At 63.1% G+C, this 54,566-nt stretch carries 63 protein-coding genes (2 of these 63 cut by a window edge); 32 read left to right on the forward strand and 31 right to left on the reverse strand.

The window, feature by feature from the left end:
• Positions 1–73: the 3' portion of a universal stress protein gene (locus J3D46_RS02700; RefSeq protein WP_231341920.1), read on the forward strand. Its footprint begins 356 nt before the window's first position; the window shows 73 of its 429 coding nt (coding positions 357–429); the start codon falls outside the window, past its left edge; its stop codon occupies positions 71–73.
• Between the two features lie 172 nt (positions 74–245).
• Complete coding sequence (locus J3D46_RS02705) at positions 246–557, forward strand: hypothetical protein (protein WP_231341934.1); 312 nt, start codon at positions 246–248, stop codon at positions 555–557.
• On the opposite strand, the gene J3D46_RS02710 is transcribed toward J3D46_RS02705, so the two are convergent.
• A complete protein-coding gene (locus J3D46_RS02710; protein WP_231341919.1) occupies positions 554–1,957 on the reverse strand; it encodes an APC family permease in 1,404 nt (467 codons plus the stop codon). The genes J3D46_RS02705 and J3D46_RS02710 overlap by 4 nt on opposite strands.
• A 212-nt stretch (positions 1,958–2,169) precedes the next feature.
• Here J3D46_RS02710 and J3D46_RS02715 point away from each other — a divergent pair, with 212 nt between their 5' ends.
• Positions 2,170–3,261 carry an amidohydrolase gene (locus tag J3D46_RS02715; protein WP_231341918.1) on the forward strand — a complete coding sequence of 364 codons (1,092 nt, stop codon included), beginning with the start codon at positions 2,170–2,172 and terminating at the stop codon, positions 3,259–3,261.
• A gap of 39 nt (positions 3,262–3,300) precedes the next feature.
• On the opposite strand, the gene J3D46_RS02720 is transcribed toward J3D46_RS02715, so the two are convergent.
• From J3D46_RS02720 to J3D46_RS02740, 5 genes are all read right to left on the reverse strand, one after another.
• The gene (locus tag J3D46_RS02720) at positions 3,301–3,897 is read right to left on the reverse strand and encodes a phosphatase PAP2 family protein (protein WP_231341933.1); all 597 of its coding nucleotides are present in this window, start codon (positions 3,895–3,897) and stop codon (positions 3,301–3,303) included.
• 70 nt (positions 3,898–3,967) lie between these two features.
• Positions 3,968–5,545, reverse strand: a complete 1,578-nt coding sequence (locus J3D46_RS02725) for a dihydrolipoamide acetyltransferase family protein (protein ID WP_231341917.1) — start codon at positions 5,543–5,545, stop codon at positions 3,968–3,970.
• Positions 5,546–5,600: 55 nt separating this feature from the next.
• Positions 5,601–6,581, reverse strand: a complete 981-nt coding sequence (locus tag J3D46_RS02730; protein ID WP_159706430.1) for an alpha-ketoacid dehydrogenase subunit beta — start codon at positions 6,579–6,581, stop codon at positions 5,601–5,603.
• Positions 6,581–7,774 (reverse strand): pyruvate dehydrogenase (acetyl-transferring) E1 component subunit alpha, encoded by a 1,194-nt coding sequence (gene pdhA, locus J3D46_RS02735; protein ID WP_231341916.1) that lies wholly within the window; start codon positions 7,772–7,774, stop codon positions 6,581–6,583. The genes J3D46_RS02730 and pdhA overlap by 1 nt, the downstream gene beginning before the upstream one ends.
• Before the next feature lie 151 nt (positions 7,775–7,925).
• The gene (locus J3D46_RS02740) at positions 7,926–9,044 is read right to left on the reverse strand and encodes a histidinol-phosphate transaminase (protein ID WP_231341915.1); all 1,119 of its coding nucleotides are present in this window, start codon (positions 9,042–9,044) and stop codon (positions 7,926–7,928) included.
• Positions 9,045–9,116: 72 nt separating this feature from the next.
• Between J3D46_RS02740 and J3D46_RS02745 the strand changes: the two genes are divergently transcribed.
• Positions 9,117–9,545, forward strand: coding sequence for a phage holin family protein (locus J3D46_RS02745; RefSeq protein ID WP_090824234.1), 429 nt, complete (start codon positions 9,117–9,119; stop codon positions 9,543–9,545).
• Positions 9,546–9,577: 32 nt separating this feature from the next.
• On the opposite strand, the gene J3D46_RS02750 is transcribed toward J3D46_RS02745, so the two are convergent.
• Together J3D46_RS02750 and J3D46_RS02755 are read right to left on the reverse strand one after the other, a co-directional pair.
• Positions 9,578–10,927: a hypothetical protein gene (locus J3D46_RS02750; protein ID WP_253464939.1), complete on the reverse strand. Its 1,350-nt coding sequence runs from the start codon at positions 10,925–10,927 to the stop codon at positions 9,578–9,580.
• Positions 10,927–11,238, reverse strand: a complete 312-nt coding sequence (locus J3D46_RS02755; protein ID WP_231341913.1) for a hypothetical protein — start codon at positions 11,236–11,238, stop codon at positions 10,927–10,929. The genes J3D46_RS02750 and J3D46_RS02755 overlap by 1 nt, the downstream gene beginning before the upstream one ends.
• A gap of 166 nt (positions 11,239–11,404) precedes the next feature.
• Here J3D46_RS02755 and purB point away from each other — a divergent pair, with 166 nt between their 5' ends.
• The 4 genes from purB to J3D46_RS02775 all read left to right on the forward strand — a co-directional run bounded on the left by purB (position 11,405) and on the right by J3D46_RS02775 (position 14,850).
• Positions 11,405–12,811, forward strand: coding sequence for an adenylosuccinate lyase (gene purB, locus J3D46_RS02760; protein WP_231341912.1), 1,407 nt, complete (start codon positions 11,405–11,407; stop codon positions 12,809–12,811).
• 238 nt (positions 12,812–13,049) lie between these two features.
• Entirely contained in the window at positions 13,050–13,706 is a 657-nt protein-coding gene (locus J3D46_RS02765; protein WP_231343477.1) for a histidine phosphatase family protein, read from the forward strand.
• Positions 13,707–13,833: 127 nt separating this feature from the next.
• Positions 13,834–14,337, forward strand: a complete 504-nt coding sequence (locus tag J3D46_RS02770; protein WP_231343476.1) for a GNAT family N-acetyltransferase — start codon at positions 13,834–13,836, stop codon at positions 14,335–14,337.
• 78 nt (positions 14,338–14,415) lie between these two features.
• Complete coding sequence (locus tag J3D46_RS02775) at positions 14,416–14,850, forward strand: acyl-CoA thioesterase (protein ID WP_159706417.1); 435 nt, start codon at positions 14,416–14,418, stop codon at positions 14,848–14,850.
• A 25-nt stretch (positions 14,851–14,875) separates the two neighbouring features.
• Here the strand turns inward: J3D46_RS02775 and J3D46_RS02780 are convergent, their stop codons facing one another.
• The 6 genes from J3D46_RS02780 to J3D46_RS02805 form a co-directional block, all read right to left on the reverse strand.
• Complete coding sequence (locus J3D46_RS02780) at positions 14,876–15,109, reverse strand: hypothetical protein (protein WP_231343473.1); 234 nt, start codon at positions 15,107–15,109, stop codon at positions 14,876–14,878.
• 130 nt (positions 15,110–15,239) lie between these two features.
• On the reverse strand, positions 15,240–15,989 hold the full coding sequence (locus J3D46_RS02785) for an SDR family oxidoreductase (RefSeq protein ID WP_231343471.1): 750 nt from the start codon (positions 15,987–15,989) through the stop codon (positions 15,240–15,242).
• An 82-nt stretch (positions 15,990–16,071) separates the two neighbouring features.
• Positions 16,072–17,412 (reverse strand): MFS transporter, encoded by a 1,341-nt coding sequence (locus J3D46_RS02790; RefSeq protein ID WP_231340885.1) that lies wholly within the window; start codon positions 17,410–17,412, stop codon positions 16,072–16,074.
• A 56-nt stretch (positions 17,413–17,468) separates the two neighbouring features.
• Positions 17,469–18,482 carry a biotin-dependent carboxyltransferase family protein gene (locus tag J3D46_RS02795; RefSeq protein WP_231340884.1) on the reverse strand — a complete coding sequence of 338 codons (1,014 nt, stop codon included), beginning with the start codon at positions 18,480–18,482 and terminating at the stop codon, positions 17,469–17,471.
• Positions 18,479–19,201, reverse strand: a complete 723-nt coding sequence (locus J3D46_RS02800; RefSeq protein ID WP_231340883.1) for an allophanate hydrolase subunit 1 — start codon at positions 19,199–19,201, stop codon at positions 18,479–18,481. Before J3D46_RS02800 ends, J3D46_RS02795 begins: the two co-directional genes overlap by 4 nt.
• Position 19,202: 1 nt before the next feature.
• Positions 19,203–19,991, reverse strand: a complete 789-nt coding sequence (locus J3D46_RS02805) for a LamB/YcsF family protein (RefSeq protein ID WP_231340882.1) — start codon at positions 19,989–19,991, stop codon at positions 19,203–19,205.
• A 267-nt stretch (positions 19,992–20,258) separates the two neighbouring features.
• Between J3D46_RS02805 and J3D46_RS02810 the strand changes: the two genes are divergently transcribed.
• On the forward strand, positions 20,259–21,203 hold the full coding sequence (locus tag J3D46_RS02810; protein WP_231340881.1) for a LysR substrate-binding domain-containing protein: 945 nt from the start codon (positions 20,259–20,261) through the stop codon (positions 21,201–21,203).
• A gap of 124 nt (positions 21,204–21,327) precedes the next feature.
• Positions 21,328–21,549 (forward strand): hypothetical protein, encoded by a 222-nt coding sequence (locus J3D46_RS02815; protein WP_090824211.1) that lies wholly within the window; start codon positions 21,328–21,330, stop codon positions 21,547–21,549.
• Positions 21,550–21,777: 228 nt separating this feature from the next.
• Here J3D46_RS02815 and J3D46_RS02820 read toward each other — a convergent pair whose 3' ends face one another.
• Positions 21,778–22,452, reverse strand: coding sequence for a 4-carboxy-4-hydroxy-2-oxoadipate aldolase/oxaloacetate decarboxylase (locus tag J3D46_RS02820; protein WP_231340880.1), 675 nt, complete (start codon positions 22,450–22,452; stop codon positions 21,778–21,780).
• 13 nt (positions 22,453–22,465) lie between these two features.
• On the reverse strand, positions 22,466–23,674 hold the full coding sequence (locus J3D46_RS02825) for an aspartate transaminase (protein ID WP_231340879.1): 1,209 nt from the start codon (positions 23,672–23,674) through the stop codon (positions 22,466–22,468).
• Positions 23,675–23,981: 307 nt separating this feature from the next.
• Here J3D46_RS02825 and J3D46_RS02830 point away from each other — a divergent pair, with 307 nt between their 5' ends.
• Both J3D46_RS02830 and J3D46_RS02835 read left to right on the forward strand, forming a co-directional pair.
• Positions 23,982–24,524 (forward strand): hypothetical protein, encoded by a 543-nt coding sequence (locus J3D46_RS02830; RefSeq protein ID WP_253464942.1) that lies wholly within the window; start codon positions 23,982–23,984, stop codon positions 24,522–24,524.
• A gap of 53 nt (positions 24,525–24,577) precedes the next feature.
• Positions 24,578–24,934 carry a nuclear transport factor 2 family protein gene (locus J3D46_RS02835; protein WP_231340877.1) on the forward strand — a complete coding sequence of 119 codons (357 nt, stop codon included), beginning with the start codon at positions 24,578–24,580 and terminating at the stop codon, positions 24,932–24,934.
• Here J3D46_RS02835 and J3D46_RS02840 read toward each other — a convergent pair whose 3' ends face one another.
• From J3D46_RS02840 to J3D46_RS02870, 7 genes are all read right to left on the reverse strand, one after another.
• Entirely contained in the window at positions 24,935–25,372 is a 438-nt protein-coding gene (locus tag J3D46_RS02840; protein WP_231340876.1) for a hypothetical protein, read from the reverse strand.
• A gap of 66 nt (positions 25,373–25,438) precedes the next feature.
• A complete protein-coding gene (locus J3D46_RS02845) occupies positions 25,439–26,242 on the reverse strand; it encodes an aldolase/citrate lyase family protein (protein WP_253464944.1) in 804 nt (267 codons plus the stop codon).
• Positions 26,227–27,012 carry a 2-oxo-hept-4-ene-1,7-dioate hydratase gene (hpaH, locus tag J3D46_RS02850; protein WP_253464947.1) on the reverse strand — a complete coding sequence of 262 codons (786 nt, stop codon included), beginning with the start codon at positions 27,010–27,012 and terminating at the stop codon, positions 26,227–26,229. The genes J3D46_RS02845 and hpaH overlap by 16 nt, the downstream gene beginning before the upstream one ends.
• A 4-nt stretch (positions 27,013–27,016) precedes the next feature.
• Complete coding sequence (gene hpaD, locus J3D46_RS02855; protein WP_024818589.1) at positions 27,017–28,111, reverse strand: 3,4-dihydroxyphenylacetate 2,3-dioxygenase; 1,095 nt, start codon at positions 28,109–28,111, stop codon at positions 27,017–27,019.
• A 104-nt stretch (positions 28,112–28,215) separates the two neighbouring features.
• Complete coding sequence (gene hpaE / locus J3D46_RS02860; RefSeq protein WP_253464949.1) at positions 28,216–29,727, reverse strand: 5-carboxymethyl-2-hydroxymuconate semialdehyde dehydrogenase; 1,512 nt, start codon at positions 29,725–29,727, stop codon at positions 28,216–28,218.
• Between the two features lie 34 nt (positions 29,728–29,761).
• The gene (locus tag J3D46_RS02865; RefSeq protein ID WP_253464951.1) at positions 29,762–30,445 is read right to left on the reverse strand and encodes a GntR family transcriptional regulator; all 684 of its coding nucleotides are present in this window, start codon (positions 30,443–30,445) and stop codon (positions 29,762–29,764) included.
• A complete protein-coding gene (locus tag J3D46_RS02870) occupies positions 30,438–31,952 on the reverse strand; it encodes a fumarylacetoacetate hydrolase family protein (protein WP_308292015.1) in 1,515 nt (504 codons plus the stop codon). Before J3D46_RS02870 ends, J3D46_RS02865 begins: the two co-directional genes overlap by 8 nt.
• A 188-nt stretch (positions 31,953–32,140) precedes the next feature.
• Here J3D46_RS02870 and J3D46_RS02875 point away from each other — a divergent pair, with 188 nt between their 5' ends.
• Complete coding sequence (locus tag J3D46_RS02875) at positions 32,141–32,707, forward strand: YdeI family protein (RefSeq protein ID WP_253464953.1); 567 nt, start codon at positions 32,141–32,143, stop codon at positions 32,705–32,707.
• A 42-nt stretch (positions 32,708–32,749) separates the two neighbouring features.
• Positions 32,750–33,454, forward strand: coding sequence for an alpha/beta fold hydrolase (locus J3D46_RS02880; protein WP_231340870.1), 705 nt, complete (start codon positions 32,750–32,752; stop codon positions 33,452–33,454).
• Positions 33,455–33,461: 7 nt separating this feature from the next.
• On the opposite strand, the gene J3D46_RS02885 is transcribed toward J3D46_RS02880, so the two are convergent.
• Positions 33,462–33,893: a DUF4555 domain-containing protein gene (locus J3D46_RS02885; protein ID WP_253464956.1), complete on the reverse strand. Its 432-nt coding sequence runs from the start codon at positions 33,891–33,893 to the stop codon at positions 33,462–33,464.
• A 588-nt stretch (positions 33,894–34,481) separates the two neighbouring features.
• Between J3D46_RS02885 and J3D46_RS02890 the strand changes: the two genes are divergently transcribed.
• From J3D46_RS02890 to J3D46_RS02900, 3 genes are all read left to right on the forward strand, one after another.
• Positions 34,482–34,751 carry a GlsB/YeaQ/YmgE family stress response membrane protein gene (locus J3D46_RS02890; protein ID WP_231340868.1) on the forward strand — a complete coding sequence of 90 codons (270 nt, stop codon included), beginning with the start codon at positions 34,482–34,484 and terminating at the stop codon, positions 34,749–34,751.
• Complete coding sequence (locus J3D46_RS02895) at positions 34,744–35,004, forward strand: hypothetical protein (RefSeq protein WP_253464959.1); 261 nt, start codon at positions 34,744–34,746, stop codon at positions 35,002–35,004. Before J3D46_RS02890 ends, J3D46_RS02895 begins: the two co-directional genes overlap by 8 nt.
• 161 nt (positions 35,005–35,165) lie before the next feature.
• On the forward strand, positions 35,166–36,029 hold the full coding sequence (locus J3D46_RS02900) for an AraC family transcriptional regulator (protein ID WP_231340866.1): 864 nt from the start codon (positions 35,166–35,168) through the stop codon (positions 36,027–36,029).
• An 18-nt stretch (positions 36,030–36,047) separates the two neighbouring features.
• Here J3D46_RS02900 and J3D46_RS02905 read toward each other — a convergent pair whose 3' ends face one another.
• The 3 genes from J3D46_RS02905 to J3D46_RS02915 all read right to left on the reverse strand — a co-directional run bounded on the left by J3D46_RS02905 (position 36,048) and on the right by J3D46_RS02915 (position 39,219).
• The gene (locus J3D46_RS02905) at positions 36,048–36,851 is read right to left on the reverse strand and encodes a DUF1206 domain-containing protein (protein WP_253464961.1); all 804 of its coding nucleotides are present in this window, start codon (positions 36,849–36,851) and stop codon (positions 36,048–36,050) included.
• 118 nt (positions 36,852–36,969) lie between these two features.
• Positions 36,970–37,164: a hypothetical protein gene (locus J3D46_RS02910; protein WP_231340864.1), complete on the reverse strand. Its 195-nt coding sequence runs from the start codon at positions 37,162–37,164 to the stop codon at positions 36,970–36,972.
• Positions 37,165–37,284: 120 nt separating this feature from the next.
• Positions 37,285–39,219, reverse strand: a complete 1,935-nt coding sequence (locus tag J3D46_RS02915) for a DUF2264 domain-containing protein (protein ID WP_253464964.1) — start codon at positions 39,217–39,219, stop codon at positions 37,285–37,287.
• A 164-nt stretch (positions 39,220–39,383) separates the two neighbouring features.
• Between J3D46_RS02915 and J3D46_RS02920 the strand changes: the two genes are divergently transcribed.
• From J3D46_RS02920 to J3D46_RS02985, 14 genes are all read left to right on the forward strand, one after another.
• Positions 39,384–39,863 carry an Asp23/Gls24 family envelope stress response protein gene (locus J3D46_RS02920; RefSeq protein WP_253464967.1) on the forward strand — a complete coding sequence of 160 codons (480 nt, stop codon included), beginning with the start codon at positions 39,384–39,386 and terminating at the stop codon, positions 39,861–39,863.
• Positions 39,860–40,051 carry a DUF2273 domain-containing protein gene (locus tag J3D46_RS02925; protein WP_024818603.1) on the forward strand — a complete coding sequence of 64 codons (192 nt, stop codon included), beginning with the start codon at positions 39,860–39,862 and terminating at the stop codon, positions 40,049–40,051. The genes J3D46_RS02920 and J3D46_RS02925 overlap by 4 nt, the downstream gene beginning before the upstream one ends.
• Complete coding sequence (locus J3D46_RS02930) at positions 40,048–40,482, forward strand: hypothetical protein (protein ID WP_253464969.1); 435 nt, start codon at positions 40,048–40,050, stop codon at positions 40,480–40,482. Before J3D46_RS02925 ends, J3D46_RS02930 begins: the two co-directional genes overlap by 4 nt.
• Positions 40,479–41,060 (forward strand): hypothetical protein, encoded by a 582-nt coding sequence (locus J3D46_RS02935; RefSeq protein WP_253464971.1) that lies wholly within the window; start codon positions 40,479–40,481, stop codon positions 41,058–41,060. The genes J3D46_RS02930 and J3D46_RS02935 overlap by 4 nt, the downstream gene beginning before the upstream one ends.
• Entirely contained in the window at positions 41,057–41,662 is a 606-nt protein-coding gene (locus J3D46_RS02940; protein ID WP_231340859.1) for a hypothetical protein, read from the forward strand. Before J3D46_RS02935 ends, J3D46_RS02940 begins: the two co-directional genes overlap by 4 nt.
• Positions 41,663–41,757: 95 nt before the next feature.
• Positions 41,758–41,988 (forward strand): CsbD family protein, encoded by a 231-nt coding sequence (locus J3D46_RS02945; protein WP_231340858.1) that lies wholly within the window; start codon positions 41,758–41,760, stop codon positions 41,986–41,988.
• Between the two features lie 111 nt (positions 41,989–42,099).
• Positions 42,100–42,684: an RNA polymerase sigma factor gene (locus J3D46_RS02950; protein WP_253464974.1), complete on the forward strand. Its 585-nt coding sequence runs from the start codon at positions 42,100–42,102 to the stop codon at positions 42,682–42,684.
• On the forward strand, positions 42,681–43,310 hold the full coding sequence (locus J3D46_RS02955) for an Asp23/Gls24 family envelope stress response protein (RefSeq protein WP_253464977.1): 630 nt from the start codon (positions 42,681–42,683) through the stop codon (positions 43,308–43,310). The genes J3D46_RS02950 and J3D46_RS02955 overlap by 4 nt, the downstream gene beginning before the upstream one ends.
• The gene (locus tag J3D46_RS02960) at positions 43,307–43,675 is read left to right on the forward strand and encodes a hypothetical protein (RefSeq protein WP_253464981.1); all 369 of its coding nucleotides are present in this window, start codon (positions 43,307–43,309) and stop codon (positions 43,673–43,675) included. The genes J3D46_RS02955 and J3D46_RS02960 overlap by 4 nt, the downstream gene beginning before the upstream one ends.
• 84 nt (positions 43,676–43,759) lie before the next feature.
• Positions 43,760–44,860: a substrate-binding domain-containing protein gene (locus J3D46_RS02965; RefSeq protein ID WP_231340854.1), complete on the forward strand. Its 1,101-nt coding sequence runs from the start codon at positions 43,760–43,762 to the stop codon at positions 44,858–44,860.
• A 145-nt stretch (positions 44,861–45,005) separates the two neighbouring features.
• Positions 45,006–46,313, forward strand: coding sequence for a sugar ABC transporter substrate-binding protein (locus tag J3D46_RS02970; RefSeq protein ID WP_231340853.1), 1,308 nt, complete (start codon positions 45,006–45,008; stop codon positions 46,311–46,313).
• A 60-nt stretch (positions 46,314–46,373) separates the two neighbouring features.
• A complete protein-coding gene (locus tag J3D46_RS02975) occupies positions 46,374–47,330 on the forward strand; it encodes a carbohydrate ABC transporter permease (RefSeq protein ID WP_231340852.1) in 957 nt (318 codons plus the stop codon).
• Positions 47,327–48,241, forward strand: coding sequence for a carbohydrate ABC transporter permease (locus J3D46_RS02980; protein WP_231340851.1), 915 nt, complete (start codon positions 47,327–47,329; stop codon positions 48,239–48,241). Before J3D46_RS02975 ends, J3D46_RS02980 begins: the two co-directional genes overlap by 4 nt.
• Positions 48,238–49,242 (forward strand): hydroxyacid dehydrogenase, encoded by a 1,005-nt coding sequence (locus tag J3D46_RS02985; protein WP_253464984.1) that lies wholly within the window; start codon positions 48,238–48,240, stop codon positions 49,240–49,242. The genes J3D46_RS02980 and J3D46_RS02985 overlap by 4 nt, the downstream gene beginning before the upstream one ends.
• Before the next feature lie 81 nt (positions 49,243–49,323).
• On the opposite strand, the gene J3D46_RS02990 is transcribed toward J3D46_RS02985, so the two are convergent.
• The 4 genes from J3D46_RS02990 to J3D46_RS03005 form a co-directional block, all read right to left on the reverse strand.
• On the reverse strand, positions 49,324–49,803 hold the full coding sequence (locus tag J3D46_RS02990; RefSeq protein WP_231340849.1) for a hypothetical protein: 480 nt from the start codon (positions 49,801–49,803) through the stop codon (positions 49,324–49,326).
• A gap of 516 nt (positions 49,804–50,319) precedes the next feature.
• Positions 50,320–51,414: a DUF998 domain-containing protein gene (locus J3D46_RS02995; protein WP_253464986.1), complete on the reverse strand. Its 1,095-nt coding sequence runs from the start codon at positions 51,412–51,414 to the stop codon at positions 50,320–50,322.
• Entirely contained in the window at positions 51,411–51,839 is a 429-nt protein-coding gene (locus J3D46_RS03000) for an STAS/SEC14 domain-containing protein (RefSeq protein WP_253464988.1), read from the reverse strand. Before J3D46_RS03000 ends, J3D46_RS02995 begins: the two co-directional genes overlap by 4 nt.
• 109 nt (positions 51,840–51,948) lie before the next feature.
• Positions 51,949–53,364 carry an MFS transporter gene (locus J3D46_RS03005; RefSeq protein WP_253464989.1) on the reverse strand — a complete coding sequence of 472 codons (1,416 nt, stop codon included), beginning with the start codon at positions 53,362–53,364 and terminating at the stop codon, positions 51,949–51,951.
• A 77-nt stretch (positions 53,365–53,441) separates the two neighbouring features.
• On the opposite strand from J3D46_RS03005, the gene J3D46_RS03010 reads away from it, so the two are divergent.
• On the forward strand, positions 53,442–54,566 hold the 5' portion of the coding sequence (locus tag J3D46_RS03010) for a GAF domain-containing sensor histidine kinase (protein ID WP_253464990.1). 105 nt of this gene lie beyond the right edge of the window; 1,125 of the gene's 1,230 nt are visible here — the first part of the coding sequence; it begins with the start codon at positions 53,442–53,444; its stop codon lies beyond the right edge, outside the window.

Consider the following 54,566-nt stretch of genomic DNA (forward strand, 5'->3'; position numbering starts at 1 on the left):
GGGCAGTGTGGCCAACACCGTTGCCCACACCGCCCCTTGCGATGTCTACATTGCCAAGACCGACCAGCCGTAAAGTGAGCTGAATCACTCCGCCGGGTGGGGAGACTCACCCGGCGTTTGGCGTATTTTGGGACTGCCTTCAATCCCAACCGTTATAAAATCGAGATGCCCCCAATGGCGTGCGCCACCATCCACTTCTCGATTTCAGGGGAATTTTCTTGCTTACCTTGCAGCCGCGCCAACGCGTGGGCCACGACATCCTCCTTGCCCGCCACGGCAACAACATCAGCACCATGCGGTACGACCGCAGCAACGATCGCATCATCGCGATGCTGGATGACGGCTCCTGGGACAGCGCCCCCAACATGATCTCCCCCAGCCTCGAGATGCCCGAGACCTTCGGCAGCGTCTTCCGCAAGGACTGGCGTTTCCTCTCCGTGGCCTGCGTTGCCATGGTCACCGTGGCCGCCATTGCCATGGGCATCAGCGTTGAAATGGCCAACAACATGTCGACGACGGAACTTCAGGCGCTGCTGGTCAGTTACCCGGCGTTCTAGCGGCTGCCCGCCACCTCGGGAGACTGCGCGGCCCCATCGACGCGCGTGCCGTCGTCGAAGTTCAGTCCGACGTGGCCTCCCGCTTTCCGGCGGCGCACGAAGAAGATCGCCAAGCCCACGGTAAGCCACGCGGCTCCCAGCAGGTACGTGAACCAAGCGAGCGACGTCCAGAGCCATCCGATGGACGCAAACCCGAGCAGGGGCAGGACCAGATTCCGCAGGGTCCCCTTCGCTCCCCTCTTCCGCAGCTCGAAGAACAGCACCTTGATGGTTGCCAGGTTCACCACTGCGAAGGCGATCAAAGCCCCGAAGTTGATCATGTACACGGCTTGCTCCAATGTAATGAACAGGGCAACCAGGGATATTGCCGATACCAGCAAGGCGGCAACGTACGGCGTCCGGAAGCGGGGCTGGAGTTTCGCGAGTCCGCCGGGCAGGATTCGGTCCCGTCCCATTGCATAGATGACGCGGCTGACACTCATCTGGGCTGCGGTACCGCAGAGAACCAAGCCAGCGAGGTTGACCACCACGAACACCACCATCAGCACGTCTCCGCCAGCACGCTGCATGAGCTCCGTGCCCGCAGCGTCGAGGTTTTCGATTGATCTCCAGTCCGGTGCAATGACGCTACCCGCCACGGAAAAGAGTGTGTAGCCCAAACCGGCGAAGAGCGTGGACAGGATGATGCCGCGCGGCACGTCCCTTTTGGGGTTTCTCGTTTCCTCGGACAAAGTGGAGACGCCGTCGAATCCCAGGAACGCGAAGGCGACAATGGCCGCCGCGGCCATGACCGGCGCTATGCCGCCGTCGCCCAAGGTTAGCGGACGGATGATGCTCTGGACCGAAAGGTCCGGGGCGTTGAGTACTGCCAGAACAACGAAAACAAGGATGACCAGCACCGATGCGGCCACCACCACGAAGTTCATCTTCTTGATCCAGGCAACGCCGATCACGCTGAAAAGCCCCACCACCAGAAGACACACCAAGACTGCCAGCTGAGGCGGTATGCCGGGCAGCAAACTGTTGAGGTAGAGGCCAAACAGCAGGAAGTTCACCATGGGCAGGAATACGTAATCCAGCATCATGGCCCACCCCACAAGGAAGCCCACAGGCTTGCCGAAGGCGCGGGAAGCGTACGCATACGCGCCGCCGGTCACCGGAACGTGGCGTGCCATCTGGCCGTAACTGTGGGCCGTGAACAGCATTGCGATCAGGGCCGCCATGTAGGCGGCCGGCAGATGCCCGTCGCTGATCTCGGTCCCGGCGCCGTACACCGCCACCACGGACAGAATGCCCATGGAGGTCAGGCCGAAGGCGACCAGTGACGGCAAGCCAAGGACACGCTTGAGGGTAGGCCCTGATGCAGGAGCCTCCGGTGCGCTGGTTGGGGTGGTGTGCATGGCGTTCTCCTCGATGCGATCCGCATCACATAAATGAATGTTGTTCATTAGATTAGGCGAGGGCGTCGCTCATGTACAGGTTTTGGTATGCCAAATCTAGAATCTAATGAGATTGATGCTGACATAGGCGCCTATAGGTGCCGTGTAGCATTCCTTGGAACTCAACGTTTATGGATTTTGGTATACCGTAGTGGTTCACGAGAGGACCCTCAATGACTGCACCCGAAATGCCGGCGAAGGCTCATGGCCACGGGCCCGGAGGGCATCCTCCCTTGCTGACGCCAGGGTTCGTGGACGCACACATCCATCCGGACAAGACCACCTGGGGCGGCCGGTGGTTGTCCCGCCCACATGCTCATACGCTGGCGGAGCTCATCGGGAACGACCTGAAGGCGCAGCTTTCGTTTCCCGATGATGTTGAGGAGCGCGCCTACTCACTCATGAGGCAAGCCGTTGTCAACGGGACCATGTCCATGCGGGCGCACGTGGACGTAGGCACGCAAATCGGCCTCAAGAATATCCACGGAGTCAGGGCAGCTGCTGAGCGGCTGGCCCCTTACCTCGACGTCCAGATCGTGGCTTTCCCGCAATTCGGGTTGCTGAGCAATCCCGGCACGCGGGACCTCATGGAGGCCGCACTGTCGGAAGGGGCCGACCTGGTGGGCGGCATCGACCCTGCGACGCTGGACGGAGACCTCCACGGCCATCTGGACGCCGTCTTCGGAATCGCGAACAAGCATGGCAGGGACCTGGACATCCACCTCCACGATGGGGGCACGGAAGGACTGGCCCAGCTGCGTGCGGTCGCGCAGCGTACCTTGGCGGAGGGCATGCAGGGGCGTGTCACGATCGGGCACGCCTTCGCACTCTGCGATACCGCCCACCCGGAGCTTGGGGCCACCCTGGACGCAATGGCGGAGGCCGGGATGTGGATGGCGACATGTGCCCTCGGTGCAGATCCCGTCCCCACGCTGGATCTCATGGAGAGCCATGGGGTCAAGGTTGCCCTCGGATCAGACGGTGTCCGCGATGCTTGGTCACCCTACGGCACGGGCAGCATGATGGACCGTGCACACCTCCTGGGTTACCGCACCGGCGCCTTGACCGATGCAGAACTCGAACGCTGTTTCCGGATCGCTACCACCGCCGGGGCAGAACTCGTCGGATCGGCAGCGGTGATCGGCTTCTCCGACGCCGGGTCCGATGATCGACTGGAATTCGCAGCCGCTTCAATCCCTGAGTTGGTGGTGGACAGGCCTGCCCCGCTGCGGGTTGTCCGGAACGGGCGAACGGTGACCCTTTAGGCGGTGACCGGTGAGGCGGTGCCCCTTAAGGCTCAGTGCCTAGAGCATCCACTCCCGCAGGAGCCACCACAATCCTGCGATCACCACTCCGCCGAACAGCGAGCCCACGATGACTTGGCCCAGGGTGTGGGCACGCAGGACCAAACGAGACCAGCCCACTGCAGGTACCAGGAGCAGCACCGGCAGCCAGGCTGGTCCAAACATCGAAATGACAATGACGGCGGCCGCAGCAAGGGCAGACGCGTGCCCGCTCATCTTCCAGAAGGCACTCACCACCGCCAAGACGGCGATGCCTCCGATGAGAGCGATGATCATCACCGAAACGCTCGCCGGTCCATCCAGCAGCTGCAACACCATCAGCCCGACCACCACTGACACCAGGGCCATCAACAGCAACGCTGGCCTTTGGCGCCGGTCGCTGACATGGTGGTCCGTGATCCTGCCCAATTTGACCATTACCAATACGTACGCCAGTGGCAGGACACAGACGAACAGGGCCGCAAGCAGTCCGAACCACATTGTCCCCGGGAAACCCGGTTCGATTGCAGGGCTGATCAACAACAGCACCAACACGACAATTGGCGGTTGGAACACTTCCGTCAGCACACGGGCAACCGTGCGCCAGGGCCCCGTCACCAGCTGAGGAGGCAGGTGGCCGGTTTCCGGCGCCTCCAATCCGGAAAAGGTTGGGGCAGCAGCTTTCCGGTCAGTCAAGCAACAGCGCCGGTTCTTCGAGAATCGCCGCAACGTCGGCCATGAATCGCGCCGACAGATCGCCGTCCACCACGCGGTGGTCGAATGAGCCGCCAAGCGTGGTGATCCACCGCGGAATAACTTCGCCATCCAGAACCCAGGGCTTCTGCTTGATGGTTCCAAACGCGATGATGGCAACTTCGCCCGGGTTGATGATGGGTGTTCCGGTGTCAATGCCCAGGGCGCCGATGTTGGTGATGGTCAGGCTTCCGCCCTGCATCTCAGCAGGCTGCGTCTTCCCCGCGCGGGCTTTGGTGGCCAACTCGTTGAGCGCCAGGGCCAATTCCTTGAGCGAAAGGTCTTGGGCGTCCTTGATATTCGGGACCATGAGTCCCCGCGGGGTTGCAGCGGCGATACCCAGATTCATATAGTGCTTGACCTGGATCTCGGCGTTTCCGTTCCCGTCGGCATCATCCACCCAGGTGGCGTTGACGCTGGGGTTGCGGGCCGCAGCCCAGATCACGGCCTTGGCCAGGATGAGCAGGGGCGAGACCTTGATGCCTTCGAAGTCGCGGGAAACCTTGAGGCGCTTGACGAACTCCATGGTGCGGCTGGCGTCCACATCCACGAAAATGCTGACGTGGGGAGCCGAGAAGGCTGAATCCACCATGGCCTTGGCCGTGGCCTTGCGGACGCCCTTGACCGGCATGCGCTCCACGCGCTGGTCCTGCGGCTTCTTGGACGCACCCCAGAAAGAATCCGCCTGATCGTGCTCGGCGTCGCGCTGTGCCTGGTAGCTCACCAGGTCTTCGCGGGTCACCTCGCCGCGCTGCCCCGTTGCCACCACATCGGCGAGGTCGATTCCGAGGTCGCGGGCAAACTTGCGCACGGGAGGCTTGGCGAGAACCTTGTTGACCAGGCCGCTGATGGTGCCAGTAATCGCTGCGCCGCGGGATGCTGCCGTCTGCCCGACAGAAGATTGCGGGGTCTGCTGTTGTGGGGCAGGAACCTGGGTGGACGGGGCCTGGAGGACCGGCGCCGGGGCGACGGGCTCGACGGCGGCGCGTGCCGGCGTCGTACGATGCGAGACCGGGGATTCGGCTGCTTTGGCGGCCAGTACGGCTTGGTTGTCCTGGACCGTGCCTTCGGCGTTCTCGGCGACGGCAGCTGCCTCAACCGAGCCCGCCGGACGCTTGCGCGCACGGCGTTTGACGGCGTCGGCCTTGGGTCCTGAACCTACCAGCGGACCGCCGGCCGGACGGTTATCGTCGTCGTCGGCCGGGAGCTTGCCGTAGAGGGGCATCTCGACGGCCGGTGACTCAGGGGCAACTGGCGTCCCTTCACCCTCCTGGCCTTCGGAAACAGCGATGATCGCCGTGCCGACCTCAACCGTGATGCCTTCATCGACGAGCAGCTCCGTGACGGTGCCCGCAAAGGGCGAGGGCAGCTCTACGAGCGACTTGGCCGTCTCGATCTCGCACAAGACATCGTTAATGGCAACGACGTCGCCCGGCTTGACCTTCCAAGCCACTACCTCGGCCTCGGTCAGGCCCTCGCCAACGTCCGGCAGGTTGAATTTCTTTACAGTCACAGTGGTCCTCGATTTCCGGTTACCAGGCCGCGAAGCCCGGCAGGATCAGGGCGGTTTAGTAGGCCAGGGAGCGGTCGAGCGCTTCGAGGATCTTGTCGATGTCCGGCAAGTAATCCTCTTCCACCTTGGCAACGGGATAAGGCATATGGAACCCGCCCACACGGATCACGGGAGCTTCCAGGTGAAGGAACGCCCGCTCGCTGATACGCGCTGCGATCTCGCCTCCAATACCTCCAAAGGTGGGGGCCTCGTGGGCAACGATCAAGCGCCCGGTCTTCTTGACCGAAGCTTCCACGGTGTCGAAGTCCAGTGGTGAGATGGAGCGGAGGTCGATGACCTCGATGCTTCGCCCGTCCTCCGTCGCAGCGTTGGCGGCCGCAAGCGCAACCGGCACCAACGGTCCGTAGGCCACAATCGTGGCGTCGGTACCTTCACGGACAACGTGCGCCTTGAACGGATCCTCCGAAAGGCCGGCGTTCTCGACATCCACCTCGCCCTTGAGCCAGTAGCGGCGCTTGGGTTCGAAGAAGATCACCGGATCCTGGCACTCAATGGCCTTTTGGATCATCCAGTAGGCATCGTGGGCATTTGAAGGCGAGATGATGCGCAGGCCGGCGGTGTGGGCGAACAGCGCTTCGGGGGACTCCGAGTGGTGCTCGATCGAGCCGATGCCTCCGCCATACGGAATGCGAATGACCACAGGAACGGTGAGCTTGCCGAGGCTGCGGGAGTGGATCTTGGCCAGCTGCGTGGTGATCTGGTTGAAGGCTGGATAGACAAAGCCATCGAACTGGATTTCGCACACCGGCGAGTACCCGCGCAGGGCCAGCCCGATTGCCGTGCCAACAATGCCCGACTCTGCCAACGGAGTGTCCACGACGCGTTCGTCGCCGAACTCCTTGATGAGGCCGTCGGTGACACGGTAAACGCCGCCCAGGTGTCCGATGTCCTCACCCATGAGCAGGGATTTGGGATTGCTCGTCAGTGATGCGCGGAGACCCTCATTGATGGCCTTCGCAATGGTCATGGTTGCCATCAGTTAGCTGTCTCCTCGTCGCTTTCGAAGCCTGCCGAATATTCCTCGAACCAGGCCAGTTCCTCCGCTATCAGCGGGTGTTGTTCCGCGTAGACGCTGGCGAAGGCATCCCGGATGTCCGGAACTTCAAGGCCATGCGTGGTGCTGCGGACGTACTTGGCCAGCTCATCGCCGTCGGCCTTCACTTGGTCGAAGAAGGCCTCGTCTGCAAGCCCCTCGGCGCGCAGGTATTTCTCCAAGCGGTCCAGCGGATCCTTTTCGCGCCAGGCAGCTTCCTCGGCAGACTCCCTGTACTTGGTGGGGTCGTCGGCGGTGGTGTGCGCGCCCACCCGGTAGGTGTAGGCCTCGATCAGCACCGGCCCGCGACCCTCGCGCGCATGCTCCAAGGCCCACTCGGTGACGGCGTGGACGGCGATGACATCATTGCCGTCCACCCGGATTCCGGGGAACCCGTACCCTTTTGCACGATTGGCCAGTGGAACCTTCGTCTGCACTTCGGTGGGCACCGAGATGGCCCAGTGGTTGTTCTGGCAGAAGAACACCACTGGTGCGTCGTAGGACGCAGCGAAAACCATGGATTCGTGGACATCGCCTTCGGAGCTGGCGCCATCGCCGAAGTAGGCAATGACGGCGGCCTTGGGGTCGTTCGAGTCCGTGGCGGCCGCGAGCTTCTGGTCCCGCTGGATACCCATGGCATAACCCACTGCGTGGAGTGTCTGCGCCGCGAGGACCAAAGTGTAAAGGTGGAAGTTGTTCTCGCGGGGGTCCCAGCCACCGTTGGACACACCGCGGAACTGCTTGAGCAGCTCGGCGAGGTCCACGTTGCGGACCAGCGCGACACCGTGTTCGCGGTAGGTGGGGAAGATGTAGTCCTGGGGTTGGCTTGCATGGCCGGACCCGATCTGAGCAGCCTCCTGGCCGGTCAGCGGGACCCACAGTGCCAGCTCACCCTGGCGTTGCAGGGCAGTGGCCTCTTGGTCGAACCGACGGATCCTGGCCATGTCCGTGTAGAAAACACGCAGCTTCTCAGGGTCGATCCGCTTGGCGTAGTCCGAGAAGACGGGGTCGGTACCCAGCTTTCCGTCGGGGCCTAGCAACTGAACCATTTCCACCGGTTCGCCTGGCGCGGCTGCTGCCGCGGAGGTTGCCGCGAGAGTTTCTTCCGTCCCGGGGGGCAGTTGTGTCGAGCCCATTCCGTCTCCTTGCTTGCCGCGGCGGGAGCGCCGGGCAATGTCTGTCGCTGGGATATATGCCCGTTCCGGAATGCATTCCGGAACGGGCATACTTTTGGCTTTCGTCCCTTACTTTATCGGCAGTAAGTAAGGTTGGCGCATTTGTTAACCGCTAGGAACCCAGCGGTGCATTTGTATAACCTGCACAGAGTTTCAAGAATCGGCTGTTGGCCTCGACCTCTCCGATACTCACCCTGACACCTTCGTTTGCGAATGCCCGCACGGACAAGGCCTGCTCAGCTGCCAGCGCCGCAAACTCGCCACTGTGCTCGCCGAGATTCAGCCAAACAAAGTTGCCCTGGGCTTCGGGAACAAACCAACCAAGTTCCCGCAGGCCAGCAGTAACCCGATCCCGCTCATTCACCAGGCTTTGTACCCTTTCCACAACCTGATCGAAATTCTCGATAGAGGTAACGGCGGCGCGTTCCGCTATTTGGGAAACGGCAAAGGGAGTGGCCGTGACCCTCAGGTGCTGGGTGAGCAAGGGCCCGGAGACACTGTACCCAACCCGCAAACCGGCCAAGCCATGGGCCTTGGAGAAGGTCCGCAGAACCACGACATTGGGATAGTTGCGGTAAAGCTTGATCCCATCCACCGCGTCCGCATCCCGCACGAATTCCTGGTACGCCTCATCAATGACCACCACCACGTTGGGCGGTACCGATTGGATGAAGCGCTCCGTTTCCTCTGCCGTCAGGATTGGACCGGTGGGGTTGTTTGGGGTGCACAGGAGGATGACCTTGGTGCGCACCGTGACGGCCGACGCCATGGTCTCAAGATCGTGGCGTCCGTCAGCCAGCAAAGGGATTTGGACACTGGCTGCACCGGCGAGACCGACGCAGATGGGGTATGCCTCGAAAGAACGCCAGGCGTAGATAACCTCGTCCTGCTTGCCGTCGTCGTTCTGCCCGGCGAACGTTGCGAGGATCTGGTTCAGGGCTCCGAGGCTGCCCGCACCGGTGACGACATCGTCAGCGGGGACATCCAGGAAACCGGCCAGCGAGTTCCGCAGCTTGGTAGCGAGGGGATCGGGGTAGCGGTTGATATCGGACTGGTCAGCGATTGCCTGCAACACTGCAGGAATCGGAGGCAGCGGGTTCTCGTTGGACGACAATTTGTAGCTGGTGAGGCCCTCGATCGCAACAGGGGGTTTACCTGCCGCGTACTTGGGGAGCCTGTCCACGACCGGACGAGGGAGTACGCCCTCCGGTGCGTTGTCAGTAGTAGTCATGGCTTCAAGCCTACTTGCCTGCTGAGGGCTAATGCTGAGCCGATTAACAGGTCCGTGTGAAACCATGGGGCCATGGGTTCATTCATCATTCGCGTCCTGATTAACGGGCTTGCCCTCTGGGTGGCAACTTGGCTGCTGCAAGGCATGGATATCACCACCACGGCAACCGAGAAGGCCGCCACCAACGCGGGACTCACCCAAGGCGCAGACACTGCCGGCATAGTTCTCGCGTACCTCTTCATCGGGCTGATCTTCGGTGTAGTGAACGCCTTCGTCCGCCCCTTGGTCAGGCTGCTGTCGCTCCCGGTGACCATCCTGACGCTTGGCCTTTTCACGATCGTCATCAACGCCGCGATGCTGTACCTGACCGCATGGCTGAGTACATTCACACCGGTCCACCTCACCCTGGACTCCTTCTTCTGGACGGCCATCCTGGCCTCGATCATCATCAGCATTATTTCGATGGTGGCTGGACTCATCCCTGGCGCCCGCAAGCGCTAGCAGCAGGCATTCGTCCTCCGCAGCTTGAAGCACTACCGAGTCCCAGCGCCCTTCTTCGTGTCCCGGACCGTTGGAAGTGAATCAGGCTGCACCGCGGACAGCCGGACTGGCGTGGGCGCCCTTTCCAGCTTGAACCGCGTCACCTTGGCCATCCCGCCCGCACCCACAACGCCCGCGAACACGGAAGTCGAAGCGGCCAGCGACTCGTCCTGGCTCGCCTCTACCAGCTCTGCTCCTGCCGCGTAGTTCCCCTGGTCATGTCCCGGCCCCAGGCCAGGGTCTTCCCCCTCGGGTGTCCTGACCTCGTCGGTCAGGGTCACAGTCACCCTGTCCTTTGTGTCGGGATTTATCCGGCCATCGGCTCCCGGGACCCAGTCCTGAACGTGTTCCAAGTGGAGTGAACTGATGCCGGGCTCCGCTGTGATGCCACCGACAGGAGCTCCAGCGGTCAGCACGTACTTAAGGTCGAACTCATTGAGGAAAGCCTTGTTCCGACTGAGATTCATGGCGTGAACGCCGCCCTGGCTATGCCCCACTGCCACCACTGGATCCCCGGCCGCAGCACCCGCCTCATGGAGCGCTTGGCCAACGGCAGGCACGACCTCTTCCGAGTCGTAGCCCAGCGCCTCGCCGATTCCTTGGATGTCAAGGGGATTTGTCGTGGGTGACGAGGGTTGGGTTCCCGGAATGAGGACCATCCATGAGGACGATCCGTTGTTATCGAAGTGAATGACCTCAATTTCGCCGTCGTTCCGGGCATGCAGCCTCTCGAGACGCCGCAGGCTTTCTCCCATGGAGGGTTCCACGTACTCAACCGATTCGTTGGTCTTCCCGATACTCACCGGTCTTGGCCGCATTTCCGGACGTAGTGGCGATTCCAGAATGCCTCGAATGACGCCGCGTGAACCCGCCCAGAAGGGAAGGACCATGGCGGCGAGATTGTGCGCGACTTCCCGGCTCGGGGGCAAAATCGACGTGGTCAACCTCATCTCGTCCAGAGTCAGGACCCGCGGAAGAACGTTTTTGGCCTCCGTCTCCACATAGTCCCGGTGGCTGGCCCGCACGCTTGCGCTGACGTCCACCAACTCCTGGCGCACGCGCCCCACTTCCTTCCGGCTCTCTGCCACCGCGTTGATGGCGTTGCAGCCAGTCTCGTAGGAGTCGTAGAGGAACGGTTCCAACTCATCCTGAACCCGACGTGCTTCTGCCTCGACATCCAGGAGTTGCTGGACCGCGTCATCAAGGACGCTGGCGCCCCTCAGCAGTTCCTCAAGCTGGAACGACATCCCTGCGACCCCGCCCCGGATCGCCAGGATCCCGTCCGGAGCCGGGGGCAGCGGCAGGGGCGCTTCGCCGGCGCCAACAGGAGCTGCGTCGGACATCAGGGACCCCTCTTGCCCGTGACGGACACGCTTTGGGAGTGACGGAGCACCACGGCAACTGCGGAATCCAACGACTCCCGGGCACGCATCAGCGCCGAAGCGTGCAAGGCGATAGTGGTCCGGTAAGCACGTCCCGCGGGCGAGAGCCAGTGGTCCATCTGCGCCCGCCGCAGGGAGGCAAGGACGGTGTCCGCTTGGTCCACGCACGTTTTGATGCGCCAAGCGAGCCGCTGAACTTCATGGCTTCGGGAAGCACACTCCAGGGGGTCGAAAGTGGGCGGGTTGGCTGCAGGCATCAAGCCGACGCTCATGTCCGGGTACTCCATCGATTGTTCTGCTGATCGGTAGGCTCGACGCTACGGAGCGGCAGAGCGCAGCGGAAGCGCGGCCGTCGCGTATGTGGATAACCAGAGGGTCGTCCACATAGCGGCCGTCACCGACTCGGGCACCATGGCGGAACATGAAAGAATAGGCACCATGGCTGAATCCCCTCGCGTGTCCCTCGCTTCCGAACCTCTCGCCCTTGGCGCCCTCGACGGCCGCTACCGTGCCGCCGTCGCACCCCTCGTGGACTACTTGTCCGAGGCTGCCCTCAACCGCGATCGCGTTCACGTTGAAGTCGAGTGGCTCATCCACCTGACCAGCCAGTCCGTCCTGCCCGGCGCCGGCCCGCTGTCCGATGAGCAAATCGCACAGCTGCGAGCCATCGTCACCGATTTCAATGCCGCATCGGTCAACGAACTCGCCGAGATCGAAGCCGTCACGGTCCACGACGTCAAGGCTGTTGAGTACTACATCGGCCGTCGCCTGCCGGCCATTGGCATCGAGAACCTGACGGCCATGGTGCACTTCGGCTGCACGTCAGAGGACATCAACAACCTCTCCTACGCCGTAGGCATCAAGGGTGCTGTCGAGGACGTGTGGCTTCCCAACGCCGCTGCCCTCGTCCAGCAGATCGAAGCCATGGCGGAAGAAAACCGCTCTGTACCGATGCTCTCCCGCACGCACGGCCAGCCCGCCACCCCCACCACGCTCGGCAAGGAACTGGCTGTCATCGCGCACCGCCTTAACCGCCAGCTGGCACGTATCGCCAAGACCGAATTCCTGGGCAAGATCAACGGCGCCACGGGCACCTACGCAGCGCACGTAGCGTCCGTGCCGAGCGCTGACTGGGAAGCCGTCGCCAAGACGTTCGTGGAAGGCCTGGGCCTCACGTGGAACCCGCTCACCACGCAGATCGAGAGCCACGACTGGCAGGCCGAGCTCTACGCCGACATCGCGCGCTTCAACCGCATCCTGCACAACGTCTGCACGGACATCTGGAGTTACATCTCCATCGGATACTTCCGCCAGATTCCGGTTGCCGGCGCCACGGGTTCTTCCACCATGCCGCACAAGGTCAACCCCATCCGCTTTGAAAACGCGGAGGCCAACCTTGAGATCTCCAACGGCCTCCTGGATACCCTGGGCGCCACGCTGGTCACCTCCCGCTGGCAGCGCGACCTGACGGATTCCTCCTCGCAGCGCAACATCGGCGTCGCCTTCGGCCACTCGCTGTTGGCCATTTCCAATGTCGCCAAGGGCCTGAAAGCCCTTGATGTCGCCGAGGAAGTCCTCGCCGGCGACCTCGACACCAACTGGGAAGTATTGGGCGAAGCCATCCAGATGGTCATGCGCGCCGAGGCAATCGCCGGTGTCGAAGGCATGGAAAACCCGTACGAACGCCTCAAGGACCTCACGCGCGGCCAGCGCGTAGACGGCGCCCGCATGCAGGAATTCGTGCAGGGCCTCGGCCTCTCCGCTGACGCCGAAGCTCGCCTGCTCGCTTTGACCCCGGGTAAGTACACGGGCATCGCTGACAAGCTCGTGGATCACCTGCAGTAATTCAGAACGTTCGACGACGGCGGGCCGGGGCTGGATGCCTCGGCCCGCCGTCGGCGTTTCGGCTGGTGAGCGGAGGCGGGTTCTTTCCGCGCTGCTCTGCCAAGCATCCTGTCTGGAGCTTCGGGACACGGCGTGTCGGGCTGTGCACGGCATGCGGCGACTGATTGGCTGGAAGCAACTGGGCAGGAGCGCAGCGCCTCCGTGCCCGAACAGCTACGACGTAAGGAGCGGAGCAACCATGAAGCTCCTGTTGATCAGGCACGGACAGACACCCGGCAACGTAGCGGGCCAGTTGGACACGGCGTTCCCCGGACCGGGGCTGACCGAACTCGGCGAGCGTCAGGCGGCAGCCCTGCCCGAAGCCCTGGCCGATGAAGGCATCCAGGCCCTCTATACGTCGACGCTGCTGCGCACCCAGCGAACGGTCGCTCCTTTGGCCAAAGCCACGGGCTTGGAACCGACAATCCTGGACGGCGTCCATGAGATCGAAGCCGGCGCGCTGGAGAAAAAGACTGACCACGAGTCCCACCTGCGGTACATGAGCACCGTGTTCTCTTGGACGGACGGAGACCTCGACGTCCGGATGCCAGGCGCCTTCAACGGGCACGACTTCTTCGCCCGCTTCGATGCTTCCGTGGAGCTCGTTGCGGCCGCGGGACACGAGACGGCCGCGATCGTCAGCCACGGAGCGGCGATCCGCTGCTGGGCGGGTCGGAGGGCGACGGACATCGACACCGTTTTTGCCGAAACCCACCAGCTCCCGAACACCGGAATCGTGGCTCTCGAAGGCGACCCACGAAATGGCTGGAAGGTGCTGCACTGGGACCAGATCCCTGTGGGCGGCATGGCCCTGGCAGACCAAACCGCAGATGACCCCACGGGTGAAGCGCTATAGCCCCACAACGCAGAGGCAGCCAGCATTTCTCCCGACGCTTACGCGCAGGAAACACCACGGTAACCACCGCTCCGTAGGCTTGAGACGCATAGACACCTCCGACGAAACCCGGCGAATTGAGGCACAAATGCAGACCAACCCACGGCTCAACATTCGGCAGGTCACGTGGGCCAACCCCGTGGGCGCCGATCTCCGGGCAGCACAGCAGGCCGAACTCGACGCGCGGTTCGGCAGCACGGATCATGAGCCCGGACCTCCTCCATCGGAAGCAGACACGGCCGTCTTCGTTGTTGCCTACGAGAAATGCTCCGGACAGCCACTGGGATGTGGCGGGCTGCGGATGCTCGATGAGAAGACAGCCGAAATCAAGCGGCTGTATGTGGTCCCCTACGCCCGGGGGTCAGGAGTAGCGAGCTCCATCCTGGCAGCGCTCGAAGCCCAGGCCCACTCCCATGGATTCAGCGTGATCGCGGCTGAGGCCGGGTCAGCCCAGTCGGACGGCCGAAGCTTTTACGAAAGTGCCGGCTTCGCCTCCGTGCCGAACTTCGGCCCGTATGTGGGCGTCGACGAATCGTACTGCTACTCCAAGCGCCTGGACTCCCACAGTGCTTCGCACACGGCGATGGCTTAGCCCCGCGATGGCCTGGCGGGCTGCGGAACCCATGCGCAACATCAAGCGGAGGCCGCGTCAGTTCGATAATCTCGGATTATGGAAAAAGCAGACATCACCTTCCGCACCCGTAAATGGGTGCGGCCCGAGGACCTCAATGCCAACGGCACGCTTTTCGGTGGGAGCCTGCTGAAGTGGATCGATGAAGAGGCCGCGATCTACGCCATCCTTCAACTGGGCAACGGCCGCGCAGTCACCAAGTACATCTCCGAAATCAACTTTGTGAGCTCAGCAGTCCAGGGCGACCTGATCGAGATGGGGCTGACTGCGAAACGCTTCGGACGCACGTCGCTGACCATGCGCGCGGAAGTCCGCAACATGATCACGCGGCAGGCGATCCTGACCATCGAGGAGATCGTGTTCGTGAACCTTGGCGCGGATGGCCGTCCGCAGCCGCACGGCTATACGGAAATCACGTATGACCGCGACCGCATCCCCACGCACCACCTGACAGAGACGCTCGACGAAGACTGAACCACCCGCCGTCGGGCGCTGGCCGCTACTGCAGGTACCGGAACACGGTCCATGTGCGGGAGTTCAGGCAGCAGTCGTCGGTATGCCGTGCGCTGAACGTCGCTTTACGGCCAGGCCCGGCGGTGCGGAACATTGCCTTGCCCCCGCAGGCCATGCAGATCAGCTGCTGCCTCCGCGGCTCCTGCCGGTATTCGTCGAGGTTATCGAAGTCCTCGGCGTCCCAGTCTCTCCTGTCGGCGAGGCACAATGCCCTTCTCATCAGCTGTGACTTTCACTCGTAAAACAGCGGTTAAACGGGTGCTGGCGGCCGCGGGAGAGCGGCCGCCAGCTTGTATTTCCGGTGGCGGGAGTGATGCCACCGGAACCTTAGGGCTGCTGAATCGGGACAGTCAGCGGCGGTCGAACGTCAGGCCACCAGGAACCTGGAACGTCGGCATGAGTTCAAGCATGCCCACGTTCACGTGGCGCGGCGTTTCGATGGCGTAGTCCAGGGCGTTCACGATGTCGTCGGTCGTGAGCGACTCATAGCCCTCGTAGTAGGTCTGCCAGGCTTCTTCCATGGCCTCGGGCGTGCCGCCCAGGTTGCGGCCGAAGATCTCTGTCTCCACCCGCCCGGGGCAGATCTCGGTCACGCGAATGCGCTTGCCCACGGTGTCGTTCCGGAGTTGGCGGGAGATCTGGTGCACGGCCGCTTTGGTGGCGTGGTAAACCGTGTGGCCGTAGAAGTTGTAGACACCGGCGATGGAGCTGATGTTGATGACGTGGCCGAGGTCGCGCTCCACCATGCCCGGCAGGACCAGACGGGTGAGCTGCAGCAGGCCACGAAGGTTCACGTCCACCAGCTCGTCGATGTCCTCTTCGGACGAGTCCAGGATGTTGCCCGGCCGGGAAACTCCGGCACAGTTCACCAGGACGTCCACCTTGAGGTCGCTCACGACGGCGGCCAGCGCGGCTGTGTCGGTCAGGTCCACGACGTGCGGGATGGCTCCGGTGCGGTCGGCCAGTTCGGCGAGGCGTTCCTCGTTGCGGGCCACGGCATGTACGGTCAGGCCGCGCTTGGCAAGCCGTTCGGCAATGGCTGCACCCATACCGGTGGAAGCTCCGGTGACGAGGGCGGTGGTGTAGTCAGAAAAAGACATTGGGTTCTCCAAAAGGTGGGGAATCGGTGGGGCTCAGTGCGCCGGGCCCGGAAGCCCGGCGCACTTCACTGTGTGGGTAGGGCTAGGCGTCGCGCAGCGGTTCGTGGGCGCGGTCCTTGACCGTGCTGACCGCGATGAGCGTGCCGAGCGCGGTAATGACTGCGTAGAAGGCCGGCATGTAGATGTTGCCGGTGCTGCCGATCAGCCAGGTCATCAGCAGCGGTGCCGTGCCGCCAAAGAGGGCCGAAGAGATGTTGTAGCCGAGGCCGTAAGCGGAGTAGCGGACACGGGTGGGGAACAGTTCGACGATCAGGATGTGGATGACGGCGGTGTGGCCGGCGAAGACGATGGCCATGATGCAGGCACCGAGGATGGCCAGGCCCATCTCGCCGGTGGCAATCAGGGCGTAGGACGGGATTCCAAGGACTGCCATGGCGATGGCCGAGCCGGCGATGACCTTCTTGCGACCGACGCGGTCGGACAGGGCTCCCATGAACGGGATGGCGATGCAGATGACAACCAGGCTGCAGGCGGTGACCAGGAGGGCTTCACCGATGGTGAAGTTCAGTTGCTTGCCCTTGAGGAACGTGGGCATGTAGGAGAACAGGACGTAGTAGCCGGAGCCATTCATCAGCGGGATGAAGAGGGCCAGGAGCATTGCGCGGCGGTGCTCCTTGGACTGGAAGGCTTCCTTGAGCGGGTTCTTGGAGAGACCGCCCTCTTCCTTCAGCTTCTCGAAGTTGGGGGTGTCGCTGATGGCCTTGCGGATGTACCAGCCGATGATGCCCATGGGGATGGCGACCAGGAACGGGATGCGCCATGCGAACGAACCGAACCCTCCGCCGTCGATGGCTGCCTGGGTGAGCCAGGGAGACATGGAGAAGGCCACCAAAGTGCCGGTAAGCAGAGCTGCGAAGGAGGCGATCTGTGCGTAGGAGGTGATGATGCCGCGCTTGCCCTCAGGGGCGTGCTCAGCGAGGAAGGTCATGGCGCCGGCAGCCTCGCCACCAACGGAGAAGCCTTGCAGGAGGCGCAGGAGGACCAAGAGGATGGGCGCCGCGACGCCGATGGCCGCATAGGGAGGCAGCAGGCCGATACCGGCAGTGGCCACACTGATCAGGAGGATGACAAAGACGAGAAGCTTTTGCCTGCCGATCCGGTCTCCAAGGTACCCACACACCACAGCGCCAAGCGGGCGGACGAAGAACGACACCGCGTAACCGGCGAACACGAAGAGCAGGGCGTTGTCCGGGTTGCCCGGCGCGAGAAAGACGAGGGCCAGTGTTCCCGCCATGAAGGCGAAAATGCCGTTGTCGTACAGTTCCACGAAGATGCCAACACAACCTGCGGTGACAACCTTGCGGGTTTGGCGGCTGGTGAGCCGCTCATGCTGCACTGGCGCAGCGTTGGTGCTTGCGGTCATGACTTTTCCTTACTGGGATGAGCGTAGCAACGCCTACTGGTCTGACGACAGGGTTATTAGCTGCATGCCGCAACTGGTAGGTCCTGCCACTGGGGACGGCATCCGATGCCGAGGAGTCCGAAGACGGTGTTGACGGATTCGCGGAGGGTTTCAAGTTGGGCCCGCGAGCGCCTGTGGGTGGCAGTTGCTTCTGCCACTGTGGTTTTCCGAAAACGGACTTTGTCCCCTGGCCTCGCTTGGGCCAGGACATCCAGTCCGGTGCTGGTAACTACTGCGAGTACGGGATACCCGGCGGTGACGCCGCGGCCCCGGTGCAGTACCAGCAGCTCTTCCCTTGAAGGAACCTCGACGGCGCCCACTGGCACTCCGCGGGAAAGGACTTCGCCGCTTGAGGTTCTTTCCGGAAGTTCCCCGCCGAGCCGCAAACCGATGTGGTTGCTGCGGCCACTGACGGCGTATTCCGAGGTAAAGAGCAACTCGCCGGATTCACCAAACTCGGCGACGTCCGGCCCGTCGGTCACGTCGACCAACAAGTCTGAGTCCATGCGGGGCCGTTCAAGGCCCAGCCGGAAGAGCGGAAGATCAAAATACGGCTGACGAACGGGGCCAACACTCTTGCGGGCCAGGAGGCTGGTCCCTTCTTTGAGCTGAAGCCCGAAGCCCACCACGGTGTCCGGGGCGACGCTGCCCAGCAGTGTTTCTGCCTCGATCGAGCCGTGGACGGCCAGGTACGCGCGGAGGCCGTGGTGGATCCCCCGGATGGACACTGTTTCACCTGCACGGACCGAGACGGGTTCCCACTGGGTGGAGGGGCGCCCACCAATAGTGAGCGTGAGCGGAGCACCAGTGACGGCGATCAGGATGTCGGTGGTGGCCTTCATCCGGAAGTCGAGGGCGGTGATCTCTACCAAGGGATGGTTGTCCAGGTTGCCGGCCAGGATGTTGGCGGCACGGGCCGAGTACTGGTCCAGGGCACCGTTGACGGGAAGTCCGAAACGGGGGCCGCGGGTCCTTCCAAGGTCCGTGACAACCGAATTGCCGGGCTGCTGGATCAGGATTTCGCCGCTCATGGCAGGGGCTCCAGTTCCATGCCCACGAAGTCGCTGAAGTCCTCGGAGCGGATCTGCCGGAACCGCAGGATGTCGCCCGGCTTGTAAGGGACCAACGGTTCACGACGGATGTTCAGGACTGACAGCGGGGTCTGTCCAATGACGCACCAGCCTCCGGGGGCCACCGCCGGAGCGATGACAGCTTGTCGCCCGGCTACGGCCACTGCACCAGCGGGAACGCTGAGCCGTGGGTCCTTGAGGCGCGGCACCGGTTTGGGGAACGCGGGGCCATCCATCATGGGCGAGCCTGCGGGCGCGCCCAGGCAACGAACGGTGTAGGTCTTTTCAGTGTGGAGGCGGATGACTTCGTCCGCAGCAATCCCTTGGTACTGCGCAACGCGCTCCAGGTCCGGACCGTACTCGCCGCCATAGGCCACGGGAACGTCGAACTCGCGGGGTGCGTTGGCTGTCTCGCCGGAATGGGCGATTTCCAGGAGACCGAGTTTGACGAAGGCGCGCACCTGGCGTGCCGAAACGAGGATCGGATCGAATTCAACCAGCACGGAGTCATAGGTAGGAACTGCTCCGTGCAGGCCTTCAGCGCCGCAGCTTTCCAGCCAGTCGGCCAGTCCGTGCACGGTCAGCCAGTTCTGTTCGCCCGCTTCGGAGATAGCAACCACACGCAGTGCGGAGTCTCCGGATTCGTAGATCTCGGTGGGAGCCGCTGTGAGCACGGGCATCTCAGGCCGCCTTCCTCTTGGCGTCCATGACCTCCGTGAGGGGGGAGATGGTGACGCCGGCGGAGATGAGTGCGGAACGGATCCGGCGGGCCAGTTCCACGGCGCCGGGGTTGTCCCCGTGCAGGAGGAGGGTGTCGACGTCGATGTCCAGGTCCACACCGTTGGCGCAGCGGATCTTGCCCTCAACCACCATGCGGAGCGTGCGCTCAACAATCTCCGTGGGATCGTGCAGCACAGCACCTGGCTGGCTGCGGGGAACCAGCGTGCCGTCTTCCTGGTAGGCACGGTCCACGATGCCGACGATTGCGACGTCGAGCCCGGCGTTGCGTGACGCTGCAGCCAGTTCGCCTTCCTGGGCCACCACGATGAGCTCGTTGTCCACGCGGGCCGCAGCGTCAGCCACAGCCTGGGCGTAGTCGGCGCGGACAGCGACGAGGTTGCCGAGCCGGCCGTGTGGAGCGATGTGCGTGACCTTGGTGCCGTGGAAAGACGCGAAGCCGTTGAGGGCACCCAGTTGGTACAGGACATCGTTCTGAACCTCGCTGGCAGAAAGTCCCATGTCACGCCGACCAAACCCACGCAGGTCCGGGAAGCTCGGGTGAGCCCCGATGCCTACTCCGCGGCGAACGCATGCGGCAACAGTGGCGGCCATGATGTCGGGGTCACCGGCATGGAACCCGCATGCGATATTGGCACTTGTTACGATCTCCAGGAGTTCGGAGTCGTCGCCAATGGTGTAGGCGCCAAATCCCTCTCCAAGATCCGCTACAAGATCAATTGTCGGGTTCACGTGGTTCTCTTTCCGTGGGTTTTTTCATTGGAATTTAATTCCGAGGAAACGGCAGGCGCTCCTGGAATCCCAAAGCGTCGCCTGAAGTTCTTTCCAAAAGTCTCGCATCGGTCAACCACGTTGCACAAAGACCTAATAGCTATCCCGTGATAGCTCTCCGTTATGACCTGCACCACCCTGTACTGTGTCTTGGGTCCCACAGGCGCCCGGATAGAATTTCCCTAACGCATGCCACCCGGGGACGTGGCCCTCCAGGAAGGCAGACCGATGGATACGCGCAAGCTCTCATACTTCGTGCAGATCGTTGATTCAGGCAGCATCACCAAAGCCGCGGCCGCGCTCCACGTGGCCCAGCCGGCCTTGAGCCAGCAGGTATCAGCACTGGAGAACGACCTCAAGCAGCGCCTGCTGATCCGTAGCAAACAAGGCGTGGAACCCACCGCTGCCGGGCACACGCTCTACCGCCACGCACAGTCGATCCTGCGGCTGGTGGAACAGGCCAGGCAAGACGTCGCATCCTCGGGGGCCGCACCCTCCGGCCGCGTCTCCATAGCGATCGCGCCTTACAGCATGGCCTCCAGCCTGACACCCCAGATCATCAGCGAAGTTGGCCGGCGCTACCCGGACATCGTGGTCCATCTGACGGAGATCTTCGGCGGCGTATTGAGCGAGGCCATCAAGAACGGCCGCCTGGACATGGCACTGATCTACGAGCCCGGGAAGATCCGTGGGGTTCAGTTCACCACCATGATCGTGGAAGACCTCCACTTGGTGGTGCACCCTGATGTGGACATCGACCACGGCAGGGACACCATCACCCTTGCCGAAGCCAGCACCGTGGGGCTGTTCCTCCCGGAAAAGAACCACACCCTGCGCCAGCTCATCGAGAAGGGTTTGGCTGATCAGGACCTGCCGTTGAAACTGGTGGGCGAAGTGGAATCCGTCCCCTCCCTCACCCGGCTCATCCGCGCCAACCTCGGCGGCACGGTGTTGCCCAAGTCGGCCGCGGATGCGCTCTTCCCGGACCAGGACTTCAAGGTGCTGCGGATCGTGGAACCCGGACTGCAGAGCAAAATCGCCCTCTGCACCCCGGACCACGAGCCACTGTCCGAGGCTGCCTCTGCCGTGCTGCTGGTGGTCAAGGAGATGCTGCATCAACAATTGATCAACAAGTATGGGACCGACCCCGTGCAACTCCCGGCCCATCCATAACAAAGCCTTATCCGGACAGACGGCTTTGGTCTTATTCAAGACCGTATTAATTTCCTAATATCGAATTAACAAACAATTCGAAACCAGCTCACGGATTCCGCGGGCAAGTTCAAAGGAAACAACGGTGAAAAAGATCAGCACAGCCGGATGGGTATCAAATCCAACCCGCGGAACGGTCAGCGCACGGACCGGATTCCATTGCCCCCGGAATGGTTTTTGGCGTCCGCTCGGAGGGATCGGCGAGCCGCTGTTCGTCTTTGAAGGCAGCCTGATGCCCACGCACGCCGGCAACAGCATCGAATGGCATTTGGTGGACACACGGCCCGGGCACTCCGGACTGGACTGAGCCAGCCCCCGCGACCCGGCCACCCGTCGTCGAACGTCAAGCAGAGCTGCAGCATCCTAAGGCGCCATGCCCCCCGTAGAGACCTAAGAGTCCTAGTGACCCAGGAGTCCTAGTGACCCAGGAGTCCGGGCAAGGCGCCTTTCCCATGCCCAAAAACATGCTGGGAGGCACGCCGAAAGGGCCGGCCCCGCGCCCTTCAAGACGCGGAGCCGGCATTGGCGCAAGAGCCTAGTCTTCGACCAGGAGGCCCTTCTCCTTGAGCTTGTCGGTGAGGCCGCACAGCTCGATGGTGTTGCCACCGTCGTGGTAGAGCTTGATGAGTTCGCGCTCGTGGTCGTCGCGGGCCTGGGACAGTGCGATGACTTCCTCCGCCTCCTCGCGGCGGACAACCACCACGCCGTCAGCGTCACCACGAAGGATGTCGCCGGGATAAATGATTTCGTCGCCGAAGACGATCGGGTGGTTGATGGGGCCGAGGGTTTCCTTGACAGTGCCCTTGATGCTGACGCTGCCGGAGAAGACGGGCAGGCCGAGTTCAATCAGGTCCTGGGTATCGCGCACGCCGGAATCAGTGACCATCGCGGCGATGCCCTTGGCCTTCATGGCGTTGCCCAGGACGTCACCGAACGTGCCGGCTTCCGCCATTTCCTGGGCGCCGACCAGCACCACGTCGCCGGCCTGTGCGTAGTGGATGGCGACCTGGAGCATGAGGTTGTCCTGGGGTGCGCAGGCGACCGTGACGGCGGGACCGCAGAAGGACATGGAACGGTCGATCGGCTTGATCCTGGAACTCAAGGCGCCACGGCGGCCCTGTGCTTCGTGGATCGTGGCGGAGGAAAAGGCCGCGAGGCGGCTGACGACGTCCGCATCGGGGCGCTCGAATTTGGTCTTGACGTGGATCATGGTCTGAATCTTTCTAGTTGAGGGCGTTGACGGCATCGCGGATGGAGTCCACGCCGGCGTTGATGGTCTCCAGCGAGGTGGCGAAGGAGATCCGGAAGTACGGGCCCAGGCCGTAGGCCGAGCCTTGGATGACGGCCACGCGTGCGGCGTCCAACAGGTAGAGCGTGAAGTCCTGGTCGTTCTCGATGACCTTGCCGTCGGGCGTAGCCTTGCCGATTACCCCTCCGCAGTTCACGTAGGCATAGAAGGCGCCTTCAGCCGGCGCGACGGACAGGCCGTTGATGGCGTTGAGACCCTCGACGGCGGTATCCCGGCGCTTGCGGTACACCTCCACGCTGTCGCGGACGAACGACTGATCACCGTTCAGCGCCGCCACTGCGGCGGCCTGGCTGATGGACGACGGACACGATGACGTCTGGGATTGCAGCTTGTTCATGGCCGCAATCAGGGGAGCCGGTCCCACGCCGTAGCCGAGCCGCCAGCCGGTCATGGCATAGGCCTTGGAGACGCCGTTGACCAGCAGGATGCGGTCCTTGAGCGCCGGCACCGCCGTGACCAGGCTGGTCACGCGGCCGTCGCCGAAGTGGATTTCGTCGTAAATCTCGTCAGTGAGGATGAAGACTTGCGGGTGCTGCTCAAGGACCGCACCGAGTGCCTGCAGTTCCTCGCGGGTGTACACGGCGCCGGTGGGGTTGGACGGCGCGTTGAGGATGAGCCACTTGGTGTTGGGGGTGATGGCCTTTGCAAGGGCATCCGGGGTGAGCTTGAAGCCCGTATCTTCGCCGCAGGCAATGATCACAGGAGTGCCGTCGTTGGCGAGAACCATGTCCGGGTAGGAAACCCAGTACGGCGCGGGGACGATCACTTCATCGCCCGCATTAAGGGATGCCATCAGGGCAACGTACAGGACCTGCTTGGCTCCGCCGCCGATGGTCAGCTGGTTGCGCCCATAATGGTGGCCGGTGTGGCCCTCGATTTTGCGCAGGATGGCGGTCTGCAGCTCCGGCGTGCCAGTCACCGACGTGTACTTGGTCTCGCCGTTGTTGATCGCCTCGATGGCGGCGGCTTTGATGTGGTCCGGGGTATCAAAGTCCGGCTCGCCGACGGTCATGTCGATAATCGGGATGCCTTCGGCTTTGAGTTCGCGGACGCGGGCGGCCGCGGCGACGCTCGCTGAGGACTTGATGCGGGTGACCCTCGACGCCGGCAGGTAGTCGGACATGTCTCCTCCAGGAATGTGGGACTCAGGACGCGCGGATTCGCGTATCCCCTTTTTCGAGACTAGGGATCCGTGGGCGCTGTGGATAAGACCTAATGTGCGTGGATCTATAAGGGGGTCTTATGACGTGGATCCCGCTGTGGGGTTTCTGCAGGCATTAGCTGGACAGAATCCGCACAGACGCGCCTTGGGACACTTCTTCCATGCACCTTGCTTATGGGTTCACGCGGTATTGGTATTTCCTTGCACCGGTGAACAGTGCCTAGATTCGAAGGGTCAGAAGCGCTGTTCCGGAACCGAAAGGGAGCCAATGCCGGCCCAAACCAGCTCAGCCCGCGGCGTTTCACTGCAAGGTCGCGCAGCCACCGGACGGTACGCCTACCGGGCGAAGGCAACGCGACCGCAGGCCCCGGACCACGCTGAACGTGCCAAGCTCGCGCAGGCCTTAGGGGTCCATCGGCAGGTCCTGTCCCACGCAACGGCCGCCATCCGCACCCTTACTGCTGCCCGAAACGAGCTGATCGCCCAGGCGATTGAGGACGGGCTCACCATCGCCACTGTTTCAGCGGTCACCGGGGAAAACATGAAATCAGTCAGGACCATCGCTTTGGCTTATGACGATCTCCATCCGAGCGGCCTCCCCCGCAGCACGCAGGTGGCTGCGTTGAAGCAGAAAAGCGGGGAACTCAGGACAGCCGAACGGCATCGTGACCAGATCACGGAACGCCGCGGGGCACTGATGGTGATCGCCCTCCGAAACCAGGTCTGCGATGACTTGGAGCTCGCCTCGCTGACCGGACTCACTCCTGACCACATCCGCCGGGCAACGCGGGGAATCGCCCGGCCGGCCTAGTGTCTCCGGCCCTCACCGTTGAACCCGCCGGCCCCGGAAGGTAGAACGGGTAGATGAGCAATGATGTGAATTCCTGGATGGACAAGTACGAACGCGCCTGGACGTCGAATGAGCCCGACGACATCCGGGCGCTCTTCACGGAAGATGCCGTCTACAACGACCGGCCCAACACCTCGAAACCCTGGAACGGCCACGAAGAGATCGTCAAAGGGTGGGCCGACGCCGGTGACCAGCCCGAGGATTGGACCTTCGAGTGGACGCTCCTGGGCAGGGAAGGCGATACTGCCTTCGTCCAAGGCCTCACCACGTATCTGAACGGGGACCCCACCTACGACAATCTGTGGGTGATCCGCTTCGCTGAGGACGGCCGGGCACGCGAGTTCACGGAATGGTACATGGCCCGCAAATAGCTAGCGGGGTTTGTACAGGAGGTTGGGGTGGACCTGGGTCCATCCGTCGTATTTCGACTGGCCGGCATCCACGCCGTCATTGATGAGCTTCGCTTGTGAATCGTCAAAGTTAGTCAAGGTGACGATGTCCTCACCAGTCGCTACCGCTGCGCACCCCGCCCTCCACCGCCCCGGGAGTCCTACAGGCACCGTAATCAAGCAGGCAGACCCACCAGTGGAACTCTTGGCCGCGAAGTACTCCACATCGTCGTGGGTTGCCAGCAATCGGGCTGACCCCGCTTTGATGTCCGTATCCACACTGATGAGGCTCACGGTCTCCGGAAGCTCGTCCTCGGCCGTCGCTTCCCGCGCCAGGACATCCGGGCCAGTCGGCGACGAACAACCGGCCAGTCCGAGCACGGCAACAACGGACGCTACAGCTACAACACGACGATTCATGGCACTGCCCCCTCAGGCTCTCGTTCCGTCGAGCCTAGCCCACCGTCTACCGCGGACAAGAACAGGTCAGTAGCTTTCGCGCTCAGCCGTTTCAGACACGGGAATGAACGTTGACGCGAACCCTTCCGACGCGCGGGCCAGCACCGCTACATCGGCGCCGACCAGCACAAAGGAGGCACCGGCGTCGAGATAGGCCCGGGCGGTTGATTCGTTGAAGGCGTTCACGCCGGCCGGTTTCCCAGCCGCTTTGGCGGCTTCAAGGCAGTGCTCGACGACGGCCCTCACCATGGGATTTTCCTGCTGTCCCAGCAGGCCCATGGATGCTGCGAGGTCCGAGGGGCCCAGGAAGATGCCGTCCACGCCGTCGACGGCCAGGATCTCTTTCACCGCGGATGCTGCGGCTTCGGATTCGATCTGGACGGTGAGGCTGATGGTCTCCGAGGCGGTAGCCAGGTAGTCCGGGACGCGGTTCCAGCGTGCGGAACGGGCCAGTGCGGATCCGACGCCGCGAACACCGTGCGGCGGGTAGCGGACAGCGGCAACCGCAGTCGCGGCATCAAAGGCCGAGTTCACCATGGGGATCATCAGGTTCTGCACACCGAGGTCCAGGTACTGCTTGATGACCACGGTGTCGTTGACCGGTGGACGGACCATGGCCTGTACGGGGTAACCGCTGACGGCATGGAGTTGGGCGAGGATCGATTCGAGCCCGTTGGGACTGTGCTCGGCGTCGATCAGTACCCAGTCCAGACCGGATCCGGCGCAGATCTCGGCGACCAGTGGGCTGCCGGAGCAGACCCACATGCCCGCCAGGGGCCGGCCGGCCTCAGAGAGGGCCGAGTAGAAGGTGGGGCTTAGTCGAATTGGCATGTCACCACTCCCAACGGTCCGTAATCAGCGTGCACGGTATCCCCTTTGTACACCCACAGCGGGCGCGTAAACGAGCCCGCGAGGACGATGTCTCCGGCCTTCATCGAGTCCCCATGCGCGGCGATCTTGTTGGCCAGCCAGTGCACTCCGTTGGCCGGGTGGTCGAGTACTCCGGCCGCGACGCCGGTCTCTTCCACGGTCTGGTTTTTGTACAGGATGGCGGAGACCCATCGGAGGTCGACGGCGTCCGGCCGCACCGGGCGGCCGCCCACCACCATGGCGCCCATCGCGGCGTTGTCCGAGATGGTGTCCACGATGGTCCGGCCCTCCATCTCGATCCTGGAGTCCAGGATTTCGAGGGCCGGAACCACGTAGTCGGTGGCGTTGAGGACATCGAAGATGGTGCAGCCTGGCCCCTTCAGCGCGTCCTTGAGGACAAAGGCAAGTTCCACCTCAACCCGGGGATGCGTGTACTTGTCCCACTCCACGGAGCACCCGGTATCCAGGACCATGTCATCAAAAATGGCACCGTAATCCGGTTCGGTGATGCCTGTGGCGGCTTGCATGGCCTTGGACGTGAGGCCGATCTTGCGCCCCACCAACGTGCGACCGGCTTCCTCGTTCCGCCGCATCCACAACTGCTGCACGGCGTAGGAGTCCTCCACCGTCATGTCGGGGTAGCGGGCGGTGAGGCGCGGCACCGGTTTGCGGTTCCGGCCGGCTTCGAGGAGCTCGTCGGCAATGGCTTCGATCGTCTTCGCGTCCAACATGGTCCTAGACCTGCGCCCCGAGCTTGAATCCTTCGGCAGCCTCGCCGGACGCCGCGTCCGGGCGGGTGTAGGAGAAGCCGTCGGCGCCCACGGTGACGGCCATTTCGGATTTGTCCTCGCGTTCGATGATGGGCTGGGGGTTGCCGTCGAGGTCCAGGACCAGGGAGGCCTCGGTGTACCAGGACGGGACCACGGGGTTGCCCCACCAGTCGCGGCGCTGGTTGTCGTGGACGTCCCAGGTGACCGTGGGGTTGTCCGGATCGCCGGTGTAGTAGTCCTGGGTGTAGATCTCCACGCGGTGGCCGTCCGGGTCCAGGATGTAGAGGTAGAACGCGTTGGACACGCCGTGGCGGCCGGGGCCGCGTTCGATGCGGTCGGAGATGCGCAGGGCGCCCATCTTGTCGCAGATCTGGATGATGTTGTGCTTCTCGTGCGTGGAGAACGCGATGTGGTGCAGGCGGGGTCCGTTGCCACCGGTCAGTGCGGTGTCGTGCACGGTCTGCTTGCGGTGCATCCACGCGGCGTACGTGACGCCGTCGGAGTCCTTGATGTCTTCGGAGACGCGGAAGCCGAGGTCTTCGAGGTACTTGCGGCCGCGCGGGACGTCCGGGGTGACCTGGTTGAAGTGGTCCAGGCGGACCAGTTCGCCGGCGGAGTAGAGGTCGTAGCGCTGGGTGAGGCGTTCGACGTGCTCAACGTCGTAGAAGAACTCGTACGGGAAGCCCAACGGATCTTCCACGCGGACGGAGTCGCCCACGCCTTTGGTGAAGCCTTCCTTGCGGCGCTCCACCCGGCAACCCAGTTCGCGGTAGTACGCCTCGGCGGCGTCCACTTCAGCCGGGGACTTCACGCGGTACGCGAACGCTGCTGCTGCGGCCACCGGGCCCTTGCGCAACACCAGGTTGTGGTGAATGAACTCCTCGAAGGAGCGCAGGTAGATGGTGTTCTCGTCTTCCTCGGTGACGTGCAGGCCGAGGAGGTCCACGTAGAACGCGCGGGATTTGGCCAGGTCCGTGACTACGAGTTCCAGGTAGGCGCAGCGGACGATGTCCGGTGCCGGGACCGTGGGCGTGGGGATGGGGCCGGTGAAGTTGCTCATGGGATTCTCTCTTCGTTGAAAGGGGTCATTTGGATGGAGTTTTTGTACAGGTACGGCCCTTTAGAACGGGTTTTAGGGGCGTTATCTGTACAAAAACTCCGAGTTTAGGCGCCGAATTTGGGGGTGTGAACGGATCCGAGCGTGATGTGCACGGCCTGCTGGTCGGTGTAGAAATCGATGGAGCGGTAGCCACCCTCATGGCCCAGGCCGGAAGCTTTCACGCCACCGAACGGGGTCCGGAGGTCGCGGACGTTGTGGCTGTTGAGCCACACCATGCCGGCCTCCACGTTTTGGGAGAAGTTGTGGGCCCGGGTCAGGTTCTGGGTCCAGATGTAGGCCGCCAGGCCGTACTTGGTGTTGTTCGCCAAGGCGAGGGCTTCGTCGTCGTTCTCGAAGGGCGTGATGGCCACGACGGGACCGAAGATTTCCTCCTGGAAAATCCGCGCGTCAGGCGCGACGTCGGCAAACACCGTGGGTGCGATGTAGTTGCCTTCGGGCAGGTGGTCGGGTCGGCCGCCGCCGGCCAGGAGCCGACCTTCAGACTTGCCGATCTCCACGTAGGACGCCACCTTGTTGTAGTGCTCCGGGTGAACCAAGGCACCAACCTGGGTCTTGGGATCGTGGGGATCGCCCACCACGATGTTCTTAGCCCGGGCGGCGTACTTTTCACAGAATTCGTCGTAGATGGCCCGCTCCACCAGGATGCGGGAACCGGCCGTGCAGCGTTCGCCGTTGAGGGAGAAGACCCCGAACAATGCCGAATCGATCGCGGCATCCAGGTCGGCGTCAGCGAACACGACGCACGGGGACTTGCCGCCGAGCTCCATAGACAGGCCCTTGAGGTTGGCTGCGGCGTTGCGGAAGATGGTCTGGCCCGTGGTGGTCTCGCCGGTGAAGGAGATCAACGGTACGTCAGGGTGCTTCACCAGGGCATCGCCGGCTTCTTCGCCCAGGCCGTTGACCAGGTTGAATACACCGTCGGGCAGGCCGGCGTCCTTGAAGATCTGCGCCCACAGGGACGCGGACAAGGGGGTGAACTCAGCAGGCTTGAGCACCACAGTGTTGCCCGTTGCCAAGGCCGGGGCGAGCTTCCAGGACTCCAGCATGAACGGGGTGTTCCACGGGGTGATGAGGCCTGCGACGCCGATCGGCTTCCGGTTCACGTAGTTGATCTGCGAGCCCGGGACCTTCATGGCGTCGTCGAACTGGGCCACGATCAGGTCCGCGAAGAAGCGGAAGTTCTCGGCAGCTCGGAGCGCCTGGCCCTTGGCCTGGGTGATCGGCAGGCCGGTATCGAACGTTTCGAGTTCGGCGAGGCGGGCTTCCTGGGCCTCCACGGCGTCGGCGATCTTGTGCAGCACACGGGCACGTTCGCGCGGCTTCATCTTCGGCCACGGGCCATTGACGAAGGCTTCGCGTGCCGCGGCGACAGCGAGGTCAATGTCTTCCTTCTGGCCTGCAGCCGCGGTGGCGTAGTTGCCGTTGGACACCGGGTCCAGGACATCGAACGTCTTACCGGACACGGAGTCAACGAACTCGCCATTGATGAAGTGCTGGATGTGGGACGGCAGGTTCTCGGGAATGTAATGCTTGGCGGTCTCTACAGAGGTCGTCATCGTTGAAGTCCTAACTGGTGATCAGTGTGGCGGTTTACTGTTTGGCTTGCGCCAAGTACGCGTCCAGGGTGGCGGCGCGGTGCTGGCGGGCTGCTTTTTCAATGGTGTCGGCGTCGGCCGCACTCTCAATGAGCTGCAGCAGCGCCTCGTGTTCACGCACCGATTCCTGCGCGCGGCCGGGGACAAATCTGAAGGTTGAGGAGCGAAGCGAGGCCAGCCTGTTCCAGCCCCTGTGGACGAGGTCAAGAATGTGAGGGTTGGGGCAGTGCTCAAACAGGACACTGTGGAAGTCCTGGTTCAAGGCCGTGAAGCGGACGGGGTCGAAGTGCTCCAGGCATTCGCGCATCTCCTCGTTCACCGCACGCGCCCGGGCAATGGAAACCGGATCAATCAGCGGAGCGGACAACGCTGTGGCCGCGCCCTCCACGATGCTCAACGTCTGCATCGTGTACAGGTACTCCGTGGGGTCGATGCCGGACACCGTGGCGCCCACGTTCCGTTCGAACTTCACCAGCCCTTCGGCCTCCAGCCGACGGATCGCTTCCCGCACGGGAACCACGCTGAAGCCCAAATCCTCGGCGATCTTGGCGAGCACCAGCCGGTAACCCGGCGTGTATGTCCCTTCAATAATTCGAGCCTTCACGGCGGCATACGCCTGCTGTGACTTGCTTTGGGAGGCACTTTCGACGGCGCTGCTTCCGACGGCGGTTTCAGTCACTGTGGGCTCCTTCCCCGGTTTGCCGGCGAGCGGACCATTCCGCGTACCGTGCCTGCCATTCCGCGTTCATGGGGTAGAGCCCATCCACGCTGTTGCCTTCCTGGACCATCTGGAAGATGAACGTCTCTTCCTTTTCCTGGGCGATGCAGTCATCCACCAGTTCCTCGGCGATGGCCGGCGGGATCACCAGGATGCCGTCGGAGTCGGCCACGATGATGTCGCCGGGCTGCACGGTCGCTCCGCCGCAGGCGATGGTGATGTCCGTGTCCCACGGAATGTGCCTGCGTCCCAGCACTGCCGGGTGCGGGTTTGCGAAGTAGGTGGGCATCTCCAGCTCGGCCACCGCCGAGTAGTCGCGGACGCCGCCGTCGGTGATGATCGCAGCAGCTCCCCGAACCTGGGCACGCAGTGCCAGGATGTCCCCCACAGTGCCAGTGCCCTTCTCGCCGCGGGCTTCCATGACCAGGATTTCGCCGTCGTTCACGGAATCGATCGCGCGCTTCTGGGCATTGAATCCGCCGCCATGGGTCTTGAAGAGATCCTCGCGGTTGGGAACATAACGCAGGGTCCTGGCCAGGCCCACCACCTTGCGGTCCGGGCGGGTGGCCTGCAGGCCGTCGATGCTCACGTTGTTCAGCCCGCGCTTGCGGAGCTGGGAAGAAAGGGTTGCCGTGGCGACGCTTTCCAGCTTCGCCTTCAGTTCCGGAGTCAGTACGGAAGCATTTTCGGGAACAGGCAGTCCTGCCGCTTCCCTCGATCCGTACGCCTCTTCCCGCTGGGTGTCATCGGTCTGGGGCCGGGCACCAAAGTCCGCGAACGGCGTCGTACCTTCCGTGACTTTGGTGGCGAGGCGTCCGCTGCTGAAATCACCGCCGGTGACCTCAATTTCGACGACGTCACCCGGCTTGGCGACCGACGCACCGGCGGGGGTGCCGGTGAGGATGATGTCGCCCTCTTCGAGCGTCAGCAGCTGCGAGAGGTCGGCGACGAGCTGCGCGAACGGGAAGAGCAGGTCCTCGGTGGTGTCGTCCTGGACGAGGTCCCCGTTATGCCAGGTGCGGATACGCAGCCCGGTGGGATCGACGGCGTCGGCCGGGATGAGCGCTGGGCCTACGGGAGTGAAGCCATCGCCGCCTTTGGACCTGACGTTGGAGCCCTTGTCTGCGTAGCGGAGGTCGTAGACGCCGAGGTCGTTGGACGCAGTGACCCATTCGACGTGGCTCCATGCATCGTCAAGGCCAACGCGGCGGGCGGACTTGCCGATGACCAAGGCGATTTCGCCTTCGTAGCCCAGCAGTTCACAACCCGCGGGACGCTCAACGGCGCCGGGAGAATCAGCAGAGCCGAGCGCCAGAGACGAGGACGGCTTCAGGAAGTACGACGGCTGCTCAGGACTACGCCCGCGCTGTGCCGCACGGCTGGGGTAGTTGATGTGGACCGCAATAACCTTGCGCGTCCGGGCCAGCATGTCCTGGCTCAGTTCCTGGGTCCGGAACTCCAGTGTCACAGCGCCTCCTCTTCGTCGAGTTGAATCAAGTACGAAATCGTATACGATAACTATGACCCGCGATCAGCGTCCCGTCAACCCCCTCCCGGAACCCACCTGAGTCGCAACAGAGGGCGTTTTGAGCGCTCATAACACCCTCTGCTGCGACCTACTTGGGGGATGCTGGTAGTGGGAAAGGGAGGTCCACGGTGGAGAAGAACGAGCCCGAGCTGCTGAGGTTTGCCAGCGGAGCAGACTGGGAGGGCTGGCTGGCTGCACACCACGACACTGAAGCCGAAGCCTGGCTGATAATCGGCAAGAAGAACTCAGGCGCCGGACTCATCAGCATCGAAGACGCCCTGGACGGCGCACTCTGCTTCGGTTGGATCGACGGCCAACGCCGCGGAAACGACGAGAAAACCTTCCTGCAGCGATACTCGCGTCGCCGGGCCCGCAGCTCGTGGTCCCAAGTCAACGTGGGCAAAGTGGAAGCCCTGATCCAGGCTGGACGCATGCAGCCGGCGGGCTTCGCCGAGATAGACGCCGCCAAGGCTGACGGGCGCTGGGAAGCAGCGTACGTTTCGCAAGCCAACGCCGAGGTTCCCGAGGACCTGGAGGCCGCGCTCGCAGGAAACCGCGCCGCCAAGCAAGGTTTCGAACGGCTGGGTAAGACCGGGCGCTACCTCATCATCCTGCAGGTACTCAAGGCCCGCACCCCGGAGTCCCGCGGCAAGATCCTGGCGAAGGTTGTGCAAAAGCTGGCCGACGGAGACTAACGGCCCCTACAAACTGTCGGTGGGCTCCCGTAGGGTACCCGCATGGACATCATCCTTGTACCCGGTTTCTGGTTGGACGCCTCGTCATGGGAGGAGGTGACTCCCCCGCTGGTGGCCGCAGGACACACGGTTCATCCGCTGACGCTCCCTGGGCTGGAATCCGTCGATGCCTCCCGCGCCGGCATCGGCCTGCGCACACACATAGATGCCGTCGCGGCGAAAGTTGACTCCCTGGACGGCAAAGTCATCCTTGTAGGCCACTCAGGTGGCGGCGCCATCATCCATGGCGTGGCAGATGCCCGCCCAGACCGGGTGGCCCGTGCCATCTATGTGGACAGTGGCCCTCTCGGTGAGGGCGGGGTCATCAATGATGAATTGCCCGACGACGGCGACGACCTCCCGCTGCCGCCGTGGGAAGCGTTCGAGGACGAGGACCTGGTGGACCTCACCGATGACCTGAAGGAAGCTTTCCGCGCACGCGCCATCCCCGAACCCAAGGGCGTTGCTTTTGACCAGCAGCAGTTGAGCGACGTCCGGCGCTACGACGTTCCTGCCACCATCATCGCCTGCCAGTTCCCGTCGTCATTGCTGAAGGAGTGGATGGACGCCGGCCATCCCTTTACCGCCGAGCTCGCAAGGATCCACGACGTGGACTACATCGACCTGCCTACAGGACACTGGCCCCAGTTCACTAAGCCCAAGGAACTAGGAGAGGCAATTTTGACGGCCGCGAACCGCAGCATCTAGCTGGGAACTAGGGACGGGGCGGAGTATTCGTGGCTGGTCCTTCCGGCGCTGCGCCGCCCTCGTCCGTCCAGTCACTTCCGGTGGTGTCATCCAGGGCGGGATCCGACACTACGTCTGACTTGATGGTAGGGACGGTGGTTGCTGCCGGTTCATGCGTGGACGAACCCGTCCGTTGGCCCGCCTTCGGCGAGGTGATTCCAGGGAACATCGCCTCGGCCCTTTCCATCAGCTTCTTGCCGGCCTCATAGAGGTTGTCCAAGACATCCGGCACCGACTCCTGTACAGCTTCGGCGGCCTGGTGTACGTTCTCTTGGACGTCAGGGTTCTTCCAGAGCTTTTCCGTGCCTCCACGTACCCGCCGAAACACCTCCGGCCAGGACTTCGATCCCCATACGTAGCCGACGGCCACTCCAACGGCGAACAATGCTTTCCCTTTCACAGGAATCACTCCTTTCGAGGCGTTATTCCTCGACACTATCCCCGTAGCCTGCGCGCTGTCACCTGCGCATTGATCGCAGGCCGATCAACAAAGATTTGCTGGAATGGGACAAACGACTAAAATAATGCGCCAAGCGGCGGATAATCGCCGGCGGCCCCCGAACCACGACCCGAGGAGTGAAAACCATGGGACTGGGTGACTGGATGATGAATACTGCTGAGGAATCAGTTGGCAGGCCAAGAAGGCCGCCAAGGAAGTCGGAGACTCCCCGTGGATGACCAGCAGCCCCGTAATCCGGCCAGCTCGGGGCTCCATCCACGGGCAAGTAGATAATCAGGTTACTTGCTACTGGTTCCCGGAGCGGCTAGCGTTGCAGTTGTAGTACTGAGCCCGACCCCCCATCGGCAGGAGTGCTTTACTGGCTGCATTTAACAAATTCATCGGGTTGCATTGGCTTTTCCGTTCCCGTACATCGCGCGGCCTCCAAGGGCCGCATTTCGGCGCCCTAAATGCGGAAAAGGCGCCCGATGAAGTGACCGCTTCAACACGTTCATGGAATTTCCATCGACAAAGAAAGTAGGAGCAAAAATGGGTTTCTTTGGTTTTCTTCTGCTCGGTCTTTTGGCCGGTGCCATCGCAAAGCTTATTCTTCCCGGCCGCCAAGGAGGCGGCTGGTTCATAACCCTCTTGCTGGGCGTGGTCGGCGCCTTGTTGGGCGGCTGGATCGGCGGCCTGATCTTCGGCGAAGGACTGACGGAGTTCTTCGCCATCCGAACCTGGCTCCTGGCTATCGGCGGCTCACTCATCGTGCTGCTGGTCTACGGGCTGGTCACCAGCCGCAGGACGCACCATGGCTGATCACCCGAACCGCGACGCCAACGGCGACGAACTCGAAGGCCAGTACTCCGAGGGCGATTACGGCGACACCGGAGTGTCCCCTGAAACCCTGAAGGACGACGCCGGCGGCGACTACACAGAGGGCGATTACGCCGAGAAGACTGTGCCCTCGGCCGACGCCGAACTCGACGAACACAATACGGAAGAGACCCCTGCGGACCGGCCCTTCTCATCCGAACCTGATGACGAAGCGTCTGGCTCCAGCCGGCCGTAGTACCTGAACGCCGGCTCCTCCACGAGATCCAGGAACCCGGAGTGCTGCAACTGCAGCCTCCGGGTTCTTGCGTTGTCCGGAGCCTGATAATTTCGGGCAAGGATTGTTGGGCCATCACCGCTGTGGCCCGCGTAGCGTCGGTGCAAGGAACGGAGGCGACTGTGCACGAATGGAACAGGGCCGTGGAGCTGATCGAGCATGACCTGACCGCGACCGTGGAGGTGAGCACCCTGGCCCGGACCGCTTTGACGTCCGAATATCACTTCCGGCGGATGTTCTCCTCCCTGGCTGGCCTCCCCATCTCGGAGTACATCCGCAGGAGGCGGCTAACGGCGGCCACTGCGGAAATCCTTGAGGGCGGAACAGTCCTGGACGTTGCGGTCCGCTACGGATACGGCTCAGCTGAAGCGTTCACCCGCGCCTTCAAGGCCATGCACGGGCTGACGCCGTCTGAGGCCAGACAGCCTGGCGCCGTCCTCCATTCCCAGCCTCAGCTGAGGTTCCATCTCCGAGTCGAAGGGAATACCGACATGAAGCACCGCATTGAGGACAGGCCTGCTTTCCGCCTTATTGGAATGAAAGCCCGCGTCCCCCTGGTCCACGAAGGACCCAACCAGGCCATCATCGATTTTCAAAGGGGCCTGGACCCCAGTGTCACCCAGCGCATGCTCGGGTTCGCAGACATGGATCCTGCCGGCCCACTGTCTGTCACCGACGCCATCGATGAGCAGCGCACCGAGGGAAGCGAACTGGACTACTGGCACGCCGTGGCATCCAGCCAGGCCGCACCGGCAGGTTTGGACGCCCTTGAAGTGCCGGCAGGTCTGTGGGTCGTTTTCGAAACCGAGGGGAAGTTCCCGGAGGTCCTGCAAAACATGTGGGCGGACGCAGCAACGGAATGGTTCCCGGCCAACCCGTACAGGTGGGCGCCTGGACCTGAAATGCTCAGCGTCCAGGTGGAGGCAGGCGGCACGCACGGACGTGGGCAGTTGTGGATCCCCATCGAGAAGGAAGAAGCAAGGTGATGCCGGTCCACGTAGAAGCTAAGTCCTGAGCGTCCGTGCTTTGACCATGAGGAACAGGCCGTAGGCGATGAGCCCCAGCGCAACAGCTGCCAACAAGTACACCCCATACGGCTGTTCCCGCAGGGCTTTCAAGCTGCCATCGAGTCCGGTTGACTGCTCAGGCTCGGCACGGACCGTAGCGATAACCACCAGCAGGCCCACCAGGAAAAGGGCGATCCCCTTGGCTATGTAGCCCACCACGCCAACACCGAGCTGGAATTTGCGCACGGATTGGTGGGAGGACAGCGAGAGGTCCTTGGTGAATTTCTGCCGAAAGCCCCGCACTGCGAACACAATGCCCGTGATCGCGATGCCGGCACCGATGGCGATCAGCAGGAACATCCCGAACGGGGCCTTCATGAGCGTGACGGTGTAGTCGCTGGTGGACTCCCTGCTGTTCTGGCCCTTGCCAGCGACGAACGAGACGATGGTGGCGGCAAGGCCGGCGAAGACGATCGCCTGCCCTACGGCGGAGAGTCTCTTGGTGAGCTTGTTGCCCACACCGCCCCGGAAGCCGAGGATCGCGTTACCAAGTTGCCATAATGCCAGCGCCGCGCATGCTGCGATGCAGGCCCAGAGCAGGAACGGACCGGCCGGTTGGCGGGCCAGCTCCGTCACCGCTCCGCTGACATCGGCCTCACCGCCGCGGCCCACTGCCAGCTGCAGGGCGATGACACCGATCAGCAGGTGCAGCAGTCCACTCACCACGTAGCCGGCCCGGGCAACAGCGGCAAAGGTACGCGAATTCGCGGCTTCCTCGGCCACACCAGCGGCCTTCCTCATCTCTTCCTTGATGACAAGCCTCCTTATTTTCGAGCTGGACTCCATCGTCGCTTAAACGACGCCGGGCGGGCACCTTTCCGAAGGAAAAGGTGCCCGCCCGGTACAAAGTTGTTGGGCCCTAGAACCCGACGACCGATTGCGGCCAGATGCTCCGAAGCCCCACGCCAAGGGGGTTGAACTGCTCACGAACGGCCACCACGGCACGGTTCTGGCCCAGGACCTCCCCAGCATGGCGGACTGCCTCGGCAGTTCCCGACAGGGAATCGCGGGCAATGCCGGCGTTTGCGGACTTGGTGGAGATCTGGTCAGTCATTTCGGTGGTCCTTCCTGGAAGCTCCCATCAGCAGATTGGCTGATGTTTCAACCATCGGATGGACTGCTCAAGAAGGACGCCGGGTCATCTCAAGATTCGGTCAAGATTCGCTCCCGCGCCTCAGAAGGCGAACGACACCTCCAAAACCTGTCCCGAACCCAAGGCAAGGCGCGCGCCGATGCGGCTGTCGTCGTCGAGCACGTCAAAAACTGGACGCCCGACGGCGGGAGGAACCCAGGCAGGAGGCTCACCACCGAGGTACACCAGTGAAGCGAAGCAGCTGCGTTTGCCGGACAGCTGGCCTTCCAGATAGCCGCATGCGGCCAGCTCGCCCAATGGCGACGCGCCTTCCGCCCGGTAGGTTCCGACGCCCGCATAGCCGTAAAGGGGCCATATGGCGGTGTGAAGCCGGCCGTCGCTGAGCACGCCATCCCGGTTCTCCACGGGGCGGCTACCGGCCAGCGCGTAGCCGCCATCGCGGACGGCCAGGCCAGAGGCAACATGGGACACCACGGCGTGGACCCGAAGTTCGTACCCGCCTGCCGCGGCCGTTCCCGTCGCGACCCGCCAGGGTGAATCGGCGGGGTCGTCGGTGTCATCCCACACGGGGGCATGCCAACTGGCTGCCTGTTGATGCCAGGCCTTGGGGCGGTGGATCTTCGCCCGGCGGCTGGGCGTGCCGGAGTGGTTGAGGATGGCGAAGTGGTTGTCGACCGGGTGCGTGGTGAACAGTGGCGCCGTGTGGCTTGAGTAGGCGAGGCGGCGGTACAGGGGATCGTCCGGACCCGGCGCGTAGTACTTGTCGCTGCCGTGGTTGAGCAGACGGGCAATGCCGTCAGCGGCAGTGGAGTGGAGCAGGTAGTTGGGCGCCTCTGCGTGCTTCAGGCCGTCATCCCCCTCGAACGGAGATGGTTCCTCGACGGCGGTCCACACCGGGTGGTCGGCGGGCAGGAGCAATCCTACGAACGCCTTGGACGTCCAGTACGGCGAGGCGGGGCCCGAGTATCCCTGGGTCATTGGCTCGAAAGCGCCGAACCACCCAAGTGACGGCAGGCCGTCGTCGTAAGCGCCGCCGTCGAGGAAGTACTTCGCCGCGCCGCTGGCGATCCTACGGGTCTGGCCGGGGTTGAGCGGCGTCGCGGCGATCGCCTCACCCATGAAGAGGGGCGCCACCGCGGCGTAGCGGTAGATCAGCGAACGGCCTTGGAAAATCGGGGCGCCGTTGGAACCGAAGAACCTGACGTGGTCCTCCAGGAAAGCCGCGAGCCGGGTCCGATAGAGGTCCAGGCGGCGGTCGGCTTCAGGGTACCGGCCGGCAGCGAATTCGGCCCAGAGGATGGGGTAGAGGTGCATGGCCCAGCCGCAGTAGTAATCGAAGAAATCGCCGGTACCGCCGTTGTCCCCGTCCCTGTACCACCCTCCGCCGGCGTACCAGTCCTCCAGGCGCTGCAGGCCGTGTTCGATCTGGCGTTCGTTGTGCTCGAACCCGGCACCGGCCAGGAACTCGGCGATCATCACTTGGAAGAGCACCCAGTTGTTGTCCACACAGGTGCTGCGCGAGGAGCCCTGCAGCCAGGCGGCAACCTGCGCCTGTTCGTCGCCGCCGAGGGTGTCCCACAGCCAGGCCTTGGTGATCTGGAGCCCAAGGACGATGGATGCAGCCTCCACCATGGGTTGCGAGCGATCAGTAATCGGCAACCACGCTTCAGGTCCGTCCCCTTGGGTCCCCTGAAGCAGGCCCTCGCGGTAAAGGTCCACATGGCCGTGGGGATCATCCCCGCCCTCGCCCGCCACCCGGAAAGCCGCCAGCAGGAACGTTCGGGCGAAACCTTCCAGGCCGTCGGACACAACTCCCGACGACGACGGGCGGCCGCCCAGCCGGATTGTCGCCTTGCGGGGTGAAAAGTAGGGGCGAACCGCGAGCAACTGCTGATCCGCGAGGGCCAGCCAGTGCTCCCGCGTCCATCCAGTGATGGGGCTGAGGTCGAAATCCGGGGCGGGCATGGTGAAGCCGATGGCCATGAGTCTCCTGCGGGGGCGTAGTTCCAGCTTCATTACAGTAGGTTGTCCGCAGCTGGATCGGAGGGAGTTGAACAATAGTGAACGACTAAAGAGTGATGCAGCTCACACAAAAGTCACCGTGAGGATCCTTCACTTCGTTGCGTCCTATTCATGACGGCGCAAAAGAACGCCGCACACAACGGACAGGAGTGATTGCCATGACGATCCAGACCCACACCCCCGCAGACGTCCCCGCAAAGAACACCCCGGCGCCCATCCAGGACAAGCCAATCCAGGACAAGGGCAAGGACGGCCGTGGCGCCACCACAGTGGCCGACGGCGTCGTAGCCAAGATCGCCGGCATCGCCATCCAGGAAATCCCCGGCGTCCATGCCCTGGGCGGCGGCGCGGCCCGGGCCATCGGCACCCTCCGCGAAAAGGTTGGCCAGAAGGACCTCACGCAGGGTGTCAGCGTAGAAGTTGGCCAAACCCAGGTGGCCGTGGACGTCACCCTGGTTGTTGAATACCCCCACCCGCTCCAGGAAGTCGCAGACAACGCCCGCGACGCCGTTTACACGGCCATCGAGGACCTGGTGGGCATGGAAGTCACCGAAGTGAACGTCACCATCACGGATATCCATGTGCCGTCCGAGGATTCCGACGCCGATGATGCCACGCGTGAGCCGAGGGTCGCATGAGCCCCACAGTTACGGGCATGGCCGTAGGAGCGGTCCTGGCACTGGCCGGCTTGGCCTTCGGATTCTGGGGGCTGCTGCTGACTGCGTTGTTCGTAGGAATCGGAGCCGTGCTGGGCCGCTCCGCCGAGGGAAAGCTTGACCTGGGCGGGGTGCTGGATGCCCTGCGGGGCAAGCGCTCCTCCTCATGATCAGCGAAGCCGGTGGCCCGGCACCGGAGAACAACGCCGGGAACGAAGCCGGGCACAGGGCCGGGCACACCCGAATTGCCCGGACCGCGCTCCGCAAAACGGTGGAAACCATCACGGCCCGCGCTTTCCAGGTAGGCGGGAGCAACGTCACGGCTGAACTGGACGACGACTCCGGCAGGCTCGGCGTCAGGGCTTCAGTCCAGCTTGCGCTCCCGCCCCTGTTGGGGCCCCGGCCGGATGCGGGCACAACCCTGGACGGCAAAGCAACGCATGGCACCGTGTTCGAGAAGGCCCAGGCCGCGCGGACAGAGCTGGTGGCCCGCAGCCTGGAACTCACCGGCATGGAACTTGGCCGCGTCGACATCCGGCTCACTGGATCCAAGCAGGCACAGTTGAAGGAAAGTCACTCCACGGAAAGGAGGGTGCAGTGAAGCAGGACCGAGTCATCCGGCGCATGATCCGCAGGGACACACATTCTTCAAGGTCCATCCCGTCCGTGGTGGCGGCCTCCCTTCTTCTGATCACGTTCCTCTGGCTGGCGCTGGAATCCGTGCTGTGGCTGCTCAAGGACCAGCCCTTGCTTGCCAGCCCCGCCCAGCTGCGGAAGTGGCTGCTTGACCTTCCCGCCAACACCATCCCGGCGGGCATGACCGCAGCTGGCGTTGGCTTGGGAATTCTGGGGCTGCTGATCATCGGCATAGCGGTCGGCAAGGGACGCCGGCCCAGGCGCGCCCTGGCCAGCGACCGCACGGCAACGGTTGTCGATGACGATGTCATCGCCGCAGCCGTGTCCAGCAGGACCCGGCTTGCCGCGGGCTTGGCGCCAGGGCAGGTGACCACCACCGTCGGCGGACGGTCCGTACGCGTCCAGGTCCGTCCGACGTCGGGCGTTCCCCTGAACCTTGAGTCCATCAAAACAGCGCTCGACGGCGAACTGGCCGCCTATGCGCTGGATCGGCCGGTCAAGCACAGCGTACGGGTATTGAACGAAGGAGCAGTGGGGCAATGAGAAGGACCAACCGTGCAGTGAACCGCATCCTGCTCACCGTGGTGGGGCTGGCCCTGCTGGGCACCGGAGCCGCACTCATCGCGGCCGGAACCCTGCCGGGAGCAGCGGATACCTGGCGGGCCATTGGTTCTACCCTGACGGATCAAGCCCGCACCCTCTCCAGCACCGCTCTCTTACCTGAACCGGCGAGAAGCTGGTGGCTGGTGGCTGGCGTTGCGGCGCTGCTGCTGGGCGCCGTACTCAGCGCCGCTTGGCTGGCATCCCAGGGCGGCGGCCGGACACCCCGCCTGGCAGAGCAAGCCGACGGGAGCAACGGCCGAACCGTGGTGGACGTTGGACTCATCTCCGCAGCAGTCCACCAAGCCCTGAACGGCAACAAGAACGTCCTGGCTGCTTCAGTCTCCGCTTGGGAATCACGGAGCGGGACGGCGCTGCGGCTCCGCATGCAAGCGCGCAAGGGAACCTCACCCAGGGAGCTTGCCGACACCGCCGAAGAACTCATCCAAGGAATCGACGCCTGGCTGGGCCATCCAATACCGGTCCTGGTCCGAATCACCAGCGGCGCCCGGACCCGGGTGTCCGGTTCCCGTCGTACCCGGTGACCGTCTCTCATCAGTCACCGCAGTGAAACAGCTTTCCACCGAATAAAAACCGGCACGGCCCTCAAAGGCCGTGCACAACAAGAAAAGGGAACACCATGGGTATCAACGACAAGATCAACAACGCAGCCACCGAGCACCTCGGTGCCGCCAAGGAAGGCGCAGGAAAGCTCACGGGCGATCAGGCGCTGGAGCGCGAGGGCCAGCAGGACCAAGCACAGGCCAAGCTCCAGCAGGCCGGCGAAAAGGTCAAGGACGCTGCAGCGGACATCAGCGAAAACATCAAGGATGCCGCCCAGAAGCTCAAAGAGGGTTTCACCAAGAAGTAAGACCGGGTCGGGACGGTTCCACCGGCATACGGAACCGTCCCGAACCTACCGCCTCGATTCACTATCCAAGATTCAGGCTCAAGTCCACCGTGTACTGGGAAGGCAGGAAACGTGACTGGTTCACCCGCGGCGCAGCACCAACTGGACCTGGTTCCCGATGCTTTGCTGGCAGGCAGGGCCGCAGATGGTGACACGGCCGCTTTCGAGGCCCTCGCCAGACGCCACGGCCCCCTGATGCGGGCCACGGCCCGTCGGTTGACCGGCTCACTGGCCGACGCCGACGACGTCGTCCAGGAAACACTCGTCCAGGCCTGGAAACAACTGGACAGCTTGCGGGATCCGGCTGCGGTAAAGGGTTGGTTGCTTCGCATCGTTGGCAGCCGCAGCATCGACCACCTCCGGAAGCGCCGCAACCACGCGGACCTTGGCGACGTGGAAAACACAGTGGATGCCACTTCCCCGCCCAGGAACAAGGACCCGGAAACCAACGCCGTCAACAGCTCCCGAATCGAGGCCCTGAAGGCGGCGCTCTCCAAGCTTCCAGAGGAGCAGCGGCGTTGTTGGGTGCTCAAGGAGTTCAATGACCAAAGCTACGAGGAAATTGCGCTGACACTGAACATCAGCCCAGCCAGTGTCCGCGGCCGCCTGGCCCGGGCACGGATCACTCTTGCGCGCACCATGGAGGAATGGCGATGAACACCACCAGCGACACCCTCGAATGCGGCCACAGCCTCGCGGAGCTGAGCGCCTACTTGGACACTGGACAGATTGCAGATCCGGTCCACCTGGAAACATGCCCCGAATGCCAGGCCGGCTTGGCCTCGCTGCGTCACCTCTCCGAGCTGGGACGCGAACTGCTCAGCTCCGACGTGGCGGATGCCGGCTCCGGCACGGACGACTGGATGCAGTCCATCCTGGACAACCTCCGGCTGGAGTTGCGGCCGGGACGGAGCATTCCATTGCAGTCCGGGAACCCCAACGACACTCTGTGGGAAACGGAAGGATCCATCTCCGCACTCATCCGTTCCGTAGCCGACGCCCTTCCGGGAACAGCCGCCGGCAAATGCCGCCTGCACGGAGACGTCACCACACCTGGAGCCGGGATCACCGTGGACGTGGAAGTAGCAGTCGTTTACGGACACCCCATGGAAGAACATGCCGCCACGCTTCGCCAGGAGCTGGCAGAAACCCTGGCTGCCCATACTGAACTGACCATTCAAGCCATCAACATCACTGTTACCGATGTGCTGGAGCCGCCCAAGCCAGCAAGCCCTGCAGATGCCACTACCCCTGCAGATCCCATGACCAAGGAGCAGCCATGACCGAGCCTTTGGAAGTCGGGGATGCCGCCCCCGCAAGTGTTTCGGGCACCTGGGTAGAGTTGGGCGGTTTGGCCGAACAGCTGCTCGGCGTGGTTCAGGCGGTGGAAGGTGTCAGCGCGGTCTACCCTGCCCAACCGCTGTGGCAGTCCATTGCCGGCGCCGCGTTGTCCGCCTTGACCGGGGAGACTCCTTCTCTGATCAGCCTCACTGACGATGCCGGGGTGCTCGCAGTAAAGATGCGGATCGCGGTGGCCACGTCCCGTCCGGCCCCGGTTGTGGCCCGCGAAGTAGCCGAAGCCGTGCGGCGGCACCTGCTCCCCCGGCCGGCCGCCGTCGAGGTCTCAGTGGTGAAGGTCGGCACATAAGGCGTCGTGGATCCGCGTCCGCACTCTGTTCTGGTTCATAATGAACAAACTGAACATAAGTGAACTTGATAGGCGGAGACCTGCATGCTGTCCGAGGATCGTCAACAGCTCATCCTGAGGGAGCTGGCTCTGCATGGCTCCCTCAATGCCGGGGAATTCGCGGCCAAACTGGGGACATCGGGGATGACTGTCCGGCGTGATCTCGCTGTGCTCGCCGAGCAAGGCCTGCTGGAGCGTGTGCATGGCGGCGCTGTCTCCACCGGCGGTAAGCCCGCTGGCCCTGCGGCCCCGCAGTCGACGTCGTGGCGTCCCGGCGGAAGGCGTCCGTTGGCGACGATCGGCATGATCGTTCCATCGGCGTCGTACTACTTTCCGGGCGTGATCCGCGGCGCCGAAGCCGCCGCGCAGGAAGCCGGCGTGCGGTTGGTGCTGGGGGTTTCCAACTACTCGGCTGCCGAGGAGCGACGGCAGCTGCGGCGGCTCTACGATCACGGGGTCGACGGAATCCTCATCACCCCCAGCGAGCAATCGTTGGCCAAAACCGAAACGCTGGACCTCTTGGCGGAATCGGAGGTGCCAGTGGTGGTGGTGGAGCGGTCCATCGACGACGCACTGGACTTCGGCCGGCTCGAATCAGTCCGGAGCGACCATGTGCGCGGCTCGGAGATAGCGGTGAACCACCTGCTGGGACTCGGCCACCAGAGGATCGCCATCTGCCTGCGCGAGAACAGTCCTACCGCGTCGCAGCTCATTGATGGATTCCACATCGCCATGCAGCGCGCCGGACACCCCCACGACGACTCGATGGTGCGTGCCATGTCCCGTGCGCAGAATGATCCGCAAGCCCATCGTGAGCTGATGAACGGGATCCTGGATTGGTGCGCCTCGACGGGAGTGACGGCCGCTGTTGTCCACACCGATGAGGATGCCCTCCAGTTTGTGAGCGCATGCCTGGAACGGCAGGTCCGAGTGCCGGAAGACTTCGCGATCGTTTCCTACGATGACGAGATCGCCGCGCTCGGGGCCGTCCCGCTCACCGCCGTGGCACCGCCGAAATACGACGTCGGCCACCAGGCGTTGGTGATGTGCCTGACCCGGATAGGGGGAAGGCGTGGGAGCACTTCAGCGCTTCAACGCGTGAACCTGTCCCCCGCCCTGGTGGTGAGGGACTCAACGCAGGCCTAGTCCCCGCCAGGACGGCGGGCTCAGGATTGTTTACTTCTGTTCACTTCATTGCTGATGTTCATTTTTGTGGATTTCATGGTGCGTAGTCCAAAGGTGCCCCAGAGCACACCACGACTTCGCATCGTGAACTTCAAAGGAGAACAGAATGAAGCGTCGCCAGCTTCTACTCGGAGCAGTCAGCCTGATGGCAAGTGCTGCCCTCATCACCGGCTGTGGCAGTTCCCCGGCCGCCACACCAGCCCCCACCGAAGACCCCTCCGGCACCATCACCTTCTGGTCGTCCATGGCGGGCATGGACAAGGTGGCCGAGGCGTTCAACGCCAGCCAGAACAAGATCAAGGTCACCTTCGAAACCATCCCCAACGGCGGCGCTGGCGGCTACGCCAAGCTCTCCACCGCCATCACGGCAGGCAACGGCCCGGATGTTGCCACGATCGAATACCCGCAACTGCCCCAGTTCGTCAGCAATGGCCAACTGCAGCCTTTGGACGGCTTCATCAACAAGGCCGAAACCGTAGACAAGCTCACTGACGAGACCAAAGCTTTGGTCCAGTTCGGCGACGCAACCTACGCACTCCCTTACGATGCCGCGCCCATGATCATGTGGTACCGCAAGGACATGCTGGACAAGGCCGGTGCAGGAGTCCCCAAGACCTGGCAGGAATTCGAAGAAGCCGGCAAGAAGATCAAGGCCGTAGCACCGGAAGCGCACCTCGCCAGCTTCAACCCGAACGAAGCCGCGCTGACCGCAGCCCTGTCCTGGCAGGCCGGCGCCAAGTGGTTCGGCACTGAAGGCGACAGCTGGAAGGTAGGCGTCAATGACGAAGCCACACAGAAAGTGGCCAACTACTGGCAGAAGCTGATCGACCAGAAGATCGTCAAGGTCCAGCAGTCCTTCAGCGACGAGTGGTCGGCAGACTTGGCGAGCGGCGCCGTCGTCGGCGTCCTTGGTGCCAACTGGAGCGCAACCGGCATCCAGAAGCGCACGGAAGCCAGCGGCCAAAAGGGCCAGTGGATCGCGGCCGAGGTGCCCAACTGGGGAACACCGGCAGACGCTTTCTACGGCGGTTCCAGCTTCAACATCACCAAGAGCAGCAAGAACCCGGCCGCTGCGGCCAAGTTCATCGAGTTCCTGGCCACCAGCAAGGACGCCATCACAGCCCGCGGCAACACCGGCTCCGCGTTCCTTGCCTTCCCGGGCCTGACGCCAGTAGCGCAGAAGGCGTTCGATTCCAGTTACTTTGGCAACGACATCTACTCGGTCTTCGACAAGGCCTACGCCTCCATCACTCCTGGCTGGCAGTGGGGCCCCAACTGGGACATCACCAACACCGCCCTCAAGGACGCCTACGGAAAACTGACCAGCGGCGGCAAGGTCCTGGAAGCCGTGGACACGGCGCAGAGCGCCACGGTGGCCGGACTCAAGCAGAACGGCCTCTCCGTCAAGGAGTAGGCCCGCACGGTGGGGCGGCTTCGTGACTGCGATGCCGCCCCGCCAGCGAGGAGATTAATCATGGTCACCCAAGCACCCACCAAGCCGTCCATCACCGGCCAACCCAAGGTTCGGACACAGCGTAAACCCCGCGCCATGTCCGGAACCGGGGGCCGCACCGCCGCACTGTTCCTGACACCCTTCTTCACGATTTTCGCCCTCGCAATGGTTGCGCCGGTCATCTACGCGATCGTGCTCAGCTTCTTCGCACAGCAAAAGTCCGGATTGGGCTTTGGCGAGGCCAAGACGTCGTTTGTGGGCTTGGAAAACTATTTGCAGGTCCTGCAGTCCGAGAGCTTCGTCGGCGGCATTGGCCGCCTCGCCTTGTACTGCCTGCTCTACATCCCCTGCATGGTGGGTGGTGCCCTGGCGTTTGCCCTCCTGATGGACGCAGCAGTCGCCCGGGCACGGAAGCTCTTCCAGCTCCTGGTCTTCCTCCCCCACGCAGTGCCCGGCGTCATCGCAGCGCTGATCTGGGCATACCTCTACACGCCCGGCGTCAGCCCGATCGTCTCTGTCCTGGAAACCGGCGGAATCTCCCTGAACTTCCTGGACAACCAGATGATCCTGCCTTCCATCGTGAACATCGCCGTCTGGGAGTGGACGGGCTACAACGTGATTGTGCTCTTCACCGCGCTGCAGGCTGTTCCGAGGGAGATCCTGGAGGCCGCCCGCGTGGACGGCGCCGGCGAAATCCGTGCAGCCATCAGCATCAAGTTGCCCCTGATCCTGCCTGCGTTGAGCGTGATCATGCTCTTCACGGTGATTGGCACGCTCCAGCTGTTCACCGAGCCGTCCATCATCTCCAAGGCCACGGCGTCAGTCACCAGCACCTGGGTTCCGAACATGTGGGCCTACGACGCCGCCTTCAACCGCCATAACCTCAACCAGGCCGCGGCCGCCTCCATCATCATCGCGCTCATGGCCGCCGTACTGTCCTGGGCCGTTACCCGCTTCAGCTCGAGGAACAAAGCATGAGTACCTCTACGATGTCCCGCGACCACACCTCAACACCGGCACCCACGCCCAGGCGCCGCCGACCGATTGCCCGGGCCGGCGGCTTCGGAAGCACTTTCACGGTAAACGCGTTGCTGATCCTGGGCTGCGCCTACATGGTCCTCCCCGTGGTGTGGCTGTTCTTCGCTTCCACCAAGAACACCGCGGACCTCTACGGCACAGCTGCCTACGCCTTGGGAGAGCCGGCGTTCCTTGAGAACATCATGGCGGTCCTGAACCAGGATGGTGGCATGTTCCTCCGCTGGATGGCCAACTCCATGTTCTATGCAGCATTCGGAGCGATCCTTGGCGGCCTCATCTCCGTCATGGCCGGCTATGCTTTCGACAAATTCCAGTTCCGCGGCAAGGATTCCTTCTTCGGAATCGTCCTGGTGGGCGTGCTGATTCCCAACACGGCAACTGTGCTCCCCATGTACCTGCTGGCTTCGGTCTTCGGCATCACCAACACCATCTGGGCCATCCTCATCCCGGTGCTGTGCAACCCCTTCGGCGTGTACCTTGCCAGGGTCTACTCGGCCGCGTACGTTCCGGCGGAAACGCTTGAGGCCGCGCGCGTTGATGGCGCCGGACCCATCCGGTCCTTCTTCTCCCTGGGCCTTCCCATGATGATGCCCGGCTACATCACCATCGCCTTGTTCCAGTTCGTGGGCGTATGGAACAACTTCATGCTTCCGCTGGTAATGCTCCAGGACCAGAAATTGCTGCCCGTGAGCGTCGGCATTTCCATCTGGCAGGGCTACTCCATTCCCCAACCCGAATTCACGCCCATGGTCATCACGGGTTCGCTGCTGTCCATCATTCCCTTGCTGGTGGCCTTCATCATGCTGCAGCGGTTCTGGAAGTCCGGACTGACAGCGGGGAGCGTCAAATGAGTTTGAATGTTGCCTTGGCCATGCCGTCCCACACGGCGCGGGCGGTGTTTCCGCCGCGGAGCCTGGACCCGTTGGAGCCCGCACTGACGCTCTTGAGCCGGGAACCCATCCAGGACTTCACCTCAGCGGAGGGCCGCTCCATCCTGGCAGAGGCAGACATCCTCCTCACCGGCTGGGGCTGCCCGGTGATCGACCACGCCGTCCTCGATGCAGCACCCCGCCTGCGCTACGTCCTGCATGCCGCAGGCAGCGTCAAACACCATATCGGCGACGCCTGCTGGGAACGCGGCATCCAGATCAGCTCCGCGGCCGATGCCAACGCCATCCCGGTGGCCGAGTACACCGTGGCCATGATCATCCTGGCCAACAAGCGGGTCCTCCAGATCGCCCGTGCCCTGCACACCACCCGGACCGATGTCCTGGCGGAGCAGCTGTTCCCGGACATGGGCAACTACCGCAAGCGCGTGGGCATCATCGGCGCCTCAAAAATCGGCCGGCACGTCATCCGGCTTCTAGCCCCCTACGATCTGGATGTCGTGGTTGCCGACCCCTACCTCTCCCCCGAGGAAGCCAGCGTTCTGGGGGTCGGGCTGGTGACGCTGGATGAACTCGTGGCGGGCAGCGACGTGGTCAGCCTCCACGCGCCGTCGTTGCCGTCCACCAAGAACCTCGTGGATGCCGGACTGATCGCACGGATGCGGCCGGGCACCACGTTCATCAACACGGCACGCGGTGAGCTGGTCGATCAGGACGCGCTGCTTGCCCGGGTGGAGAAGGGCGACCTTTACGCGGTCCTGGACGTAACAACACCCTGGGTACTCCCCTCTGATTCCCGGTTCTACACGCACCCCAACGTGCTGCTCACTCCGCACGTTGCGGGGTCCCTCGGCAACGAGCTTGAGCGTATGGCGGCGAGCGCCGTGGAGGAGGCATTGCGTCTGTCCCGCGGCGAACAGTTGCGGTTCCGGGTGAAGCTGGAGGACCTGGCGTTCACGGCGTAGGTGACCCGGGAGCGTCCTGACGCAAGGGCACGACGGCGACCTCCCGCCGTCGTGCGCTTGTTTCGTTGTGTTTGGTGCGGCTTAGCGCGCGTCTTTCTTGGCTTGGCGTTGGGCACCCTGCGAGCGGCTGGACGCGTCCCGCTTCACTCCGCCCGTGGTTTTCTGGTGCGACCTGGCCCGCCCCGAACCAGTGCCGGACTTGGTACCTGTTCCTGAGCTGTCCGGCCCGGATGATTTGCCTGCGCTGGCGCGTTCCAGCCGCTCGTCCTTCAGCTCCTCGGCGGCCTCGTGGGCCACGCGGGCAAGTTCTGTGCTGACGATCGAGAGCGCTTCTTCGAACACAAAGGCCCGGGCCCGGGCTTTGTCTGACTTGTTCGCCGCGGCTCCACGTCCACCAGCCTCCAGGACTTCATCGGCCGCTTTGCGTCGATAGTTGGTGGTGTATTTGTTGCGGGCCCGCCGTACCCGTTTATGCAAACCGAGCAGGCCTTCTTCGTCGAGCAGCTCAAGCCTGGCCGGCTCCAATTCGCGAATCAAATCAAGTTGATCTTGCTTCAACACCCACAGATATTGGTCCATTCGCCGATAATTCCATACCTCCCTTCCAGGGGATAGGGAGTTGGGGAGTTCTCACTCGAAGAGGGGGATGAATCCCGTGTTACTCGAAGAGCTCCGGCGAGGCGGTGAGTGCAACATATGCACGCTAAACAACCGCAACGACGCTTCCTCAACAGAAACATCCGGCCACAGAGCATCCCTATCCGACTCAGGCACCTGAATGCGATCCCATAACTCATCCGGCTCCAGGGGCATCCTGAAAGTTCTGGAACTCCCGCGATCATCGGTGAATATAATTTCGAATTCCCGGTTAACTTCGTTGAAGTTCGCCGTCAGTTCGCGGTCGTTCATTTTCGCAAGCAGGGCAGTGAGACGTTCAGCTGGGGTGGTCAACAGGCATGTCCTCGCAACTAGTGGGAAGGGAACGCCGCAATAATTCGCTCGTTCCAAGCCTTATGGAAACGGCTGGCCTGTAGGTTGCAATGACCTGGACCTCTGCCTGGACCTCTGGGACGACCATTAGTCGTTGCCGGTGGCGAGGGCGTCGAGCAGGCGGATGAAGACGGCGATCCAGCCGTAGATGATCACGAAGGCGATGAGTTCAAAGGCTGTGAGGTTGAAGTAGCCCACCGGGAAGAAGAGCACGAGCGAAACGATGAGGGCGGCCAGGAACGCGCCGCAAAGAAGGAAGAAGCGGCGCGGCAGGCCTCTCAGAACAAACGGCGAGGCCAGCAGCAGGAGGATGAAAACGACCGCCATCCCTGAAGCGAACAGCGTATGCACCAGGAAACTGACTGACAACGGAACCACGCCCACCCCGGCGAGGAGAAGGCCCATGGCCACAAACGCGCCGGAGCAGACCCCTGCGCTCCACGTGTTGACCAGCACGCCCCGCGCTATGAGTGAGCGAAGGTCGCGGTCCAGGTACACGGCGAAGGTGGTGATGAAGAAGCCCGCGACGATCAACGAGAGGTTGAACAGGCCACTGGATGCTCCACCCAACGTGCCGAGTTGGCTGAAATGGTACTCCCACCATTGGGGGTCCTGGGAAGTGGCCATGCTCGCCACCGTGCTCATCACCATGAACAGGACCAGAAGGCCGGACAACGTGCGGGTGCTGATGTCATACACCGAGAGATAGATCCAGTACACGGCCAGTCCGGATCCCACCGCCATTCCCACGGTCGCCGCGTAGATGTCCACGGTGAGTCCTTGGAAGCTGCGCTGCAGGAGGAGGAAAGTGGCGATAGTTGCGATCGCCGCGATCAAGGCATGGACCAGGGCCACGGTTGAGGAGTCAACGATGAACTTCCACGGCGGAAGGTTGAGCCGCCAATGCTGCTCCGGGAGGTACCGCGAACGCCAGTAGCCCACATAGGCGGCGGACAATCCGAGCACCAGAACCGCGCCCGCCGTCGTTATTCCAAGGGACACGCCTCCCCACAAAGGCGGGGTGCGGCCGAAGAAGATGAGCAACGCGGCCACGCCGGCCACGACCGCCGCCGAGGACGCCGCCAGAAGGGCTTCGGACTCGTTGGCCACCCGATGCTGCCGGGTTGAACTCCCGGGTGCGGGGGCAGCAGTTTTGGTGACGTCCGACGCCGGTTCCGTCATGGTGCGGCTCTTCCGCCGGAGCCGCTCCGGTCCTTGTGCTCCTCGTGTTGCAGGTCCTCGGAGGAGCTCCGGAGCCAGGCGATCGCTTCCGTTTCGGAGGTGAAGAAGCGGGTGGGGCACGGAGGTTCTTGAACGGCCAATTGGTAGTCGGCGAGCATGCGGTCCACGGGGTTGTTTCCCAACAACGCGATCCTGGAGGCAGCGCAGGGTTCAACGAACACGTCCCGGGCTGCGCGGCTGAGATGAGCGGTGTCGGCCATGGTGACCAGCAGGGGATACCTGCTGCCCGCGGCGAGACGGTTCACTGCCTCTACCGCTGCGCGGGCATTGGCGGCCTCGATGCGGACACCGGGTTTCCACGCAAGGAACATGACGTCCCCGGCCTTGAAGCCGATGAAGTAATCACTGGGGTCCTTCTGAGCCATAGAACCGTCTCCATCTCTGCAGGACCGCCCGCCCACCACGAACTGACTCCACCCTGCACCTGCGGGCAATCACCCGGTCTCATCCGAATAGAGTGATTTTTGCGGTCTCTCAGTTCGGGGACGCCGTGTCCACGTTTTCATTTTCCGGTTCTTCTGCAGCCGACTCCGCATACGAGGCGGAGACCCGCCGGTAGACCGGAGACAGGAAAGCAATCAGCGCCACGGCGATCATGATGAGGCCCGCGGCCAGGAACACCAGGGCGATGCCCCGGGAGATGCCTTCACCCAGCAGCGGTTCCAGCTGGGCCGCACCTTCCTCGGACCGGGCATAAGGGATGAGCCAGAACTGGGCGATCGGGGCAATGAGGAAAGCGGTGATGGGTGCCGCCGCAGACTCGAACGCCATGGCGAAGCCAAACACCCTCCCTTGCCGGGGCAGGGGGACCACCTTTTGGATGACGGTCTGCTCTGCTGCCTCCACCACGGGAACCAGCGCCATGTAGAGCCAGATCCCGACGATGTAAAGCCACGCCCACTCCCGCACGGTGAACAGGGCCCCAATGAGCCCCATCAACGCAACAGCAATGAGCATGGTGCGCAACGGGTTGGAACCGAGCCCGAATTTTCCGATCAGTGCGCCGCCCAGGATGAAGCCCGTAGCGCCTATCGCGAAGACAGTTCCCCACATCTCCACAGAGAACATCTCCAGGCCGTAGGGATCCATCAGGGCCATATAGACCCCGCCGATGAAGTTGTTGAACGTGGAGAACAGGATCAGCGCGAACAGCCCGGAAATAGCCATGACGGCAGCCCATGAACCGCGCAGGTCGAATCCACCCTGGGCGTCGGAGGCGGCTGCCCGTACTTCCTCCGGCAGGCGCAGCGTGAGCAGGTGCCCGAAGGCCAAGGCCGTGAGGACCAGAGCCACAACCACGGTCCATCCCATGCCCAGCAATCCCACCGATAGCCCGGATAGCACCGAGGTGACAATGAACATGAGTCCCTGCACCATGCCCACCAGCCCGTTGGCGTTGGCCCGCCGGTCAGGCTCAATGAGGATGGTGACGGTGGTTGAAAGGGCAATGTTGCGCATGTTCTCCACCACCGCGCCGATCAGGATGATCATGGTGAAAATCCAGAACCAGGGTTGTGTCAGGTCCAACAGCGCCTGCTCCGGTGTCAGCAGGAACATGACTCCGGACAGGACGAACATCACGAGCGTGAAGGCGGCTGCGAAGCGCATGACCGCCAGCTTGCGGTATCGGTCAACGAAGGTGCCGAAGCTGATGCTGGAGAGGGCGATCAACAACATGTACGCACCGCCGATGACACCCGTGGCGATCACGTTCCGGGTCTCCAGGTACACCCAGAATGTTAGGGCGAACCACAGATAGCTTGTGGTGATGTTGGCGAGCGCGGTATTGATCAGGATCCCGGTGAAAGTGCGGGATCTCTGCGCGGGAGTTCGCACGGAAAGGTCGATGTTGTCGGTAGACGCAGCGGAGGCAGGTTCCTGCTCGGTCATGCGTCCCAGTAAACCACCGGGGCCAACCTGCCGGTAGTATCGGCAGGGAATTCACGAGACCCTTGGGGGATTGTTTTATGACGGAAATTCAGGGGCAGTTGTCCTTCACGAAGGACGCCGGCCGGGACTTGGAACTCCAGGAGTATGGCCTTAACCCGGCTGTGGATTCCACCCTTCTTCCCAATGCCGCGGTCCTGAGTGCCCTGCAGAACCTCGTGAGGCTTGCTACTGAGCTGTGTGGCGCACCGTTCGGCGTGGTCAACATCATCAGTGCCGAGTACCAGCACCAGATCGGCGCCTGGGGCGTCGACCCCGGGGTGTGCTCGCGTGAGGATTCCATGTGCGCCAAGGTGTTCCTCTCGGGTGAGAGGACCGTGGTGGCGGACGCCTCACAGGACCCCCGTTTCGCGGACAACCCCTTTGTCACCGGCGAAATCGGCAACGTCCGCTTTTACGCCTCCGTACCGCTCCAGACCGACTCGGGATTCGTCCCCGGAACCCTGTGCGTTTTCTCCGACAGGACCAAGGAGCTGCGTCCCGAACAGGTCGGCATGCTGGAGGTCCTGGCCAAGCAAGTTGTGGAACTGCTTGAACTGCAGCACCGCACGGTCCAGTTGGATCGGACCTACTCCGAGCTCAGGGAAAGCAACGCCAAACTCGCCGGATTCGCCGGCCGGGTGAGCCACGACCTCCGCATCCCATTGACCACCATCCTCGGGTACGTGGAGTTGGTGGAAGATGACCCGGATGTAGAGCCGGAAAGCACCGCAGCACGATACCTGGACCGCATCGGCGCCAGCGGCCGGCGGATGCTCGGCATGCTTGAAGACGTCCTGAGCTACTCGCGCGTGGGTGGCGGCATCCGGCCCGCCGAGGTGTCCCTGCGTGAGGTCACCGATGAGGTTGTCCGCGACCTTGGAATCGAAAGCCAGAGCATCGTTGATGTTGAGGACCTCAGGCTCCACGCGGACCGAGGCCAACTCCGCACTCTGCTGCAAAACCTCCTCTCCAACGCCATGAACTACCGCAGCCCGGATCGCGGGCTCCGCATCCGCATCAGCGGCGTCTCCAACTACCACGGGGCCACAATCTTCGTCGCCGATAACGGCAAGGGCATCAACCCGCAGGACCGTGCCAAGGTCCTGGAACCTTTAGTTCGCCTGCGCCGGCAGGGCGACGGCCCCGGCTCCGGCCTCGGACTT

Source organism: Paenarthrobacter sp. A20 (genome assembly GCF_024168825.1).
Lineage (GTDB): Bacteria > Actinomycetota > Actinomycetes > Actinomycetales > Micrococcaceae > Arthrobacter.

Coding starts and splice junctions, on each gene's coding strand:
- J3D46_RS02965 (WP_231340854.1), top strand. CDS start 43,760: ATGCTGTCCGAGGATCGTCAACAGCTCATCCTGAGGGAGCTGGCTCTG.
- J3D46_RS02715 (WP_231341918.1), top strand. CDS start 2,170: ATGACTGCACCCGAAATGCCGGCGAAGGCTCATGGCCACGGGCCCGGA.
- J3D46_RS02830 (WP_253464942.1), top strand. CDS start 23,982: ATGCCGGCCCAAACCAGCTCAGCCCGCGGCGTTTCACTGCAAGGTCGC.
- J3D46_RS02955 (WP_253464977.1), top strand. CDS start 42,681: ATGAACACCACCAGCGACACCCTCGAATGCGGCCACAGCCTCGCGGAG.
- J3D46_RS02825 (WP_231340879.1), bottom strand. CDS start 23,674: ATGTCCGACTACCTGCCGGCGTCGAGGGTCACCCGCATCAAGTCCTCA.
- J3D46_RS03005 (WP_253464989.1), bottom strand. CDS start 53,364: ATGACCGAGCAGGAACCTGCCTCCGCTGCGTCTACCGACAACATCGAC.
- J3D46_RS02925 (WP_024818603.1), top strand. CDS start 39,860: ATGAGCCCCACAGTTACGGGCATGGCCGTAGGAGCGGTCCTGGCACTG.
- pdhA (WP_231341916.1), bottom strand. CDS start 7,774: ATGGGCTCGACACAACTGCCCCCCGGGACGGAAGAAACTCTCGCGGCA.
- J3D46_RS02820 (WP_231340880.1), bottom strand. CDS start 22,452: ATGATCCACGTCAAGACCAAATTCGAGCGCCCCGATGCGGACGTCGTC.
- hpaH (WP_253464947.1), bottom strand. CDS start 27,012: ATGTTGGACGCGAAGACGATCGAAGCCATTGCCGACGAGCTCCTCGAA.
- J3D46_RS02800 (WP_231340883.1), bottom strand. CDS start 19,201: ATGCCCGTGCTCACAGCGGCTCCCACCGAGATCTACGAATCCGGAGAC.
- J3D46_RS02940 (WP_231340859.1), top strand. CDS start 41,057: ATGAGAAGGACCAACCGTGCAGTGAACCGCATCCTGCTCACCGTGGTG.
- J3D46_RS02905 (WP_253464961.1), bottom strand. CDS start 36,851: ATGAGGAAGGCCGCTGGTGTGGCCGAGGAAGCCGCGAATTCGCGTACC.
- J3D46_RS02765 (WP_231343477.1), top strand. CDS start 13,050: ATGAAGCTCCTGTTGATCAGGCACGGACAGACACCCGGCAACGTAGCG.
- J3D46_RS02775 (WP_159706417.1), top strand. CDS start 14,416: ATGGAAAAAGCAGACATCACCTTCCGCACCCGTAAATGGGTGCGGCCC.
- J3D46_RS02755 (WP_231341913.1), bottom strand. CDS start 11,238: ATGAGCGTCGGCTTGATGCCTGCAGCCAACCCGCCCACTTTCGACCCC.
- J3D46_RS02945 (WP_231340858.1), top strand. CDS start 41,758: ATGGGTATCAACGACAAGATCAACAACGCAGCCACCGAGCACCTCGGT.
- J3D46_RS03000 (WP_253464988.1), bottom strand. CDS start 51,839: ATGGCTCAGAAGGACCCCAGTGATTACTTCATCGGCTTCAAGGCCGGG.
- J3D46_RS02910 (WP_231340864.1), bottom strand. CDS start 37,164: ATGACTGACCAGATCTCCACCAAGTCCGCAAACGCCGGCATTGCCCGC.
- J3D46_RS02840 (WP_231340876.1), bottom strand. CDS start 25,372: ATGAATCGTCGTGTTGTAGCTGTAGCGTCCGTTGTTGCCGTGCTCGGA.
- J3D46_RS02710 (WP_231341919.1), bottom strand. CDS start 1,957: ATGCACACCACCCCAACCAGCGCACCGGAGGCTCCTGCATCAGGGCCT.
- J3D46_RS02740 (WP_231341915.1), bottom strand. CDS start 9,044: ATGACTACTACTGACAACGCACCGGAGGGCGTACTCCCTCGTCCGGTC.
- J3D46_RS02835 (WP_231340877.1), top strand. CDS start 24,578: ATGAGCAATGATGTGAATTCCTGGATGGACAAGTACGAACGCGCCTGG.
- purB (WP_231341912.1), top strand. CDS start 11,405: ATGGCTGAATCCCCTCGCGTGTCCCTCGCTTCCGAACCTCTCGCCCTT.
- hpaD (WP_024818589.1), bottom strand. CDS start 28,111: ATGAGCAACTTCACCGGCCCCATCCCCACGCCCACGGTCCCGGCACCG.
- hpaE (WP_253464949.1), bottom strand. CDS start 29,727: ATGACGACCTCTGTAGAGACCGCCAAGCATTACATTCCCGAGAACCTG.
- J3D46_RS02845 (WP_253464944.1), bottom strand. CDS start 26,242: ATGCCAATTCGACTAAGCCCCACCTTCTACTCGGCCCTCTCTGAGGCC.
- J3D46_RS02980 (WP_231340851.1), top strand. CDS start 47,327: ATGAGTACCTCTACGATGTCCCGCGACCACACCTCAACACCGGCACCC.
- J3D46_RS02890 (WP_231340868.1), top strand. CDS start 34,482: ATGGGTTTCTTTGGTTTTCTTCTGCTCGGTCTTTTGGCCGGTGCCATC.
- J3D46_RS02880 (WP_231340870.1), top strand. CDS start 32,750: ATGGACATCATCCTTGTACCCGGTTTCTGGTTGGACGCCTCGTCATGG.
- J3D46_RS02785 (WP_231343471.1), bottom strand. CDS start 15,989: ATGTCTTTTTCTGACTACACCACCGCCCTCGTCACCGGAGCTTCCACC.
- J3D46_RS02745 (WP_090824234.1), top strand. CDS start 9,117: ATGGGTTCATTCATCATTCGCGTCCTGATTAACGGGCTTGCCCTCTGG.
- J3D46_RS02730 (WP_159706430.1), bottom strand. CDS start 6,581: ATGGCAACCATGACCATTGCGAAGGCCATCAATGAGGGTCTCCGCGCA.
- J3D46_RS02970 (WP_231340853.1), top strand. CDS start 45,006: ATGAAGCGTCGCCAGCTTCTACTCGGAGCAGTCAGCCTGATGGCAAGT.
- J3D46_RS02985 (WP_253464984.1), top strand. CDS start 48,238: ATGAGTTTGAATGTTGCCTTGGCCATGCCGTCCCACACGGCGCGGGCG.
- J3D46_RS02975 (WP_231340852.1), top strand. CDS start 46,374: ATGGTCACCCAAGCACCCACCAAGCCGTCCATCACCGGCCAACCCAAG.
- J3D46_RS02770 (WP_231343476.1), top strand. CDS start 13,834: ATGCAGACCAACCCACGGCTCAACATTCGGCAGGTCACGTGGGCCAAC.
- J3D46_RS02995 (WP_253464986.1), bottom strand. CDS start 51,414: ATGACGGAACCGGCGTCGGACGTCACCAAAACTGCTGCCCCCGCACCC.
- J3D46_RS02795 (WP_231340884.1), bottom strand. CDS start 18,482: ATGAGCGGCGAAATCCTGATCCAGCAGCCCGGCAATTCGGTTGTCACG.
- J3D46_RS02780 (WP_231343473.1), bottom strand. CDS start 15,109: ATGAGAAGGGCATTGTGCCTCGCCGACAGGAGAGACTGGGACGCCGAG.
- J3D46_RS02810 (WP_231340881.1), top strand. CDS start 20,259: ATGGATACGCGCAAGCTCTCATACTTCGTGCAGATCGTTGATTCAGGC.
- J3D46_RS02930 (WP_253464969.1), top strand. CDS start 40,048: ATGATCAGCGAAGCCGGTGGCCCGGCACCGGAGAACAACGCCGGGAAC.
- J3D46_RS02895 (WP_253464959.1), top strand. CDS start 34,744: ATGGCTGATCACCCGAACCGCGACGCCAACGGCGACGAACTCGAAGGC.
- J3D46_RS02920 (WP_253464967.1), top strand. CDS start 39,384: ATGACGATCCAGACCCACACCCCCGCAGACGTCCCCGCAAAGAACACC.
- J3D46_RS02960 (WP_253464981.1), top strand. CDS start 43,307: ATGACCGAGCCTTTGGAAGTCGGGGATGCCGCCCCCGCAAGTGTTTCG.
- J3D46_RS02915 (WP_253464964.1), bottom strand. CDS start 39,219: ATGAAGCTGGAACTACGCCCCCGCAGGAGACTCATGGCCATCGGCTTC.
- J3D46_RS02750 (WP_253464939.1), bottom strand. CDS start 10,927: ATGTCCGACGCAGCTCCTGTTGGCGCCGGCGAAGCGCCCCTGCCGCTG.
- J3D46_RS02790 (WP_231340885.1), bottom strand. CDS start 17,412: ATGACCGCAAGCACCAACGCTGCGCCAGTGCAGCATGAGCGGCTCACC.